50 protein-coding genes, 1 other RNA gene and 1 other annotated feature are annotated in these 57,671 nt (G+C 54.9%); of the genes, 28 read left to right on the top strand and 23 right to left on the bottom strand.

The window, feature by feature from the left end; genetic code table 11:
- Positions 1-480: 480 nt before the first annotated feature.
- The 3 genes from FCN80_RS12970 to pth all read right to left on the bottom strand — a co-directional run bounded on the left by FCN80_RS12970 (position 481) and on the right by pth (position 3,762).
- Entirely contained in the window at positions 481-1,674 is a 1,194-nt protein-coding gene (locus tag FCN80_RS12970; RefSeq protein WP_136990586.1) for a tyrosine-type recombinase/integrase, read from the bottom strand.
- A gap of 214 nt (positions 1,675-1,888) precedes the next feature.
- Positions 1,889-2,980, bottom strand: coding sequence for a redox-regulated ATPase YchF (gene ychF, locus FCN80_RS12975; protein ID WP_136990587.1), 1,092 nt, complete (start codon positions 2,978-2,980; stop codon positions 1,889-1,891).
- 197 nt (positions 2,981-3,177) lie between these two features.
- Complete coding sequence (gene pth / locus FCN80_RS12980) at positions 3,178-3,762, bottom strand: aminoacyl-tRNA hydrolase (RefSeq protein WP_136990588.1); 585 nt, start codon at positions 3,760-3,762, stop codon at positions 3,178-3,180.
- A 493-nt stretch (positions 3,763-4,255) separates the two neighbouring features.
- On the opposite strand from pth, the gene FCN80_RS12985 reads away from it, so the two are divergent.
- Together FCN80_RS12985 and ychH are read left to right on the top strand one after the other, a co-directional pair.
- The gene (locus FCN80_RS12985; protein ID WP_136990589.1) at positions 4,256-5,203 is read left to right on the top strand and encodes a bifunctional helix-turn-helix transcriptional regulator/GNAT family N-acetyltransferase; all 948 of its coding nucleotides are present in this window, start codon (positions 4,256-4,258) and stop codon (positions 5,201-5,203) included.
- 155 nt (positions 5,204-5,358) lie between these two features.
- Positions 5,359-5,628, top strand: coding sequence for a stress-induced protein YchH (gene ychH / locus FCN80_RS12990; protein ID WP_136990590.1), 270 nt, complete (start codon positions 5,359-5,361; stop codon positions 5,626-5,628).
- 167 nt (positions 5,629-5,795) lie between these two features.
- Here ychH and prs read toward each other — a convergent pair whose 3' ends face one another.
- The 3 genes from prs to lolB form a co-directional block, all read right to left on the bottom strand.
- Positions 5,796-6,734 (bottom strand): ribose-phosphate diphosphokinase, encoded by a 939-nt coding sequence (prs, locus tag FCN80_RS12995; protein WP_373880334.1) that lies wholly within the window; start codon positions 6,732-6,734, stop codon positions 5,796-5,798.
- Positions 6,735-6,898: 164 nt separating this feature from the next.
- Complete coding sequence (gene ispE / locus FCN80_RS13000; protein WP_136990592.1) at positions 6,899-7,759, bottom strand: 4-(cytidine 5'-diphospho)-2-C-methyl-D-erythritol kinase; 861 nt, start codon at positions 7,757-7,759, stop codon at positions 6,899-6,901.
- Positions 7,756-8,379: a lipoprotein insertase outer membrane protein LolB gene (gene lolB / locus FCN80_RS13005; RefSeq protein ID WP_136990593.1), complete on the bottom strand. Its 624-nt coding sequence runs from the start codon at positions 8,377-8,379 to the stop codon at positions 7,756-7,758. The genes ispE and lolB overlap by 4 nt, the downstream gene beginning before the upstream one ends.
- A gap of 255 nt (positions 8,380-8,634) precedes the next feature.
- Between lolB and hemA the strand changes: the two genes are divergently transcribed.
- The 5 genes from hemA (at position 8,635) to kdsA (ending at position 13,581) form a co-directional block, all read left to right on the top strand.
- On the top strand, positions 8,635-9,891 hold the full coding sequence (hemA, locus tag FCN80_RS13010; protein ID WP_136990594.1) for a glutamyl-tRNA reductase: 1,257 nt from the start codon (positions 8,635-8,637) through the stop codon (positions 9,889-9,891).
- 34 nt (positions 9,892-9,925) lie between these two features.
- Positions 9,926-11,008 carry a peptide chain release factor 1 gene (prfA, locus tag FCN80_RS13015; protein ID WP_136990595.1) on the top strand — a complete coding sequence of 361 codons (1,083 nt, stop codon included), beginning with the start codon at positions 9,926-9,928 and terminating at the stop codon, positions 11,006-11,008.
- Positions 11,008-11,841, top strand: a complete 834-nt coding sequence (prmC, locus tag FCN80_RS13020) for a peptide chain release factor N(5)-glutamine methyltransferase (protein WP_136990596.1) — start codon at positions 11,008-11,010, stop codon at positions 11,839-11,841. Before prfA ends, prmC begins: the two co-directional genes overlap by 1 nt.
- A 10-nt stretch (positions 11,842-11,851) precedes the next feature.
- Entirely contained in the window at positions 11,852-12,661 is an 810-nt protein-coding gene (gene sirB1, locus FCN80_RS13025) for an invasion regulator SirB1 (protein ID WP_136990597.1), read from the top strand.
- A gap of 65 nt (positions 12,662-12,726) precedes the next feature.
- Positions 12,727-13,581, top strand: a complete 855-nt coding sequence (gene kdsA / locus FCN80_RS13030) for a 3-deoxy-8-phosphooctulonate synthase (RefSeq protein WP_136990598.1) — start codon at positions 12,727-12,729, stop codon at positions 13,579-13,581.
- Positions 13,582-13,638: 57 nt separating this feature from the next.
- Here kdsA and dauA read toward each other — a convergent pair whose 3' ends face one another.
- Both dauA and chaA read right to left on the bottom strand, forming a co-directional pair.
- Complete coding sequence (dauA, locus tag FCN80_RS13035) at positions 13,639-15,345, bottom strand: C4-dicarboxylic acid transporter DauA (RefSeq protein ID WP_136990599.1); 1,707 nt, start codon at positions 15,343-15,345, stop codon at positions 13,639-13,641.
- Between the two features lie 201 nt (positions 15,346-15,546).
- Entirely contained in the window at positions 15,547-16,641 is a 1,095-nt protein-coding gene (gene chaA / locus FCN80_RS13040) for a sodium-potassium/proton antiporter ChaA (RefSeq protein WP_136990600.1), read from the bottom strand.
- Positions 16,642-17,073: 432 nt separating this feature from the next.
- On the opposite strand from chaA, the gene chaB reads away from it, so the two are divergent.
- Together chaB and FCN80_RS13050 are read left to right on the top strand one after the other, a co-directional pair.
- Positions 17,074-17,301 carry a putative cation transport regulator ChaB gene (gene chaB / locus FCN80_RS13045; protein ID WP_136990601.1) on the top strand — a complete coding sequence of 76 codons (228 nt, stop codon included), beginning with the start codon at positions 17,074-17,076 and terminating at the stop codon, positions 17,299-17,301.
- 299 nt (positions 17,302-17,600) lie between these two features.
- Positions 17,601-18,308: a gamma-glutamylcyclotransferase gene (locus FCN80_RS13050; protein WP_136990602.1), complete on the top strand. Its 708-nt coding sequence runs from the start codon at positions 17,601-17,603 to the stop codon at positions 18,306-18,308.
- Positions 18,309-18,359: 51 nt separating this feature from the next.
- Here FCN80_RS13050 and FCN80_RS13055 read toward each other — a convergent pair whose 3' ends face one another.
- Both FCN80_RS13055 and FCN80_RS13060 read right to left on the bottom strand, forming a co-directional pair.
- Positions 18,360-19,652 carry an acyltransferase family protein gene (locus tag FCN80_RS13055; protein WP_136990603.1) on the bottom strand — a complete coding sequence of 431 codons (1,293 nt, stop codon included), beginning with the start codon at positions 19,650-19,652 and terminating at the stop codon, positions 18,360-18,362.
- 568 nt (positions 19,653-20,220) lie between these two features.
- Positions 20,221-23,301 (bottom strand): non-ribosomal peptide synthetase, encoded by a 3,081-nt coding sequence (locus FCN80_RS13060; RefSeq protein WP_136990604.1) that lies wholly within the window; start codon positions 23,299-23,301, stop codon positions 20,221-20,223.
- 862 nt (positions 23,302-24,163) lie between these two features.
- On the opposite strand from FCN80_RS13060, the gene spy reads away from it, so the two are divergent.
- Both spy and osmE read left to right on the top strand, forming a co-directional pair.
- Positions 24,164-24,646, top strand: a complete 483-nt coding sequence (gene spy, locus FCN80_RS13065; RefSeq protein ID WP_136990605.1) for an ATP-independent periplasmic protein-refolding chaperone Spy — start codon at positions 24,164-24,166, stop codon at positions 24,644-24,646.
- Positions 24,647-24,839: 193 nt separating this feature from the next.
- Positions 24,840-25,172 carry an osmotically-inducible lipoprotein OsmE gene (gene osmE / locus FCN80_RS13070; RefSeq protein WP_230492655.1) on the top strand — a complete coding sequence of 111 codons (333 nt, stop codon included), beginning with the start codon at positions 24,840-24,842 and terminating at the stop codon, positions 25,170-25,172.
- Between the two features lie 79 nt (positions 25,173-25,251).
- Here osmE and katE read toward each other — a convergent pair whose 3' ends face one another.
- From katE to kduI, 4 genes are all read right to left on the bottom strand, one after another.
- On the bottom strand, positions 25,252-27,519 hold the full coding sequence (gene katE / locus FCN80_RS13075; RefSeq protein WP_136990606.1) for a catalase HPII: 2,268 nt from the start codon (positions 27,517-27,519) through the stop codon (positions 25,252-25,254).
- A 409-nt stretch (positions 27,520-27,928) separates the two neighbouring features.
- On the bottom strand, positions 27,929-28,516 hold the full coding sequence (locus tag FCN80_RS13080; RefSeq protein WP_136990607.1) for a metal-dependent hydrolase: 588 nt from the start codon (positions 28,514-28,516) through the stop codon (positions 27,929-27,931).
- Between the two features lie 170 nt (positions 28,517-28,686).
- Positions 28,687-29,448, bottom strand: coding sequence for a 2-dehydro-3-deoxy-D-gluconate 5-dehydrogenase KduD (gene kduD / locus FCN80_RS13085; RefSeq protein WP_136990608.1), 762 nt, complete (start codon positions 29,446-29,448; stop codon positions 28,687-28,689).
- A gap of 81 nt (positions 29,449-29,529) precedes the next feature.
- A complete protein-coding gene (gene kduI / locus FCN80_RS13090; protein ID WP_136990609.1) occupies positions 29,530-30,366 on the bottom strand; it encodes a 5-dehydro-4-deoxy-D-glucuronate isomerase in 837 nt (278 codons plus the stop codon).
- Positions 30,367-30,604: 238 nt separating this feature from the next.
- On the opposite strand from kduI, the gene FCN80_RS13095 reads away from it, so the two are divergent.
- The gene (locus tag FCN80_RS13095; protein ID WP_136990610.1) at positions 30,605-30,937 is read left to right on the top strand and encodes a cupin domain-containing protein; all 333 of its coding nucleotides are present in this window, start codon (positions 30,605-30,607) and stop codon (positions 30,935-30,937) included.
- A 45-nt stretch (positions 30,938-30,982) separates the two neighbouring features.
- On the opposite strand, the gene hxpB is transcribed toward FCN80_RS13095, so the two are convergent.
- On the bottom strand, positions 30,983-31,648 hold the full coding sequence (hxpB, locus tag FCN80_RS13100) for a hexitol phosphatase HxpB (RefSeq protein ID WP_136990611.1): 666 nt from the start codon (positions 31,646-31,648) through the stop codon (positions 30,983-30,985).
- A 228-nt stretch (positions 31,649-31,876) separates the two neighbouring features.
- Between hxpB and FCN80_RS13105 the strand changes: the two genes are divergently transcribed.
- Positions 31,877-32,422 carry a YniB family protein gene (locus FCN80_RS13105; protein WP_136990612.1) on the top strand — a complete coding sequence of 182 codons (546 nt, stop codon included), beginning with the start codon at positions 31,877-31,879 and terminating at the stop codon, positions 32,420-32,422.
- A 43-nt stretch (positions 32,423-32,465) separates the two neighbouring features.
- Here the strand turns inward: FCN80_RS13105 and FCN80_RS13110 are convergent, their stop codons facing one another.
- From FCN80_RS13110 to robA, 4 genes are all read right to left on the bottom strand, one after another.
- On the bottom strand, positions 32,466-33,332 hold the full coding sequence (locus FCN80_RS13110; protein WP_136990613.1) for a fructosamine kinase family protein: 867 nt from the start codon (positions 33,330-33,332) through the stop codon (positions 32,466-32,468).
- Positions 33,333-33,685: 353 nt separating this feature from the next.
- Positions 33,686-34,627 carry a 6-phosphofructokinase II gene (gene pfkB, locus FCN80_RS13115; protein ID WP_136990614.1) on the bottom strand — a complete coding sequence of 314 codons (942 nt, stop codon included), beginning with the start codon at positions 34,625-34,627 and terminating at the stop codon, positions 33,686-33,688.
- A 702-nt stretch (positions 34,628-35,329) separates the two neighbouring features.
- The gene (locus FCN80_RS13120) at positions 35,330-36,283 is read right to left on the bottom strand and encodes a hypothetical protein (protein ID WP_136990615.1); all 954 of its coding nucleotides are present in this window, start codon (positions 36,281-36,283) and stop codon (positions 35,330-35,332) included.
- Positions 36,284-36,594: 311 nt separating this feature from the next.
- Positions 36,595-37,476 carry an MDR efflux pump AcrAB transcriptional activator RobA gene (robA, locus tag FCN80_RS13125; RefSeq protein ID WP_136990616.1) on the bottom strand — a complete coding sequence of 294 codons (882 nt, stop codon included), beginning with the start codon at positions 37,474-37,476 and terminating at the stop codon, positions 36,595-36,597.
- A gap of 438 nt (positions 37,477-37,914) precedes the next feature.
- Here robA and thrS point away from each other — a divergent pair, with 438 nt between their 5' ends.
- From thrS to FCN80_RS13195, 14 genes are all read left to right on the top strand, one after another.
- Entirely contained in the window at positions 37,915-39,843 is a 1,929-nt protein-coding gene (gene thrS / locus FCN80_RS13130) for a threonine--tRNA ligase (RefSeq protein ID WP_136990617.1), read from the top strand.
- Between the two features lie 3 nt (positions 39,844-39,846).
- Entirely contained in the window at positions 39,847-40,389 is a 543-nt protein-coding gene (infC, locus tag FCN80_RS13135; protein ID WP_136990618.1) for a translation initiation factor IF-3, read from the top strand.
- Between the two features lie 102 nt (positions 40,390-40,491).
- Positions 40,492-40,689 carry a 50S ribosomal protein L35 gene (rpmI, locus tag FCN80_RS13140; RefSeq protein WP_136990619.1) on the top strand — a complete coding sequence of 66 codons (198 nt, stop codon included), beginning with the start codon at positions 40,492-40,494 and terminating at the stop codon, positions 40,687-40,689.
- A 42-nt stretch (positions 40,690-40,731) separates the two neighbouring features.
- On the top strand, positions 40,732-41,088 hold the full coding sequence (gene rplT, locus FCN80_RS13145) for a 50S ribosomal protein L20 (RefSeq protein ID WP_136990620.1): 357 nt from the start codon (positions 40,732-40,734) through the stop codon (positions 41,086-41,088).
- A gap of 106 nt (positions 41,089-41,194) precedes the next feature.
- Positions 41,195-41,318: a sequence feature (Phe leader region), on the top strand.
- On the top strand, positions 41,200-41,244 hold the full coding sequence (gene pheM, locus FCN80_RS26605) for a pheST operon leader peptide PheM (RefSeq protein WP_001386830.1): 45 nt from the start codon (positions 41,200-41,202) through the stop codon (positions 41,242-41,244). It overlaps the preceding feature by 45 nt.
- A gap of 91 nt (positions 41,319-41,409) precedes the next feature.
- A complete protein-coding gene (pheS, locus tag FCN80_RS13155) occupies positions 41,410-42,393 on the top strand; it encodes a phenylalanine--tRNA ligase subunit alpha (protein WP_136990621.1) in 984 nt (327 codons plus the stop codon).
- A gap of 14 nt (positions 42,394-42,407) precedes the next feature.
- Positions 42,408-44,795 carry a phenylalanine--tRNA ligase subunit beta gene (pheT, locus tag FCN80_RS13160; protein ID WP_136990622.1) on the top strand — a complete coding sequence of 796 codons (2,388 nt, stop codon included), beginning with the start codon at positions 42,408-42,410 and terminating at the stop codon, positions 44,793-44,795.
- Between the two features lie 4 nt (positions 44,796-44,799).
- A complete protein-coding gene (ihfA, locus tag FCN80_RS13165) occupies positions 44,800-45,096 on the top strand; it encodes an integration host factor subunit alpha (RefSeq protein ID WP_011411244.1) in 297 nt (98 codons plus the stop codon).
- Between the two features lie 291 nt (positions 45,097-45,387).
- A complete protein-coding gene (locus FCN80_RS13170) occupies positions 45,388-46,407 on the top strand; it encodes a DUF2502 domain-containing protein (RefSeq protein WP_136990623.1) in 1,020 nt (339 codons plus the stop codon).
- A 103-nt stretch (positions 46,408-46,510) separates the two neighbouring features.
- Complete coding sequence (btuC, locus tag FCN80_RS13175) at positions 46,511-47,512, top strand: vitamin B12 ABC transporter permease BtuC (RefSeq protein ID WP_136990624.1); 1,002 nt, start codon at positions 46,511-46,513, stop codon at positions 47,510-47,512.
- Positions 47,513-47,589: 77 nt separating this feature from the next.
- Positions 47,590-48,141, top strand: coding sequence for a glutathione peroxidase (locus tag FCN80_RS13180; protein ID WP_136990625.1), 552 nt, complete (start codon positions 47,590-47,592; stop codon positions 48,139-48,141).
- Between the two features lie 51 nt (positions 48,142-48,192).
- Positions 48,193-48,987 carry a vitamin B12 ABC transporter ATP-binding protein BtuD gene (btuD, locus tag FCN80_RS13185; RefSeq protein ID WP_136990626.1) on the top strand — a complete coding sequence of 265 codons (795 nt, stop codon included), beginning with the start codon at positions 48,193-48,195 and terminating at the stop codon, positions 48,985-48,987.
- Between the two features lie 45 nt (positions 48,988-49,032).
- Positions 49,033-49,500, top strand: a complete 468-nt coding sequence (locus FCN80_RS13190) for an NlpC/P60 family protein (protein WP_136990627.1) — start codon at positions 49,033-49,035, stop codon at positions 49,498-49,500.
- Between the two features lie 98 nt (positions 49,501-49,598).
- Complete coding sequence (locus FCN80_RS13195) at positions 49,599-51,050, top strand: protein adenylyltransferase SelO (RefSeq protein WP_136990628.1); 1,452 nt, start codon at positions 49,599-49,601, stop codon at positions 51,048-51,050.
- Positions 51,051-51,095: 45 nt separating this feature from the next.
- Here FCN80_RS13195 and FCN80_RS13200 read toward each other — a convergent pair whose 3' ends face one another.
- Together FCN80_RS13200 and ppsR are read right to left on the bottom strand one after the other, a co-directional pair.
- Positions 51,096-52,142: a 3-deoxy-7-phosphoheptulonate synthase gene (locus tag FCN80_RS13200; RefSeq protein WP_136990629.1), complete on the bottom strand. Its 1,047-nt coding sequence runs from the start codon at positions 52,140-52,142 to the stop codon at positions 51,096-51,098.
- Positions 52,143-52,252: 110 nt separating this feature from the next.
- The gene (gene ppsR, locus FCN80_RS13205) at positions 52,253-53,074 is read right to left on the bottom strand and encodes a posphoenolpyruvate synthetase regulatory kinase/phosphorylase PpsR (protein ID WP_136990630.1); all 822 of its coding nucleotides are present in this window, start codon (positions 53,072-53,074) and stop codon (positions 52,253-52,255) included.
- 149 nt (positions 53,075-53,223) lie between these two features.
- On the opposite strand from ppsR, the gene ppsA reads away from it, so the two are divergent.
- Positions 53,224-55,602 carry a phosphoenolpyruvate synthase gene (gene ppsA / locus FCN80_RS13210; RefSeq protein ID WP_136990631.1) on the top strand — a complete coding sequence of 793 codons (2,379 nt, stop codon included), beginning with the start codon at positions 53,224-53,226 and terminating at the stop codon, positions 55,600-55,602.
- 257 nt (positions 55,603-55,859) lie between these two features.
- Here the strand turns inward: ppsA and rprA are convergent.
- Positions 55,860-55,963: antisense sRNA RprA (gene rprA, locus FCN80_RS13215), an RNA gene on the bottom strand.
- Between the two features lie 304 nt (positions 55,964-56,267).
- Positions 56,268-57,368 (bottom strand): AI-2E family transporter YdiK, encoded by a 1,101-nt coding sequence (ydiK, locus tag FCN80_RS13220; protein ID WP_136990632.1) that lies wholly within the window; start codon positions 57,366-57,368, stop codon positions 56,268-56,270.
- Between the last annotated feature and the right edge of the window lie 303 nt (positions 57,369-57,671).

The raw sequence follows: 57,671 nt of genomic DNA on the forward strand, positions 1-57,671 counted from the left end.
AAAGCGAGTATTTTTAGTCATCCTGTTACCTCTCTCTCAAAGAGTTTAGTCTCCAGGATTCCCGGGGCGGTTCAAAAGCTTTTGTATCACTTCCCTTCTTGGGGAAATATGTTCCATTCGAAGCTTGGTTCCACTCGACCACCTTAATCCGAGAGTTAGACACATCATATAGTTCGCGCCCCTCAGGTGACCAGCTCCCCATAAATTAACATATCTCAACGTAATCAACGTCTGCTTTTGGCACTCAGCAGACGTTCGTTGAATTTACATGCTGTACACAGAAAGTTTTGGAAGGGCATAAAATGAGAAGGGTCCAACAGGGTTTTTAAGTATATGGCTACGCGTGATGAACAAAAACCTCGAAAACTGTGGGCACCTAGTATTCACTGCTTATATCTACTGTAGGTGGTATTATAGATTTAAATTATAAATTAATAAATATCTATATTAATCAATCATTAAATACCAATGCATCATCGTTTACGAAACATCAGCACTGCTGTCAGTGGTGCTTACCCATCCATCAAGCTTATCAACCCATTCCTGCATCATTACTTTGCGTTCATCAAGATAAGTCGCGTGGTTATATGTGCGGCGAACATTATTGGTATCAGCATGGGCAAGCTGAGCCTCGATAGCATCAGGCCGATAGCCCATCTCGTTCAACCGTGTGCTGCCTGTGGTTCGGGTTGCATGTGGGCTGTAAGTTCCACTCCAGCCGAGGCTTTTAAGTAGCTGACGCAGCGAGTGTGATGTCATCGGGCCACGCGGGTTATCACGGCCCGGAAAGAGATGGTGTCGATGCCCGGTTAATCCCTGTAGCGTTCTGAGCATGTTGACGGCTTGGGAGGGGAGGGGAATAACATGTTCTCTACGAGCTTTCATGCGTGTAGCCGGAATGGTCCATAGTGCATTATCGAGATCGAATTCTACCCATTCAGCTTCGGTGACTTCGGCTGGCCGCGCCAGCGTCCACCACATTAGCCACATGCAATAGTTAACCTGATATGAGCCGCGACTGTTATCAAAACAGCTTAATAGCTTCCCGATTTGCTGTGGATTCAATGCCTGTTTATGCTGTGTCTTATTCGCCGGAAGCGCCTTGCGTACAGGCCAGACAGGATCGCTGTCAGCTCTAAGCGTTGCCACTGCCAACTCAAAAACCGATGAAATGGTACGTCGGGCTTCAGCAGCAACAGTCGGAGCGCCGCGTTTAGCGGTTTCCTGAAGAATTTTAAGAATGTGGTGTGGGGTGATCTCTCTGACAGGGAGCTTACCGATTGCGGGGAAAACCACACGTTCAAGCATATCCAGTCGGCGTGTTTTGGTAATTTCGGCCCAGTCTTTCATCTGCAACCACTCTTTGGCGATCAGCTCAAAGGTGTTAGAAGCGTCATTAACCTTGCGGATCTTATCTAACTGACGAGCCTGTGTCGGGCTAACTCCATCTGCGACTTGCTTACGCGCTTGCTCGCATTTCTCGCGAGCTTCGGCGAGCTTTATCGCTGGATACTCACCCAACGCAAACATGCTTGATTTTCCGTTGAGTTTAAATCGATAGCGCCATGCCTTTTTGCCATTGGGTTTCACTTCGAGGTAGAGACCATTAAAGTCATTGAGTCGATAGAGTTTTTCTTTCGGCCTGGCACTGCGGCATTGCGTATCAGTGAGCATAGCGGGTCCTTGACTATTTCTTATACCGTTATTGTACTCACCTAAAATGATAATGGAAACGGATTGTACTCATCTATGTACTCATTTTAGACTGCGCTTCCATGAGAGCATATGAGACAATGTGGAATAAAAAATCCACGCAAACGCGTGGATTTTAGCGGATTTTGTGAGTTTCATGAGATGTTCTGAAACCTCATGAGACAACAAAACTTATTTAGACGTTAAACAAAAAGTTCATCACATCGCCATCTCTGACAATGTAGTCTTTACCTTCCGCGCGCATTTTCCCCGCTTCTTTGGCGCCTTGCTCGCCCTTATAGGCAATAAAGTCCGCAAACGCAATGGTCTGCGCCCGGATAAAGCCCTTTTCGAAATCGGTGTGAATTTTGCCCGCCGCCTGCGGGGCCGTGGCGCCCACCGGAATGGTCCAGGCGCGGACTTCCTTGACCCCGGCGGTAAAATAGGTTTGCAGGTTCAGCAACTGGTATCCGGCGCGAATGACCCGGTTTAGCCCCGGTTCTTCCAGTCCCAGTTCCGCCATGAACTCCCCCCGTTCGTCTTCTTCCAGCTCGGCGATATCGGATTCCACCGCCGCACAGACCGGCACCACCACAGAGCCCTCGGCCTCGGCGATAGCCCGAACCTTATCCAGATGAGGGTTGTTCTCATAACCGTCTTCATTGACATTGGCGATATACATGGTCGGCTTAAGCGTCAGGAAACTCAAATAGCGGATTGCGGCTTTCTCTTCATCGCTTAGCCCCAGGGTACGCAGCATGCCGGCATCACTTAGGTGGGGCAGGCATCTTTCCAGCACGGCCTGCTCAACCTTGGCGTCTTTGTCGCCGCCCTTGGCTTTCTTTTGCACCCGCTGCAGCGCGCGCTCGCAGGCTTCCAGATCGGACAGCGCCAACTCGGTGTTAATGACATCAATATCTTCCGCGGGGTCGACCCGGCCGGCCACATGGATAATATTGTCGTTTTCGAAACACCGCACCACATGGCCGATGGCTTCCGTTTCACGGATATTAGTCAGAAACTGATTGCCAAGACCTTCGCCTTTCGATGCGCCCTTGACCAGGCCGGCGATATCCACGAATTCCATGGTGGTGGGGACAATGCGCTGTGGCTTGACGATATCGGCCAACTGATCAAGCCGGGCATCGGGCATCGGTACGACCCCGGTGTTCGGTTCTATGGTACAGAAGGGAAAATTCGCCGCCTCGATCCCCGCTTTCGTCAATGCATTAAACAGCGTAGATTTGCCGACATTCGGCAATCCCACAATCCCGCATTTAAAACCCATGGTTATATCACCTTACATAGCTCAATTAATAAACGATTATTCACACGCATCCCGGCATTATCCGTGAACAGAGACGGGATCTCATCATATGCGCCATTATACATCATACCCCAGGTTGCCTCTTCATTGGCGGCGCTCGCCTGTTTCCGTTACAGCGTGGCCTACACGGCTGGGATTGATGGCCGACGCGCTCCGCATCAGTCCGCCTTGAAACTATGCAGCCGGTTCATGGCCTTGACGCTGCCTTCCTGTAGCAGAATAGGCGTGCATGCCACCGCTTCGTCGATGGCCTGGTCGATGAGCGCCTGCTCTGTGGACGGGGGCTTGCCCAGCACGAAACCCACCACTTTGTTTTTGTCGCCGGGATGGCCGATGCCAATACGCAGTCGATGAAACTGCGGATTATTGCCCAAACAACCGATAATACTCTTCAGTCCGTTATGCCCGCCGGGACCTCCACCCAATTTCAGTCTGGCATGGCCGGGCGGCAAATCCAACTCGTCATGGGCCACCAGGATCTCTTCGGGATGGATGCGGTAAAATGTGGCCATGGCCGCCACCGCCTTGCCGCTCAGGTTCATGAACGTGGTGGGCACCAATAGCCTGACGTCCTGACCGGCGATGATAAGCCGGGCGGTATACCCGTAGAACTTGCCTTCTTCCTTGAGGTCGACGCGTTCCGCGCCGGCCAGCGAATCCACATACCAGGCGCCGGCATTATGCCGGGTGGCGGCGTACTCCGCGCCCGGGTTGGCCAAGCCCACTATCAATCTGATTGTCATGACGTTGCGTATTCTCAATGCTGATGGAGTGCGCGGCATCGCCGCGCGAAACAGTATCCGGTTGCCGCGGGGGGCCGCGGCTATCGGTTAACGGATAAGCCGCCTATAGTAGCAGAATTTCCCGGCGCCGATCCGGGAAACACGCAATGCAAAGCGGCGGGGGTCTCGATGCGATAGCATAAAAGGTAAAATAAGAGAGATCCTATTGTGTATAATGCTTTTACCCCTCAGACAGAGCTAACGCCACACAATGTGAGTGCCGGAGATAAGCGCCGGAGAGGGGCTCTTTCATCTCCCCCGGCCTTGTGCCGGGTTTTTTCTGCCATCATGCCTGACTTCTGGCCCATCGCGTCAATCCCCGGTTTTTTTAGACCTATCACCAGACAGACCATTGGCCGTGGCCGGTGGGTTGCCGCCAGACAAGAATAAACAAGTTGCTTAATACAACTATTTGGTTGTATAACACAACCAAATAACCATGGAGATGCCCCCAATGACCACCGTGTCCCTACCGTCCCTAGTGGAAGAAATTCGCGCCGTCTCGCGCGCAATAGTTCGCGAGATGGGTTTCATGGGCGGCGATTTCGCGGGTACCACGTTGTCGCCTTCCGCCGTGCATGCGCTGATCGAAATCGAAAAGGGCGGCGTCACCGCCCGCGACCTTGCCGCACGACTGCGTTTGGAGAAATCGAGCGTGAGTCGGATGTTGCGCAAACTGGTGAAGTCCGGCGATGTCAACGAGGTATTCGGTGAAAACGACGGCCGCGTCAAGTGGCTGTCCCTGACCCCCGAGGGTCAAAACCGGGTAGCCGCGATCCATGCTTTTGCCCGCGCGCAGGTGATGGATGCGCTGGGACGCCTGGTGCCCGGACAGGATCGCATAATACTGGAAGGATTGCGCCTCTATGCCGACGCGTTGGTCAGCCGGACGGATGCGGGGCGGCCCATTGCGTCCATTGAGCTTGTTCAAGGCTACCGGCCAGGACTTATCGCCCGCATAACCGAACTGCACGCGTTATATTATGCGCGGGCATTGGGGTTCGGTCAGCATTTCGAATCGGTAGTCGCCACGGGCCTGGCCGAGTTCAGCGGCAGGTTGGATAACGCGCGAAACGCCATTTGGACGGCCATACGCCACGGCGAAATCATCGGCTCGGTGGCTATCGACGGCCAAGATTTGGGCGCCGATAACGCCCATTTGCGTTGGTTTATCGTCAACGACGATGCCCGTGGCGATGGCGTCGGGAAACGTTTACTGGATGCCGCTATGGCATTTGTCGAAGAGCAGGGGTTTGCCGAAACCCACTTGTGGACGGTCTCGGGCCTGAACGCCGCACGGCATCTCTATGAAACGCGGGGGTTTGTACTGGAGGAAGAATGGTCCGGCAGTCAATGGGGCAAAGAAGCGCTGGAGCAACGTTTTGTTCGACGCCGTCGTTAGCCCCGCTTTTGTCAGGAAACATGTATTTGTGTGATTAAATGTGCACTTTGTGATCATAGACACGAAGGTCGCTGGCCCATATTGCCTATACTTTAACCAAAGGAAGTCTTTGAAATTCTAAAAGTCGATTTCATTGATGAACCCGGAGGTGAACGATGAAACGTAAATCAGCTTTGGTGCTAGGCAATGGTTTAATGGGGTTCGGGCTGTTTATGATGATAGCCGGACTGGTTTGTTCGGTACTAAACCAACTGCCCCATTTTGATTTAAATCCGTTGTTCGCCAATGGCGCCATAATGGGTATTTTCGTTGGGGCATTGTTATGGCTGACCGGCGCACGCTTGGGCGGACACGAACGCATCACGGATCGCTACTGGTGGATAAGGCGTTTCGACTCCCGTTGCCGGCGCACCAGCCATCATTAAAGGCGCTGTTGCTGGCTGCCCATGGCCGCTATCGTAAACCGGTAGCGGCTTGACCTCAATCAGGATGCGACGATGCAGCCTGAAGGGGGCAGGGTTTCTCACGTCTTGCCATCTTCAGCGGCGACAGGTTGCCCGGCTTTCACCGCCGCAACACTGCCGCCCGACAATCAATGTTCAAACATGGCGGAAATGGATTCTTCGTTGCTGATGCGGCGGATCGCCTCGGCCAGCATGCCGGACAGCGTCAGCGTCCGCACGTTGGGCAGCGCCTTGATGGCGGGCGACAACGGTATGGTATCGCAGACGATGACTTCATCTATCATGGACGTTTTGATGTTATCGCAGGCATTGCCGGAAAAAATAGGGTGGGTGGCGTAGGCGAAAACCCGTTTCGCGCCCCGGTCTTTCAGCGCTTCCGCTGCTTTGCACAACGTACCGCCGGTATCGATCATGTCATCCACCAACACACAATCGCGGTTGGCCACGTCGCCGATGATGTGCATTACCTGGGAGACATTGGCGCGGGGACGGCGTTTGTCGATGATGGCCATGTCAGTGTCGTTCAACAGTTTGGCAATGGCGCGCGCGCGCACCACGCCGCCGATATCGGGCGACACGACAATGGGATTTTCCAGCTCTTGCTGCAACATGTCTTCCAGCAAAATCGGACTGCCGAATACGTTATCCACCGGCACATCGAAAAAGCCCTGAATCTGTTCGGCGTGCAAATCAACGGTCAGAACCCGATCGACGCCCACGCTTGAGAGAAAATCGGCCACGACTTTCGCGGTAATGGGGACCCGGGCGGAACGCACGCGGCGATCTTGCCGGGCGTAGCCGAAATAGGGGATAACGGCGGTGATTCGGCCGGCGGATGCGCGCCGCAAGGCGTCGACCATGACCACCAGCTCCATCAAGTTGTCGTTGGTGGGCGCGCAGGTGGACTGGATAATGAAAATATCCCCGCCGCGCACGTTTTCGTTGATTTGCACGCTGACTTCGCCGTCGCTGAAACGACCCACAGCGGCGTCCCCAAGGCTGGTGTATAAACGGTTGGCAATACGTTGCGCCAGTTCCGGGGTGGCGTTACCAGCAAAAAGCTTCATATCAGGCACGAGATAAACCTCAGGCTTGCGTCCAGAGAAGGTATTGCTCAGGATAACACTCGGGACCGGAGCGCCATACAGGGCAATGCCGCACAGGTAAAAAATACATTGTGGCCCGTCGTTGCGGCCGTCGTCGGTAGGGGCGGCGGGAGCAAACGATGGCCTCAATCCGCCCCGGCCAACGCAACGCGCAGCGGCGAAATGTTGACGCCGCGCGCTACGAAACCGTGTATCCATGCCGGGGCTTGCTCAAGCACCTGACGGGCGGCGGCCTCGGTATCGAATTCGGAAAATACGCAAGCGCCGGTGCCTGTCAGTCGCGACGGCGCGTATTCTAACAGCCATGAAAGATGCTGTTCAACCTCGCTAAAACGTTTTCTTGCGATTGGCTCACAATCATTGCAAAACGGCTCGCGCAATAACCGCTCCAATGGGCGTGCCGGCGTATCGCGTTTGAGTTCGGGATCGGTGAAAATCGCCGGCGTGGCGATACTCACCGGCGGAACCGCCACCAGGTACCATTTTTCCGGCGGTGCGGCGGGTGCCAGCCTATCGCCGATGCCTTCGGCAAATGCCGCCCGGCCATAGAGAAATACCGGAATATCAGCGCCCAGCGTGCCTCCCAGCGCCATTAGCCGGGAGGGGGGCAGCCCGCAGCCCCATAAGTGGTTAAGGGCCGCCAGCGTCGTGGCTGCATTGGATGACCCGCCCCCCAGCCCGCCGCCCATCGGCAAGCGTTTTTCCAGCCAGATATCGGCCCCCGGCCGGGAAAAACGGCCGCCGGCCGCCTCGGGGCAGCGCCGCAGGCTTTCCGCGGCCCGCACAATCAGATTATCGGCTTCGGCGACACCGGCAAGGGGCGTGACCAAGTGTATGCGGCCGCTGTTATTGGCCTCAATGGTCAGGGTATCGCCATAGTCGAGAAACTGAAACAGCGTTTGCAGCAAATGATAGCCGTCCGTCCTGCGGCCGGTGACGTAGAGAAAAAGATTCAGTTTGGCCGGCGATGGCCAGCGCAGGCTCATTTCAGGCTCCAGGTATCCATTCTAAGCTTGATGAGCTGATCATCTTCGCGCAACTCGATATTACCGGGCATTGGCGGCAGCGTATCATCACGGTAATTCAGGTACGAGACTTTCCATCGCCGGCCGTTGTGATAGTAATTGACCTGTTTTAGCAGACCCCGGTCATCCAGGGCGAAGTCGTGGGCATCGCCCGGCAGGCCGACCAGCCATTGGCGCAGATTGTCCAGCGGTATGTCCATACCGGTAAGTTTTTGCAGCATGGTTTGCGCATCTTCGCTGGTATAGGTTTTGCCCTGATTGTTGATGATTTTCGCCGTGTTGGGACGGACGGAAAGATCAAGCTCGGTGCCGCCAAGGGGATTGGTTAACAACAGCCGGTAACTGTCGGCATCGGTTTGCGTCCAGTTGAAACGCGCATAAACCCTTTGTCGGCCGGAAATGTAGGCGAACGCGCCGCGAGTCTGATAGCGGGTCAAATGGGACACGGCGCTTTCATGCTGCCGCCATTCCGGGGAGTCGGGGGTTTTGGCCGGTCCCGAGGGCGCATGGATACTACAGGCCGCCAGGAGCAAGGCTGCCAGCGGTAGTAACCGGTAACAGGCGGTAATACGCTTCGGCATGGAAAAAAATTCCTTGTTTTCGGCATTTTTGCCGGATTTATGGGTTGCATCACGCTAACGGACGGCAAGGGTAGCGTCAATCGCTTTGAGAGGTGGTATTTTAAACCACAATAGTTATATATCTATACAGACGCTATAGTGTAAGGGCTATGGTGCGAAAATGCGGTGCGACTTTTCTTGATCACGCGCATCAAGTAGAATGCAATGCATCATAACCATACAAATACTCGTATTATTTATCAGCCGTATTCTTCTATGACTTTGCTGGCATTAGGCATTAACCACAAAACAGCGCCGGTCGCCCTTCGTGAACAGGTGGCCTTCGCGCCCCAGACGCTCGACCATGCTCTTGCCAGCTTGCTGCAACAACCGCTGGTGCAGGGGGGAGTGGTGCTGTCCACCTGCAACCGCACCGAACTCTATCTCAGCGTCGAGCAACAGGAAAATGTCCAGGAAATGCTGGTGAGGTGGCTTTGCGATTATCAGCATCTGCAACCCGAGGACGTGCGGCAAAGCCTCTATTGGCATCGCGACAATGAAGCGGTCAGTCATCTTATGCGGGTGGCTTGCGGTTTGGATTCCCTGATCCTTGGCGAACCGCAAATCCTCGGGCAAGTTAAAAAAGCGTTCGCGGATTCCCGCCGCGGCCAATCCCTTTCCGGCGATTTGGAGCGAATGTTTCAAAAAGCCTTTTCCGTGGCCAAACGGGTGCGCACTGAAACGGAAATCGGCTCTAACGCGGTGTCGGTGGCGTTTGCCGCCTGTACGCTGGCCCGGCAAATCTTCGAATCCCTGGCGGGCATTACGGTACTGCTGGTGGGGGCCGGCGAGACCATCGAATTGGTGGCGCGGCATCTGCGCGAGCATAAGGTAGGTTCGCTGATTATTGCCAATCGCACCCGGGAACGGGCCGAGCGGCTGGCGGAACATGCCGGCGCCGAAACCGTCGACCTGGCGGATATCGAGCTGGCGCTGGCCAGGGCGGATATCGTCATCAGTTCCACCGCCAGTACTTTGCCTGTCATTGGCAAGGGCATGGTCGAACACGCCATGAAGGCGCGCCGCAACCAGCCGATGCTATTGGTGGATATCGCGGTGCCGCGGGATATTGAGCCCGAGGTGGGTAAAATCGCCAATGCCTACCTGTATACGGTGGACGACCTTCAGGCCATTATTGAAAAAAATCTGGTGCAACGGCAGTCGGCCGCGGTCAAGGCCGAAGACATCGTTGCCGAGGAATGCCTGGATTTCATGGGGTGGCTACGCGCGCAAAACGCGGTGGAAACCATCCGCGATTATCGCAGCCATGCCGAGAGCCTGCGGGCGGAAATCGAGGCGCGCGCGTTGTCCGCGCTCAAACTTGGCGCCGACCCTGAACTCGTGATTCGGGAAATGGGCCATCGCCTCACCCATACACTTATCCATGCGCCAACCAAATCGCTGCAACAGGCCGCCCGCGAAGGCGACACGCAGCGTCTGCAAATCTTGCGCGACAGCCTCGGGCTGGATTAGCGCTGTCTATCTCATTAAGGTAAAACCACCATCCATGAAGCCTTCTATTGTTGCCAAATTGGAAGCGTTGCAAGAACGCCGCGAAGAAGTCGAGGTGATGCTCGGCGATGCCGATATCATCAGCGACCAGGAGCGATTCCGCGCGCTTTCCCGGGAATATGCGCAACTGAATGATGTGACCGCGTCTTTTCAGCGCTGGCGCCAGGTACGGGACGATATCGAAACGGCCCAGGCGCTGCTGGACGATCCGGAAATGCGCGATCTGGCGCAAGAAGAGCTGCAAGAGGCCAAGGCGGCGCAAGCGGAACTTGAGCGACAACTGCAACTACTTTTACTGCCAAAAGACCCCGATGACGATCGCGGCTGTTTTTTGGAAGTGCGGGCGGGAACCGGCGGCGATGAAGCGGCGATATTCGCCGGCGATTTGTTTCGCATGTACAGTCGCTATGCCGAAACGCGCCGTTGGCGTGTGGAAATTATCAGTGCCAGCGATGGCGAACACGGCGGGTATAAGGAAGTGATCGCCAAAATCGACCACGAGGGCGCCTACGGGCAACTGAAATTCGAATCGGGCGGTCATCGGGTTCAACGGGTGCCGGAAACCGAGTCCCAGGGCCGTATACACACCTCGGCTTGTACCGTGGCGGTGATGCCCGCCATACCGGAGGAGGAATTGCCGGAAATCAATCCCATTGATTTGCGTATTGATACTTTCCGCTCCTCCGGCGCCGGCGGGCAACACGTCAACACCACCGATTCGGCCATTCGTATCACCCACCTGCCCACCGGGCTGGTGGTGGAATGCCAGGACGAGCGCTCGCAGCACAAAAACAAAGCCAAGGCGCTGGCGGTGCTGGGCGCGCGGTTGCGCGCGGCCCAGGCCCTTAAACGTCAGCAGGAAGAGGCGTCGACCCGTCGCAATCTGCTGGGCAGCGGCGACCGTTCCGATCGCGTCCGTACCTACAATTTCCCGCAGGGCCGGGTGACCGATCATCGGATCGGGCTGACGCTATACCGCCTTGATGAAGTGATGGAAGGCAAGCTGGACACCCTTATACAGCCCATCATGCAGGAATATCAGGCGGATCAACTGGCCGCGCTGGCGGAGCAATCCTGATGGAAATCCGCGTCTGGCTTGCAAACGCCATCCGGCAGTTGGCCGGCGGCGACAGCCCGAAGCGCGATGCTGAAATCCTATTGCGCCTGGTAACCGGCCGCGAGCGTACCTGGCTGCTGGCCCATGATGACGCGTGCCTGACATTGGAGCAACAAACGCGTTTGGCCGGTCTGCTAGACCGGCGACGGGCGGGGGAGCCCATTGCCTACCTGACCGGCGAGCGCGAATTCTGGTCTTTGAATCTCAACGTCTCGCCGGCGACGCTTATCCCGCGCCCGGACACCGAATGTCTGGTGGAGCAGGTATTATCTTTAGTATTGGACGCCGAGACCGACGTGCTAGATCTCGGCACCGGAACCGGCGCCATCGCGCTGGCGCTGGCCAGCGAACGGCCGGGCTGGCGGGTGACGGGTGTGGATCTTCACCCCGACGCGGTGGCGCTCGCCCGGGAAAACGCCCGCCGTCTGGGGCTGGAACGGGTACGTTTCGAGACCGGCGACTGGTTTAGCCGGTTGCAGGGAAAGCGCTATGGGCTTATCGTGAGTAACCCTCCTTATATCGACGGCGACGATCCGCATCTCTCGCAGGGCGATGTTCGTTATGAACCCCGCAGCGCACTGGTGGCGGACATGTCCGGACTGGCTGATCTCCAGTGTATCGTCAAGGGCGCCGGCGAGCATCTACTGGCTGGCGGCTGGCTGGCGGTGGAGCATGGCTGGCGGCAGGGGAAGCCTGTGAGAAGCCTGTTGTCGCGTGCCGGTTTCCGGCGGATAGAGACCCGTTATGACTATGGCGGCAACGAGCGGGTAACGCTGGGTCAATGGATGGCTTAACAGGATTATTATGAGTAATGTTGCTGATTTTGAATACAATCTTTCGCCGCTAAGCGAAGGGGTCATTCGTATTTCGATCGCTGTTCGCCAGGACTTTCCCGCCGAGCGTGTCCGTATGCAATTACGCCAACTCACCGAAGAGGCGCGCCGTCTTATTCCGGCCGATATTCAACAAGATGAGCAGTTGGACAAGTTGCTGACGTTATTCTACCGGACCTGGGGATTCGGCGGCGTCGGCGGCGTGTACCGATTATCCGACGCCCTCTGGCTGGATCAGGTATTGGAGCGCCGCCAGGGCCTGCCCACCTCGCTGGGCGTTATTTTGCTGCATATCGCCCAGGGCATGGGCATTCCGCTCGCGCCGGTCATATTTCCCACGCAAATGATCCTGCGGGCCGACTGGCTGGACGGCGAGCTTTGGCTTATCAACCCCATTGATGGCGATACCCTGGATGAGCATACCCTGGAAATTTGGCTACGCGGCAATATCGGCCCCGGCGTCGAGCTGACCGAGGAAGATCTGGAAGAGGCCGATAATAATACCGTGGCGCGCAAACTGCTGGATACCCTCAAGACCGCGCTGATGGACGAAAAACAGATGGAGCTGGCGCTGAACGCCAGTGAAGCCATGCTGGAGTTCGACCCGGAAGATCCCTATGAGATACGGGATCGGGGTTTGATTTACGCCCAATTGGAGTGTGATCATGTGGCGTTAACCGATCTTAACTATTTCGTCGAACAATGCCCGGAAGACCCCATCAGTGAGATGATCAAGGTCCAGATTCACACTATCGAGCAGAAATCGGTGACGCTGCATTAACGCGTTCCGGGGCGCCGCTGACTTAGCAGGCTGGCAGTCCGGTTTGAACACAATAAGGTAACGACATGAAACAAAAAACAGTCATTATTGGCGATATCCCGGTGGCTAACGATCGCCCCTTCGTGCTGTTCGGCGGGATGAATGTGCTGGAATCCCACGATCTGGCGATGCGTATTTGCGAGCATTACGTGACGGTGACGCAGAAACTGGGCATCCCCTATGTTTTCAAGGCGTCATTCGATAAGGCCAATCGTTCATCTATTCATTCCTATCGCGGCCCGGGGTTGGAAGAGGGGATGAAGATTTTCCAGGCGTTGAAAACGCAATTCGGCGTCAAAATCATTACCGACGTTCACGAAGCGGCCCAGGCGCAACCGGTGTCGGAGGTGGTGGATGTGATTCAGTTACCGGCATTCCTGGCCCGGCAAACTGATCTGGTGGAGGCCATGGCCCGTACCGGCGCAGTGATAAACGTCAAGAAACCCCAGTTCATCAGCCCTTCCCAGGTGGGCAATATCGTGGAAAAATTCCACGAGGCCGGTAATGACCGGATTATACTTTGCGATCGCGGCAGCAATTTCGGCTATGACAATCTGGTGGTGGATATGCTGGGCCTGGGGGTGATGAACAGAGTCTCCGGCGGCTGCCCGGTTATTTTCGACGTGACCCATTCCCTGCAGACCCGCGATCCGTTCGGCGCGGCGTCCGGCGGACGGCGGGCGCAGGTGGCCGAGCTGGCCCGCGCCGGCATGGCGGTGGGTATCGCCGGTTTGTTTATTGAAGCCCACCCGGATCCGGAACACGCCAAATGCGATGGTCCCTCCGCGTTGCCGCTGGACAAGCTTGAACCCTTCCTGCGGCAGATGAAAGCCATTGATGAACTGGTAAAAAGTTTTCCCGGATTGGATACCGGCCGATAAAACACCGGTGTGGGTTTCGACAATGACAAGGGATACCGACGTATCCCTTGTTCACATTTATTGCGCGGGGCCCGGCGCAATGGACCGCAATGCCTGGGGCAGCGTGGGGTAGAAGGCCAGGCGGCCCTCAAGGGGCAGGATGTTGGCCCGGGCCAGCGTTTTCAATGGCTGGACAGGGATATCGGTGACGATAAGCCGTTGATCACCCCTTATCCGTTCGCTAAAACGGACAAAGGCCTGCAACCCGCCGGCATCCAGCACTGGCACCGCATCCCATTGCAAGACGATAAGCGGGTCTTTGCCGGTCAGCTCGGTCAATTCATCGAAAATTCGCTCGGCGGCGGCGAAGAACAACGGGCCGTTTATCCGGAATATCCGATGCTGGCCAGCGACACTTTGCGGTAATTCCTCAATGCGGGTCATGCTGGCGATCCGCCGCATAAACAGCAGCGAGGCCAATACGATACCCACCGTGATGGCGACCACCATGTCGAATAGCACCGTCAAGGACATGCAGAGCAGCATGACCGCGATATCGTCTCTCGGCGCCCGGCGCAACAGGTAAATGACCTTGCGCGCCTCGCTCATATTCCAGGCCACCAGCAGCAGTAGCGCCGCCATGGCCGATAACGGCAGGTAGGACAACGCGGGCGCCAGTATCAGCAATGCCAGCAGTACCAGTAAGGCGTGGATGAGCGGGGACACCGGAGACGTGGCGCCGGCCCGGACATTGGCCGCTGAACGGGCAATGGCGGCGGTGGCGGTGATGCCGCCGAAAAACGGCGCTATCATATTGCCCAGCCCCTGGCCTATCAATTCATTGTTGGATTGGTGCTTGATGCCGGTCATGCCATCCAGCACCACCGCGCAAAGTAAGGATTCGATGGCGCCCAGCATGGCCATGGAAAACGCCGCCGGCAATAAAAGGGAAAGAGTTTGCCAATTTAACGCCATCGGTTGCCCGTGCGCGTCGGGAAGTTGCCAGGGAAGCAGCCAGTGCGGCAGGATGGGCGGAATGCCCTGGCCATGGGTGCCATCCGCCAGGATATAGCCAAAGCGGGAGCCGATGGTGGCGACATGAATATTGAGCAACCACAGCAGGCACATGACGCCGGAGCCGGCCAGCAGGGCCGGCAAATGCGCCGGGAAGCGCACGCCGAATCGGGGCCAATAGATCAACACGGCCATAGTGACCGCGCCGACCAATGTGTCGCCCCACTCCAGGGAGGGCATGGCGGTCGCCATTGCCGCCACCTTGCCCAGATAATGTTCGGGGACGGTGGTCATATGCAGGCCGAAGAAATCCTTGATCTGCATAGTGCCGATGGTAATACCGATACCGGAGGTGAACCCCAGCGTGACCGGCAGGGGAATGAATTCAATGAGCTTGCCCAATCGGGCCAGACCCATAAACAGTAATATCAAGCCGGAAAGCAGGGTGGCTATCAGCAGGCCGGCCAGACCAAATTGCTGCGATACCGGATAAAGGATAACCACAAAGGCCGCGGTGGGCCCTGATACGCTAAATCGCGAGCCGCCGCAAAGCGCGATGACGATACCGGCGATGGCCGACGTGTACAGGCCGTGTTGCGGCGCGACGCCGCTACCGATGGCCAGCGCCATGGAAAGGGGAATGGCTATGATGCCGACGGTGACGCCGGCAATAAGGTCCTTGACGAACCGATGAAGGTTATAGGGCTCTTTCCAGCAGGCATCAATAAACGCACTGAATGGGCGAATACCGGCGAACAAGCGAATTTTCATTAAAACAACGAACCAGAACGTGAAAAAAAGGCGGGCCAGGGGTCCGTCGCAAAGAGGCCATAAAATAGCAGTTTTCGCAGTGGTTATACCAGTGTTATCTGTTGTCGCGGTGCAAAATGTATCAGTCTCACGAAAGGGTCGTCTGAGGGAATGCGCGGCGGCGAGTCTCGGGGCTCGGACTGGCCCCGGCGACGGGGCAGATTACAGCATCAATGTCATCAGATAGGCGCCGAACAGGGCAAGGTGCGCGGTACCGTTCAATACGTTGGTGCGCCCTGTCGAGAAGGAAATTTGGCACAGAAACATCGCCGCCAGCAGTACCACAATCTGCGTTAGCTCAAGGCCGAACATCAATGGGTGGTCGGTGAGTATGGCGATAACCGTGACCGTGGGAACGGTGAGCGATATGGTGGCCAGCACCGAACCGAAAAACAGATTCATGGCGCGCTGCACCTGATTGCGTAAGACCGCCTTGATAGCCCCCAGCCCCTCCGGCGACAAAATAAGCAGAGCCACCAGAAAACCGGTGAATTGCGGCGGCGCGTTCAGGTCGTTAAGCAATTGCTCCAGCGGAATCGCGTTGAATTTGGTAATGACCACCACCGCCAGCAGGTGGACCACCAGCCAAACGCCATGCCAGCGCGAACTGTGGGCGGAAGGTTTGCCATGGGGATCGTCGTCGTCGCCATCCTCATGTTCGTAAATGAACCACTTCTGGTGGGTTTTCGTCTGGATCAGCAGAAAAACGCCGTACATGGCCGCCGAAATCACTGCGGCGAACAGCGCCTGAAAAATACCGAAGTTGCCCGCGGGCAACGCGGCCGGCAGCACCAGCACGATAATCGCCAGAGGCACGATCGCCATCAAGTATTGTTTGATCCCGGCCAGATTCACAAACTGCGTGGCGAATTTGCGCCCGCCCAGCAGCAGGGCGAAACCCACCAGTCCGGTGGTGACAATCATTATCACGGAAAACAGGGTGTCCCGCATTAGCGCCGGCGAGGCATTGCCGGTGGCCATCAACGCGGAAATAAGACTGACCTCCAGAATCACCACCGACAGGCTCAGGATAAGCGAGCCGAAGGGTTCTCCCAGGCGATGGGCCAGCACATCGGCATGGCGGACCACATTGAAGGCGCTGACCAGGATCGCGGCCAGCGCCAGCAAATTGATAGCCGCCGTGGCGGGCAGGGAGGAAGCTGAGCCCCAAAGCAGCAGCACCGCCAGCGCGGCGATAGGGAAAAGCAGCGTATATTCCTTATGGCGGGTTTTAATGCCTTGAACGGACGACTTCATGATGAGCAAACTCCTTGCGCGGGTAAGGCCGGCTATCGGATGTCGGATGGGCGAATATTGCGTTATTCTCGTGGGAAAATTCTACCAGAAAACAACGTGAAAAGTGTCAAGTTATGTATAAAAACCCTATTGGTGAATTTAACTAGGAATAAGCCCATAAAAAAGGCTATATCTACAATTTATGTCAGGATTATGAACTTTAATTATATTAAAAAATTTAAACTATCTCTTGTATATCGGTAAGTTATCATAACTAACCTGATATTATGTCATCATCATGATAATCTCACATCGGAAACGACCATGAATGTCTTTTTAAACAAAACGCTGGCGCCGGTGAAGCTGGCCTGAGGATTGGCGTCGCGCCAATCCTTCACTACACTTTGTGAAAGATGGCGGGCATCCATAAAGAGTGGAATAGGGGGTCGGATAATGCCTTTTAAAGCCAATGAAGACTTGCCGGAGCGCGTTAGCCGCGTCCTGCCAAAACACGCCCAGGATATATACCGCGAAGCGTTCAATCATGCCTGGCAGCAATATCAAGACCCCTCCGATCGTCGTGGTGACGAAACCCGGGAAGAAACCGCGCATAAAGTCGCCTGGTCTGCGGTGAAACAAAAATACCATAAAGGCGACGACGATCGCTGGCATCCGACATAATCGCGGTGGCCGATACGGCCTTCCCAACATCAAAACGCGCCTGGCGAGGGTGTATTGCCATCGTCGCCGACCTATTACCCCTGCAATTTTTCCTCTCGGTCCCGACCCGCGGTTACGCTAAGTCCCTCACCAGCCAGCATTTGCATAATGTGATACAGATCAAGCTTGATCATTAGACTGGAAACTTATATGGTCATTCAATAATTGCTTTATTATTGAGCTATTAAAAAATAATTCTCAAAGCATCAAACTGACTGCCTGCTCTGTGGCCGGCGGATGTGGTCAGGAGAACAGTATCGGTGTTAACACGCGCTTTCTTGCAGCAAGCTGATTGTAAAACAGCCTTTGGCGTTATCGAAGAGGCTTTATTACTGACTCCAGAGCAACGCCGGGCTTCTCTGCAGGCCACGTTGTCGCAACGGCCGGACGACAGTCCCGTATGGATTTTCGGTTACGGCTCGCTCATGTGGAATCCGATTTTCGAAGCGGAGGAAGTGCGGCCGGCCATGCTTGCCGGTTGGCACCGCGCTTTTTGCCTGCGCCTCATCGCCGGGCGGGGGACGATGTCCCAGCCCGGACGCATGTTGGCGCTCAAAGCGGGGGGACAGACCAATGGCCTGGCCTTTCGGCTGCCTGAGGCGCGTCTGGAGGAAGAACTGGAGTTGCTCTGGAAGCGCGAGATGCTGACCGGTTGCTATATACCCACCTGGAGCGAGCTGACGCTGGATAACCGGCAACGGGTGACCGCGCTGGCGTTCGTTATGGATTCCAGCCATCCCTTTTTTGAAGCCGACACCCGTTCGCAGATCATCGCGCCGCTCATTGCCTGTGCCAGTGGTCCCCTGGGGACGAACGCCCAGTACCTTTTCGCTTTGGAACAAGAGCTGAATAATTATGGCATGCATGACGAATGCATGGCCGAATTGGTACGCCAGGTCAGGCAATTGTTGCAGGCCAAATCAACCGTTAACCGTAACCTGCCTGATGGACCGGCCATTGCGTCCTAAATCGCGCCAGCCAATGGCCCGGACGATGCGGGCCGGTGTCGGCGTTGCCGTTTAGGAATTGGACCCGGCGTTATCCAATCTGGCCCAGCGCCGGTGTCGGTCTAAAAAACGTTCGGTCAGATGCTTGCGGACCCGGACCACGAACTGCTCTTGAAAAACCACGCAGAGTACGACGGTCAGTATCAGGTAGACCCCGTATCCACCCAGAGACAGCCGCACGTCGCCCGCGGCGGCGATACAGCCCGCCCAATCGCTGAAGCAGGCGCCGGGATTCCCTCGGAAAAACTGCTCCAACGTTCGAAACAAGCCGAAAATCGGCACATGGAGGGCGAACATGGATAGCGAGGCGGCGCCAAGTCGCGGCGACCAATGCTGAATCCAGGCGCTATGCGGTGTGCGGGCCAGAGCGCTAAGATAAATCAGCGCCACCTGCGAGGGCAGAAGCAAACCGTTGTGCAACAGGAAGTACCAGAATTTATGGCCGTGGGTGAACAATACCGTGGCGATTAGAAAACTACAGGCGATGCCGGCCGCTATCCATAGACGCTGGCGTTCCGAAGGGATCTGTTGTTGGCGTTTCGCCCGGCGGAACAAGGCGTAGCCCAGGATCCCGGCGAAAAATTCCGGCGCCCGGAACAAAGGCACCCGTTGCAACAATCCGGTATAAGGAACGCCATACAAATGCTTGGCGATAATCCAAATCGGCGGCAACAGATAGATAAGCCATATGATAATCAACCACAGCCAGGTTCGCCGGGCATTCATCAGCCTTGGCGCGAAAAAGGGAAACAACAGGTAAAAGAAAAACAAGGTGGATAACGACCAAAGCGGCGCATTAAATGTCAGAAAATAGGGGTTCCAGGCCTGCAACAAGAACAACTGCAAGAAACCATTGAACAGCAATTGGGTATTATCCATATAATGCCGGAACAGTTCCGGATGGGTGCGTCCCAGCGCCTCATTGGTGTCATAGATCACAAATCTTATGCTGGCGCCCGGACCGTCCGGTGGAATGGCGAGGCCATGCATGGCGGTGATGACCAGAATGGATGCCGCCAGCGCGACGATATGGATGGGATAGAGGTTGAACAGTCTCTTGGCCCAAAAGCGCGGCGCCGGATCGCGCATCCTACCCTCCCTGACATAAACATGGGCGAGCAAAAAACCGGACAGGACAAAGAAAGTGCTGGTGGCGAAAAAGCCCATGCTCGTCAGCTCGCCAAGTCCGAACACCGTTTGGATCTGCGGATAATTGTGAGCGGTGTGGTACAGCATCACATAGCAGCCGAGCAAAAAGCGCAACCACTCAAGGCCAATAAATCGTTCGTTTTCCAGGGGCTTCATAAGGGTCTCCGGGCTGTCGTCTGTCGGGATGCGTCAGTGATGTCGCAGGCGCCGAGCCGCTTGCATACACCGCCTCCACCGCAATTCCGCCGCCGGGCGCGAGCCGACGTCCCGGTGAGTATTCCGGGCGTTTCGCGAGCGCATGCGCCTGCGCCTGGGGAAGCATGAGATCTATCCCGGCTCTCACCAACGGCCGGCCATTGGCGGTTCACATCTGTCCCGACGTAGGCGTCGCACATTGGCTGGCGCGATGTGCATGACGTATCAAGAGTATAGGACTGCAATAATATTAGATAAAAATAATAAGCTGGCTAATACGTGGTGATAAATGCGGTTAAATCCGATACTTGCGTCGCAGAGGGGAGTGTATAAGATTGCGCCGGCGAAAAAAAGCCGTACCTCTTTTTCGTTGGCGAATACAGATTAATCTGTATCGGGACAGGGCCGACAAGCAGGCCAGGCCATGACTCACTTCACCGTCAGCCACTGGCCTATGCCCGTCATACTTTCTCGTCGCCGTCGGGTATCATGGTATTTATCAAACCCGACAAAACTGGCGTGTACGTCTTTATTGTTGCCTGGCCGGTAGATAACCTCCGCGTTGCCAGAATGAGAGATAGCGCGCTAATAAACTTTTATCCAAGGGAGTGAATGATAAGGGGAAATCCAGGGCCGACAGCGCCTGGCGAGTGTTGGCGGTATCATAAGTCGGCATATTTTCATAGACTTCCCAACGGGTCCGTAAATTAAGGACTGGCTCGTTGAGAATCGGCAGCAAGGGAAGCAATGGGTTGGTTTCGAGATGGGGATCGTCTTCCAAGCGCTTTACCCAGTTGGGATAAGTAAGCATCTGTAATGGGAAACCGCATTCATCGAGCAGGGAAAAAAACGTTTCCATGTCAATTGACAACGTGTCGTCCGGCGGAACGAGATGATAGGCCTTTCCCAGGTTTGCATGTTTACCCGCTATGGCAAGCAAAGCGGCGCTCACGTAATTAACGGGGGAAAAATCCTTGCGCTGGTGCGGCAGAATAGGGGCCGCGTTAATTTGAATACAGCCTCTTACCATTCGGGCAACAAAATCTTTAGGGTTGCCGGCGCCGGTAATGGTATCGCCCATGATAAAGCCGGGACGATACACAGCTAATGGCATCCCCCGTTTTTGCGCCGTCCAGAGTAATTGTTCAGCAACCCATTTGCTTTGCGCGTAGCCGCTATCGTAAGCTAACCCTTCAAAATAGGGCGCAAGATCTTCATCCTCAAATAAACGGCGTGTGTTGTTTATATGGTGTGCTGGGCCAAAGGCGGTAATGGTCGAAAGATAATGTAACGGCTTATTTATAATGCAGCTTGCAAAGCGCAAAATATTCAACGTGCCCTCAACGTTGGTCGCACGATGCGGTTGATAGGGTTGGCTGTAATTGACATGGGCCGCCAAGTGAAAAATAACGTCACATTGGCCGGCCAAATGGAGGTAGAGGGGATGATTAAGGCCGAAGTACGGCATGGAGAGGTCTCCCACAAGAGGAATGATGCGCTGCTCATCACCCGCATGGCTTAAGCCGTATTGCGCTGAATTTTTTGTGATACGTTGACGGGCAGAGCCTTCATCCGGGGCCCTTACCAGGCAGACTATTTTTTTTATATGCGCGTTAGCCAAAAGATCGCGTAAAAAAAAGGCGCCAAGAAAACCAGTTGCGCCAGTCAATAAAACGGTGGCGCCCATTTTTTTGTTCCAGTCCAGGCATGGCGTTGGTAATGGTTGGATGTCATCCGGCAATATGCTGTCTTTTCGCCATGCCAGAGTATCGATCTGGTCGGGGAACAGGGCCGACTGGGTGATTCGTTTTGTCATTTCACGCAATGTCGGCGCCTCATAAAGTGCTTGTAGGGTGAGTCGGCAATGGAAGTGACGTCTGATTTCAACCAATAACCTCGCCGCCTGCAGTGAACTGCCCCCCAAATAGAAGAAATTGTCGTTTGCGCCGATATGAGCGATATTCAGGATCTGACGCCATAGTTGTTGCAATGCATGTTCGTCCGCCGATAAGGGTTCTGCTTGAACCTGTTCGGACGAATGATCAGTGGCGAATTGTTCGATTAGCAGTCGTTTATCGGCTTTGCCGTTGATAGTGAGTGGAATGTCATTCACTATGTATAGACGTGGCAACATATAGCGAGGCAGATATTTCTGTAATGTCAGCAGCAATTGTGCTTTATCCCAGTTATCCGGCGCGTATGGAATAATGAAAGCAGCAAGATAAGGATCGCTTTTACCATCGTTGACCAGACAAACTACACCCGCTTTTAATTGCCTGGTTTCCATTAGCTGATATTCTATTTCACCAATTTCAATGCGCTGTCCTCGAAGTTTTATCTGATTATCAGTACGGCCAACATATAAAAAGATACCATCTGGACGCTGCCAGCACCGGTCGCCGGTATGGTATAATCGCTGTAACGGTGTGGTTTGGGACAACGAGGCTTGAATAAAACTTTTATTATTCAAATCGTCACGATTCCAGTAACCGCGCGAAAGTCCTTCTCCACCAAGATACAAATTTCCGATTTCGCCGGCCGCCACCGGTTGACGATGTTCATCCAGAATGACGGCCGTGGTTTCCTTTATTGGCCGTCCTATGGGAATATTACCTTGCTTGACATCTTCCATGGTGACTTCATGGCAAAGTGCGAAAGCGGTACATTCTGTGGGACCATAGCCATTGATAATATGTTTCGGCGGGTTATTGTGCATTATCAATGCAACCATGTGCGGATTGAGTGTTTCGCCGGCAATCAATAAATAATTGATATGGGCAAATACATGAGGGTAATTTGCTGCGACCAGGTTGAATAACGCTGTTGTCATGAATAAAACACTAATTTTTTGCTGTAGAATTTGCTCCTGAAAATATGCGATATCTAACATATCCTCTTTGGTTATCGTCACCAATGTCGCGCCATTGAATAATGCGCCCCAAACCTCAGCTAACGATACATCAAACGTAGGGTTGACGATATTCGCGACGCGATCGTTCTCGGTAATCTTCATATATTGTGGGTCGATTGTTACGCGCCAAATACCCTTAGCTTCAATTTGAACCGCCTTGGGCTTGCCGGTGGATCCGGATGTAAATAAAATATGGGTTCGGTGATTCGGCTTGATATCACGGATATCAGTAATGTTGATTTTCGTCTCGGGCGTAGGGAAAAGCTCATTAATATCTAGCAAGGTCGCTGTTAAAGAGGATGCAAAGGGGAGGTTGTCGCCAATTATCCAACGTACCTGCAGATCTTCCAGCATGATATTGATGCGCTCAACCGGTGTGGTGGGATCCACTGGCAGACAACTTGCCCCCGCCATCAGAACGCCGATCTGGCATATAATTTGCTCAATACCCAACGGCAAAAGAATAGCGATAGGCATTTCATGGGTGACACCCAGAGTGAGTAACGTTTGCGCCAGTGCGGCTGATTGATGAACCAAGTCAATATAATTGATTGACTGTTTTTTAGTCACTATGGCGGGATGATGAGGTCGCAGTTCGGCTTGTCTGACAAGTCGGTGAATAAATCCCGATTCTAACGTTAGGGACGGGGTCTGTATAAGCGTTTTTTTATGTTTCCCAGAGATAAATTTTTGTGACATATTTTTCACCAATGTTTGTGGTTGGTTGTATGCTCCATATATTTCGAGCTTTTTTTGATCGATGGTTTGTGCTGATCTGCCTTCTCAGAATTGCTCGGACCGATGGGCGTTCACTGGATTGTCGTCGTATGTCATGAGGGTTTTTGAAAATGGCTGGTCAGTTCTTGCTAATTTTATTGAACGCTCACATTTCAAGACATCGTCCGACTACTCATCTATAGGTGATGTGGGAGATAAAAACAATTTCCTTTTTTACCATTGACAATGTTTCATTGGGAATCCGTTGAATAGCCACGTATCATTGCGCGCATTTTATCATATTCTTTACGTTGGGAATCCCGTCCAATAGGGGAGGTTTTCGTCCTGGCGACTAAAAAAAGAGAAAGGTTTACATAGTGTTATGTCTGTTCATTGTAACGCTGCCGTGAGCCGAGAGATCCTACGGGTGTTTTTGACGGGCCGCCCTGGGCAATTCGTCGGCCGTGTGCCGGACCGCTGCGCTGCCACTTGACTTATCTATAGTTTCAATATTATTCGGTTTGTTCGCATTAGTGTGATTTGGATAATACTTGTAACGCTTTACAAACATAATCTTCATGATTTCTCCATGATTTTAGGCTAATTAGCCATTGCCCTTTAATTTATTTACGCTGGCTAGCGTTACTTTAGATTATTACGTGTAATCTTATTTCCGTAAGACACATTGTTGTCGAGAATACTTCCCGGCAATCTAAAATTCGACATCCTTTATACGGTCTCCAGGCGGTCAGCGTCAATTCCCCGATAGCGGAGAAAACACCGCGGCGTGGGCGTCGGAGAGACGGCAGGAAGGGTGAAGAGTATCAGCGAAGATGAGGAAATTATGCGTAAATTAACCGCGTTGGCGATAGCTTCCACCCTGTTGCTGGGAGGCGCGCAACTGGCGTCCGCGGCCGATAGCACGGCCGCTCCGTCCACCAACGGTCAACCAGCCGCCGGTGGAATGATACGCCATCATGAGCATCCTGGTCCGATGGTGGATTATATGTTCAAGGGTTTAAATCTGACCACCCAGCAACGCCAGCAGATGCGGGATATTTTCCGTGAATCCCGTAAAGAGATAAAAATGCCGTCTCAAACGGAACGTCAGCAAATGCATGACATTATCGCGTCGGACAGTTTCGATTCCACCAAAGCCCAGACGTTCGTAAACTCCATTTCCGAGGAGCAGAACCAACGGATGCTAGCCCGGCTTGAGATGCAAAACAAGATGTATAATGTACTGACCCCGGAACAGAAGCAAACTTTCAATACCCGCTTCCAACAGCATTCCGATAAATTAGCCCAACGCGCCGCGGCGAAATAACCGCCCCGGCGAGCCCTTGGTTTGATGGCGCCATCCCGGTCTTTCGCCGGTATGGCGTCCGGTGGCGCCAGCAGGGCAATACATTAGGGTTTGCCTAGGAAAAGTAAGAAAAAGTCACTTCCCGTTGCGCTGCAATTTGAAAAAAAGCCTTTTGCCATCTAGGCTTAACGTGACGAACAACAAAAGAGGTGACATGATGAATAACAAACTGGCTTTAGCTTTCACTACCGCGGCTGCATTAACTGTACTTTCCGGTTGTACGCTTTATGACCGGGCCGACAGTTACATGAAAAAACCGGTGGTCAGCGACGTCAAGAAAGGCATGACCAAAGAACAGGCCCGCGCCATCGGCGGTATGCCCGCCACCACGGCGACCATGGTGAATGCCCGCGGCACTTGCGACACGTATATCCTTGGCACGCGCGATGGCAAACCGATCAACTACTTCGTCAGTTATGACGATACCGGCCATGTTTTGAATAAGGGCTTCCAGACCTGTCAGGAATACGATACGAACCCGCAGTAATGCGCGTCGCGGTGCTTGTTGGAGCGCGTCTGAATGATGAGCGATAAGTGAAAATTCACTTATCGCTCATCATTTACCCTCAGGCCGGCACACCGGCGATTTTGCCGATTCTTGACCAGACCCGATGCGCCTTCAGTTGATCGAGAAATTCCGCCAGCATGGCCCCTTGCGCGGCGGAACCCTCGCAGATGCCTTCCTCGGGTAAATCGGTCAGTCCCAATTGCTGCTTAAAGCGCTTGGCGTCGCCGCTCAATCCTATGACTTTGAGGTGCTTGAACGCCTCTAAAATAAAATGGCGGGCGGCTCCGTCCAGCAATAAGGCGTCCATATTGCCGTCCGGCACGATAACGGCATCGACGCTGACCGAGGGCGAGCCATCGAACGTTGCGTCGATAGGCAGGGTGGAGCCATCGTTGGCAAACACGCTGCCGCCGTGTCCGGCCAACAGCTTCACATGGACGCCCGCGGCTTTTAGCGCCTGCATGACATCCAGCACATCGGCGGCATTAACGCCGTCGCTAAGCAACAGCGCCACCAACCGGCCTTTAACCGAACCGGCGCCGCTCGCGTACAGACTGAGCGTCGGATCCTGGGTCACGCCGTTAACGGGGCCTGGCGGAGATATCCTGCGCGTTTCCTCAGGCAGACTATAGCCCAGTTTGGCCGACACCCGTTCGGCCAGGGTTAAATCCACCCGAGCCAGCAAATCCATCACGCGCTCGCGGATATAAGGTCGGCTAAGTTTGCCAAGTTCAAAAGCGAAAGCATCCACCATATGGGCTTGTTCAGCCGGGGTCTGGCTGAGCCAGAACAAACGTGGCTGTGAATAATATTCCAAGAATGAATCGCTGCGGGCGCGGATTTTATTGCCGTCGACGCGTTCTTGGTAGGAGGCGAATCCACCCTCCGCCGGCGTTGTTTCGCGCGGCCAATTATCATTAATGGAATTGGGGCCGTAAGCGGCCGGATTGGTATCGATATCCTGCCGGTGCATGCCGTCACGCTGGAAATTATGATAGGGGCAGACCGGCCGGTTAATGGGAATTTCGTGGAAATTCGGTCCGCCAAGCCGGCTGATTTGCGTATCGGTATAGGAGAACAATCGCCCTTGCAGCAAGGGATCGTTGCTAAAGTCGATACCGGGAACGATATGTCCGGGATGGAAGGCCACTTGTTCGGTTTCGGCAAAAAAGTTGTCCGGATTGCGATCGAGGGTCATCTTGCCAACGATTTCCACCGGCACCAAAGCTTCGGGGATAAGCTTGGTTGCATCCAGCAAGTCGAAATCGAAGTTGTGCTCATCTGCCTGCGGTATCACTTGCAAACCCAACTCGTATTCCGGATAGTCGCCGGCTTCGATGGCCTCCCACAGATCGCGGCGATGGAAATCGGGATCTTTGCCGGCCAGTTTTTGCGCCTCGTCCCATACCAGCGAGGCTTTGCCGGCCACCGGTTTCCAATGGAAACGAACAAAAACGGCCCGCCCCTGGGCATTAATAAGCCGGAAGGTATGGATGCCAAAGCCCTCCATTGTACGATAGCTGCGGGGAATACCGCGATCCGACATGGCCCAGAAGACGTTATGCAGGGTTTCCGGCTGTAATGACACGTAATCCCAGAAGGTATCGTGGGCGGTGGCGCCCTGGGGAATTTCGTTATGCGGCTCGGGTTTGACCGCATGCACGAAATCGGGAAACTTCAGGGCATCCTGAATGAAAAACACCGGCGTGTTATTGCCGACCAAATCAAAATTGCCTTCATCAGTGTAGAATTTGGTGGCGAACCCACGGATATCACGGACAGTATCCGCCGAACCACGAGAACCCTGTACCGTGGAAAATCGCACGTAAACCGGTGTCTTGACCGCCGGATCCTGGAGAAATAGCGCTCGAGTGATATCGGCGAGCGGCCGATAAACCTGAAAAAAACCATGCGCGGCTGAGCCGCGGGCGTGGACAATGCGTTCCGGAATACGCTCATGGTCGAAATGGGTGATTTTTTCCCGTAAGATAAAGTCTTCAAGTAATGTCGGGCCCCGGCTTGCGCCGCGCAAGGAATTCTGGTCATCGGAAATTTTAACGCCTTGATTGGTGGTCAAGGGCTGCCGGTCTCCGTTTTTCCGTTGCGTCGCGAGGCTATCAAGTTTTGCGTTGCTGTTTTGCGGGCTTTTATACGAGCCGGAGGCGGTGGGTTGTTTGCCCGGACCCGAGGGCGCCGACGCGGGTTTATGGCTATTATCATCCGGCGCGAGATGGCCGAGACCCGGCCGCGCGGAATTGCCGTTAGGAGCGGGCGCCATAGGGGACGACGTTGCCTGAGGTTGGGAAGAATCCGTGGGTTTGGACATGAACATTGCTCCTCTTAACAAAGGGAAATCATTGCGACAGGCCGCCATGGCCCTTATCTGGCGATTACGGATTGCGGCGAGACGCTTTCGCGCCCCGTGATAATGGCAAAAAGACGCCCACGGGTATGGCACCCGTTATTAGCGCGCTAAACGAAAGTTATCGCCGCGATGCAATTCGACGTCTTTAGAGTATAGAACAGATTAGCCAATCAGCAGGAAGGTCCTTTTTTGAGGCGGTAACACGTAGGCTGGATTTGAAAATAAGCCAAACGAAGCGTTCCGTTATTTCGCTGGCGGTTCTTCGTGAATATCACTGAAATTTAATTATTAAGACGATCAATATTTAATATTGATTTTATTGTGTTGCGGCGTTGCCCCGATGCGATGGTCATTAGCTGGAGTATCAGCGTTAAATACCGCGGCCGGGGAAAACGTTGCCCCGGACTTTATGCCATAGCGCTTGCACCGAATCCGGTACGGTGATTGTCGTGGTGAGCGGCATACCTTGGGGATGCTGTACGGCGAATACCAATATGGCCAGGCAAATGATCCGCTCCAGTTGATGGCCTTTGACCGACACGATAATCGGCAGGCGGAATCGCCATCGGCAAGGCCACAGTAGGGGCACGCCCGCAGGCGTCAGCATATCGGCGAAAATGTGGCTGAGATAGCCGATGATCATACCGTGCAGGGCATCAAGGGGAATCAGCCTGTTCGGTTCAAATTTCAGGCCAAACAACGCCACGCCGGCGACGATGGCCAACAGGCTATGGGTAAAACCGCGGTGGCCGAACAAGCGCGCGATAGGCGTTGACAACCATCTAAGTCGCTGGCCGAGGAAGGACTGTGGATGATCGATATCCGGCAACAGGCAGGTAAGCAATGCGCCGGCCACGATATGCCACCAATCCCCTTGGGCAAGCGCTGGCGTGAACTCCATTTTTTTCGCGAGAATGGCGCTCGCCACGGCAAAAATCAGGTGCCCTTCAGCGGTCATGGCATCGGCGTTCTTTATGGCTGGTCATTTGTCCAGTATAAAGTAATCATTAGGCGGGCGGGAAGAGTTACATCGTAACTTTTCGCGAATGTGGGAGTGGCCTTGCGGCGAATGTAAGCGGGACAAGCGAACATCCGGTCGACGCACGTTACCGCCGACCGGATCTTATTTTAGCGTGCCAGCCAGCCTCCGTCGACGGCAAGGGTATAGCCGTTGATATAATCGGAAGCGGAAGAGGCCAGGAATACCGCCGGACCTTTGAGATCCTCCGGCAAACCCCAGCGACCGGCCGGGATGCGCTCAAGGATTTCCTTGCTGCGATCTTCGTCGGCGCGCAACTGCTGGGTATTGTTGGTTGCCATGTAGCCAGGCGCCAATGCATTAATATTGATGCCGTGTTTGGCCCATTCATTGGCCAGTAGCCGGGTTACCCCCATGACCGCGCTTTTGGAGGCGGTATAGGAGGGCACCCGAATGCCGCCTTGGAACGAAAGCATGGAAGCGATGTTGATGATTTTTCCGCCTTTGCCTTGTTTGATAAACTGACGGGCCACCGCCTGGGACATGAAAAAGACTGTTTTAATATTGATATTCATCACGTCGTCCCAGTTTTTCTCACTGAATTCAATCGCATCCTCGCGGCGAATGATACCGGCGTTATTCACCAGAATATCGACATGACCAAACTCGGCGACGGCCTTTTCGACGATGGCGGGGATGGCGTCGGTTTTCATCAGATCGGCGGTCAGGCTCAGGAACCGACGCCCCATAGCAGTCACCTTGCCGATGGTGTCGTTCGGATCGACAATATTAACGCCGACAATATCGCAGCCGGCTTCGGCCAGGCCGATCGCCATACCCTGACCCAAACCGGTGTCGCAACCCGTGACCAGCGCGATTTTTCCCGATAAATCAAATGTGTCTAAAATCATACTTTGCCTCATTGACGGCGGCTGCTCCCAGCCGCGGCAGCGTATCGAACACGCCGGGACCGCCCCGGCAGAATGTCGCCTTCAGCGTAGTTCGCTGACCTTGACGTGATCCATATCGTTGAACACCTGGTTTTCGCCCACCATACCCCAAATGAAGGTATAGCTTTTGGTACCGACGCCCGCATGAATCGACCAACTCGGGGAAATCACCGCCTGTTCGTTATGCACCAGAAGATGGCGGGTTTCCTGCGGTTGTCCCATCATATGGAAAACGGCGGTTTCTTCGTCCATATCAAAATAGAAATAGACCTCCATCCGTCGCTCATGAGTATGGCAAGGCATGGTATTCCACAGGTTGCCTTCGGCAAGTTTGGTCAGCCCCATGGTCAGTTGGCAGGTTGGCAGCACATCGGGAACGATAAACTTGTTGATGGTTCGGCGGTTGCTGGCGGCGTTATCGCCGAGCGTCTGTCCAGACGCTTCCGCCAGGGTGATTTTACGGTTTGGATAGGGGGTGTGGGCCGGCGCGCTATTGTAATAGAATTTGGCCGGTTTGGCGGCATCGACACTGGAAAACCGCACGTCCTTGGCGCCCATGCCGACGTACAGGGCTTCCTGATGGCCAATCTCAAAGGTTTTACCGTCGACCACGATAACGCCGGGGCCGCCGATATTAATCACGCCCAACTCGCGGCGTTCCAGAAAATAACCCACTCCCAGTTGTTTGCCCACTTCGCTGCCGATACTCACCGTCTTGCTGATGGGTTTGATACCGCCGACGATAATACGGTCAATATGGCTATACGTCATGGTATAGGTATCGGCCGCAAAGATGTTTTCGATAAGGAACTGGCTGCGCAACCCTTCGGTATCCAGTTGTTTGGCATGGTCGCTATGGATGCTTTGGCGGACTTGCATAATATGAATGCCTCTCTTTCGGAACTGACTTCGCTATGAGGATGTTTTCACCTGAGATGCTGGCATCATAGTGCGATAGGGATGTGAATTCAATAAAAATGAAATAATGTTTTATTTATTTTTTGAGAGATGTCATGATTTTGATGTTTTCCGTTTTTTTTCCATCTCACCGGCCTTAAAATGCGGCGGTGACGGTTTTTTTCCTTACAGAATTTGCCTAGCGGCAAACGGGAGCAATATGAAAGCCTTTTTTATCAATGACGAAACCCCCTGGGAACAGCTGGGGGAGGGGGTAAAACGCAAGGTCATGACCTGGAGCGATGATCTCATGATGGTGTGCGTGCATTTTGCCAAAGGCGCCATCGGCACGGCGCATCGGCACGATATCCATGATCAGATAGCCTATGTCGCCGCGGGCAGTTTCGAAGTGGAAATCGAAGGTGAGAAGCGGATTCTGAAGGCCGGCGACGCTTATCGCGCGGTTAAGCACGAAATGCACGGCGTGGTAGCGCTGGAAGACGACAGTATGCTTATCGACACCTTTACCCCCAAGCGCGCGGATTTTCTCTAGCCGACCCGTGGACGGCCATGATCCGGCCGCGGTTTTAGGGCCTGCCTAGCGCAGGTGTTCGGCGGACAAGTCCGTAAGCGAGTCGAGTCGGACATCGGCCAATACCCAGCGGGGATCGGCGCGATAGGCCGGGTCGGGCACGACGATGGAGCGCATTCGCGCCGCTTTGGTGGCAATCATGCCATTAAATGAATCTTCAAGGGTGGTGCAGCGCTCCGGCAATACGCCCAGCCTGTCGGCCGCCAATAGATAAACCTCGGGGTGCGGCTTGCTATAAGGCAGTCGTTCGGCGGAGCAGATTTCAGCGAAATAATGGCGCACCTGGAAAATTTCCAGAACGCTTTCCAGCATGAACAACGGCGATGCCGAAGCCAGGCCGATTTTCAAGGAGCACTCCGCCGCGATGTCCAACGCCTGACGCACCCCCGGCAACAGCGGCCGCCGTTCATCGATAAGATTTACGGTACGCCGGATAATGCGCAGGGTAACCTCTTCCTGGGATACCCCCTCCCACGGGCTCATGGCATACCACATTTTAACCACATTATCGATGCGTAATCCCAGTGTATCGGGTAATTGTTCCCCTTTGGCGATATCCAGTCCCATGGCGGCAAAGGTCTCCAGTTCCGCCTGGTGCCAAAGAGGCTCGGAATCGATAATCAGACCATCCATATCAAATATGACCGCTTCCTGTGGTAACAATGTCGGCATGCAACAGCTCCTTTAGGGTGAGAACATAAGGGCAACAGGGTATCATCTCTTGGCGATGAAGGGGATGGCGGGCGGAAGTAATAAATACATAAAAAAGCGGAGTTAATCACGCTATACTCGTCATACTTCGCGGGGCGATTTTGAGCCTATGCCCTCATCGCCTATGACGGGTATGCATAATGGATAAACTTAATCGCACGGGTTGGCGTCGATTGATAAGGGGAGCGCATGACGTATCAACAAGCCGGCCGTCTGGCCGTGATCAAGCGGTTGGCGGGATGGATAATTTTTATACCGGCTTTACTCTCGACACTGATTTCATTGCTGAAATATCTTTATCAGCATGCGGAACAAAACAAAGGGATTAACGCCGTCGTTTCTGATTTTTTTCATGTCATGATCGATATGCTGCGGTTTAATACGCCATTTCTCAACATGTTCTGGTATAACTCGCCGCAACCGACTTTTGAGCGCGCCCTGTTCGACGGCAATATCGGTTTCTGGGTAGTCTACGTTCTGATTTTCGTCGGTCTGGCGCTACAGGCGTCCGGCGCGCGCATGTCGCGGCAGGCCAAGCATGTCCGTGAAGGCGTCGAGGATCAAATGGTGCTTGAACAGGCCAGGGGATCAGAGGGCCTGAGCCGCGCGCAACTGGAGGAAAAAATCATCATGCCGCGGCACACCATATTTTTGCAGATTTTCCCGCTGTATGTTTTGCCCGTCGTCATCGCCGTTATCGGCTATTTTATCCTTAAATTGCTGGGCATGTTGTGATTACCGGCCGGCAAGCCGGAAAGAACGGGCTTGCCGCCGGCCGTCAGGCGCCGTCGCTTAAAACCCGATCCAGCGCCTGCTCGGCGGCGGCAATATGCTCGCCGCCGAACAGACAGGCACGGTTCAGCAGGTAATACAGCTGGTAGACCGGTTGGCGATGGATAAACCCTCTGTCCAGCGGCCAGACGCTTTGATAGCCATCGTAGATTTGCGGCAAGAGTTCCGGATAAAGCGGCAGCATGGCCAGATCGCACTCCCGATCGCCCCAATAACAGGCGGGATCGTAAAGGTAGCAGCCCAAAGGGCTGTTGGCGCAGTTGTCCGGCCACAAATCGCCGTGTAGCAGCGAAGGCTGAGGCTGGTGATCGCGCAGCAGGAAAGCGATATGCGCGATGACATAATCAATATCGCCGTAACGCAATCCTTTCTCAGCGGCCAATTGCAGTTGCCAACCGATGCGCTGTTCGGCATAAAATGTCGCCCAGCGACGCTGCCAGGCATTGGGTTGGGTTATCGTGGAGAGGTCATTGTCAAAATCGAGACCAAACTGCGGTTGCTCGCTCCATTGATGCAACCGCGCCAATTGCTGCCCGAGGCAATAGGCGCCATGGGCGTCGAATGGTCTTTCAGGCAGAAATTCCATAAGCAGAAAACTGTAGTCCCTGTCGCTGCCGACGCCATACACTTTTGGCACCCGCACGGTCTTGCTGCGGGCCAGCATAGCCAATTGATCGGCTTCGCTAGTGAATTTTTGCAGCATATCCCGGTTATCGCTTTTGACGAACACCTCGTGATCCCCAAAGCGGATGTACCAGGTCGGATGCAGTTCGCCGCCGGGCAATTCCCGACGCTCAAGAATGCCGTCGCCGGTCAGGGCTTCGGCCAACAGGCGTTCAATGGCGTGCCACATGAAAATCTCCCCCTAAAGTTATCCTGCCGGTCAAGGTCTGAAACTTTGCTGACAATGAGTCAGATCGGCTCCGTCAAGAAAACGGCGGCGGCCGATGGAACAAAACCGGTCTTGGCCGGAATCGGGCGCTGACCGAACCGGGTTCCATTAGAGAAGAGCGCGCCGGAAAGTTTGCTTGGATTGCAATTTGGTTCCCTGGTGACGCTTCGTGTGAGTGTTGTTGCTTATATAGTCAATGTCAACCGTTTCTTGCTTCGGCCTGGCGCTTTTACCGCGCAATGGCAAAAATTGTCCGCCTGCCGGCCTCATCGCGCCGCGTAAGGACATAAGCGCGATGGTGCTTGAGAAAGCGCTCAAAGAATACTGGTCTGGCAAAGGTATTGATAGATACGCAGCGTATCGTCACGAGTGCAAAGCCGGGTACCTTTGTGTAAGGTGGCCGCGCTGCCGGCCGCCACGCCGTAGCGCGCCATCTCCAATAAATCGGCCTTTTCGGCCAGTTTCAACGTCATTGCGCCCACCATGCTATCCCCCGCGCCGACCGTGCTCAGTTTTTTTACCGGCGGGGGGACGATTTGCAGGGTCTGGTCATGGTCGGCCACCAGGGCGCCCTGCGGGCCGAGCGACACCACGACGCGCTCGGCGCCGCCGTGGGCGACGATGTCCGATGCCGCTTGTTTGACCGACTGTGGATCATCAAGACTGTGTCCGACCATTTCGGCCAGTTCTTTCTGATTGGGTTTGACCAGCGCCAGGTTTCCCACCGCCAGACACGCCGCCAGGGCGGGACCGGAACTGTCTATTACGCAACGCAATCCCTGGGATTGCGCGGTTTTCAGCAAGTGTTGCAGATTTTCCACTCCGATGCCCGGCGGCAGACTGCCGCTTATCACAAACAGCGAGTCGCGGGGCAGCGCGGCCAGCCGATGTTCGAACGTGGCGAACTCCTGATCGGTAAGATGGGCGCCGGGCATGACAAAACGGTATTGTTCGCCGGTACTTTCCACATGCACATGCAAGTTTTGCCGGGTCCAGTCCGCGGATTCCACCGGGTCGATGTCGACGCCCTCCGCCTGTAACAATTCGGCCAAATGGCGCCCGGTGGGGCCGCCAATGGGGAACAACGCGGTCGCCTGGCCGCCAAGATGCACTATCGCCCTGGCCACATTGATGCCGCCGCCGCCCGGTTCAAACACGGGGGCCGAGCAGCGCAGCTTGCCTTCGGGATACATTCTGTCAGTGGTTGTGGCGCTGTCCAGAGAGGGTGCCAGCGTAAGGGTCGTTATCGGTGTCATAACCCGCTCCTAACTATAGATGTGCGGCCAGCATAGCACTCTTGCCCTCTGACCGTATTAGGAGAAAACGTTTTTTGCGACGAACTTGCCTCAAGTTTGTTACCCGTCTGCCGATACCGAGGGGGAAGAACAGGAGGGAACTGAATGAGTGTAAAATCCGAACGGCGCTGGAAGGTGATAAGTCTGTTTCTGTTGGTGGTGTTAGTGGTATTGACTGGGCTACTTTTTAAAACCGATGTGCCGATGTAACGGAGGGCGTCTTCGACGTTCAAGGCGATCCGGCGGCGGTTTATGGGCTTTTGTATGTGATCTGACGCAGATTTTTTTAGGAAAAATGCCATAAAGAATGATCTGGCTCTTATTATTTGTGCAAAAACACGTGTACGATTATTCTTAAAAGAAGTCAGGTGATTGTGAGGGTATCATGGAATATTTCTATCGGTTAACGTTGCCCAGCATTGTATTGATATGTATGGCATTTTGGGTCGCTGTCGTTACTGCTCTGGTGTGAAATACCTCATAATGACATGTGGATTCAAGCAAACCCGCCACGGCGGGTTTGCTGCTTTTTGGTGCAAGGCGTGATTTTTCTATTGACATTGTCATTGAAATGATAAAGAACTGAGCCAAGCATTTTTCCTGGATGTTAATCGCGCGGCTGGGTAAATGCGCCTGGCGCCCATTGCCAGTGGGAATCATGCCTCAATGACTGGCAGGAGTGGTTGTGTTGAGCCGATGGTAAAGTCGCCGACCCGAATTCTGGCACCGGATATCCTTCCCCGCCTCGAGCAGCAATCGGTAGCGTCCTGCCGTTTCGTCAATCTGACGGACAGTCAGCGAGGGCGGCGGGCATTGCTTTAAAGACTCCAGTAAACGTGTGGCCGCCAGAGCGATGCCGTAGCCTGCCGGCGGCGCCTCTTGCCGGAAAAGTCCGTCGGCCGTTGCCAGCAAGGCGGAAAGGCCTTCCTGGCAGACTTCCGTGCGATAGAGTCGCAATCCCAGAAATAACGGTCTTTCCGACGACAACGGCACGATAAACCCATTCCCGCCGGCCAGCATTCGCCCAAATGCATCGCCCCTTGCCGCCAGATCCCGCCGCCAGCGAAGCATGGCGCGGGCCATGGCGTGCTTATCGGTGAGATGCGCCGCGATGTCGTCGCCGTCACAACACATCAAGTACTTCGCGCCGACGGCCGGACAGGCGGTGTCGGCTATTAGGCAACCCACTGAGATAGCACCCAGGGGGAAGGGGGTGAAAGGCGGTTGACGGGACAAGGATTCGTCAATGATGACGACATCTTTCAACAGGGCGCGAAAACATTCCCGTCCGGCCATCAAGCCGATATAGAGTTGGCGTTCATGCATCCGCAGCGCGGCGACGGCGTAGCGCCTATTTTCCAGCGCCGCCAGCATCTCCTTTGACGAGCGGAGGGCTGAAGGCGCCAGCGCGGCGGCAAAACGGGAATAATCCGGCTCTTTCAAATAGCCGGCCACGGTTTCGGCAATGGCGGGTATTCGATAAAAAATATCGGCCGGAGTATTACCCGCGTTAGTCAGATGGAGGCCGGTAAGGGGCGCCGACGCCGCCGGTTTCGTCTCGGGAGGCGCATCGGCGGGGGGGCCATTGTTGGCTAATTTATTTTGCAAGATAAACATAATATCGCACTGGTTGACTTAACATAAAAATTTACTTGGCGGACCCCACGTTGTCTCTTTGTCGCCGCGCCCGCTTGCCGCCGCGATGCAACGTGAATTATTTAGAGTATATCGCTTTCTTGACCATAAAATGAATAAAGCGGAAACCTGAATATGGCATTTCCCTCCCGGATTCTACTACCCACCCAACCTAGGGCGAGTATACATGGCCGGCGCGGCGGCCTGGCAAAAGGGCATTAACGCGTGGGGCTTGGCCGGCCTGGCGCCGATGGAACATCCATGGGGTGAAAAGTATGTCAATTGAAGACGAATTATTTTACGTGGTTCCGTTTTACCGGTAAAAAATAGTCGCAGTGAATCATTCGGGTTTGTAATGGTGAAGGTACCAAATCCCTGGCACAAAAACGTTCTATTCCAATCCCTTTCCGGCGAGTCAAACCGAGCATGGGGAGATAGGTGCCATACAGAGTCATAATAAAATCCTGGAGTTCCTCCGTGGGGCCGTCGAAAGTAAACTGGGCATAATCGCCGCCCTCCAATTCCATTAACTGTCCATAAATAAAATTACCCCGCATCTGCGCATAATCCACCGCCGTGGTGTAAAAAACTTCCTGCTCATCCTCTTTACTGTGGCTGGGGCGGATATGATGCAATCCATATAAAACGGGAGGTATGAAGCCTGCCTGTCGAATATATTGACTCCAGAATCGTAACCGGAATTTGGCGCGATAATATCCCACTTGCTCCAGATTGCAGGTATAACTTTGTGTCACGCCCATTAATTTCATCGGTTGCAGTGTGATAAATCGCGGCGACGGCAAAGGTGGCGAATCTAGCAGGATCGGCGGACAAATAGTGGTGGTGTCCCATTCTTCCAGACGGCGATAGCGCGCGGGCGTGGTGGCGAACTGGCGGCGGAATGCCCGGGTAAAGGTTTGTTGCGAATCAAAATGGTATTGCAGGGCGATATCCAAGATTGGCAGACTGGTCAGCCGTAGGGCGACCGAGGCCTGGGAGAGTTTTCTCGCCCTGATATAGGCGCCCATGGCCTGGCCGGTGGCTTCTTTGAACATCCGTTGTAAATGCCATTTTGAATAACCGGACTTAGCGGCGACATCATCAAGGGATAGGGGAAGGTTTAAGCTTTTCTCGATCCAGGATAATACACCACGAATAATTTCGGTTTGATCCATTACAAATCTCATCGGGCAATAAAAAAAATATCATAACATTTTTTTATGATGTGCTAATAAATGGCGCATTTTTTGTTAATTTTTTATGTCAATATTTCTATTGTTACGTTTTGTAATTCGCATTATTTATGTTTTGACAATCCGGCGTTTCTTGCGGCGGGGTGAGTTAACGGCCCCCGCGGCGGTTTCCCTCGCATTAAACCAAAATTGGCGAGTTCCGACCGGCAAAAAGTTTCTCCCACAAAGTAAGAAATGCTAACATAGCCCCCTCAAATTGTGAGCCAGCCGGATATCAATGACTGTGCGGTTTGTGAACCCCTGTAGGGCCAATCTGACGAATGTGGGTGAGATGGTCATACAACTAATTGAAAATTAACCGTAATTGAATTTGTATGTGATCTTGCGTGTGGATCACCACTGCAACCTAAGGAAAAAATCATGCCAGTAATTACCTTGCCCGACGGAAGTCAGCGTCCTTACGGGCACCCCGTATCCCCTCTCGACGTCGCCCGCGATATCGGCCCGGGCCTGGCCAAGGCCTGCATTGCCGGACGAGTCAACGGCGAACTGGTGGATGCCGTCGATATGATTACCGAGGATGCGCAACTTGCCATTATCACCGCCAAGGATGAAGCCGGACTGGAGATCATCCGCCATTCCTGCGCGCACTTGCTGGGGCATGCCATCAAACAGCTTTGGCCCGATACCAAAATGGCGATCGGTCCGGTAATCGATAAAGGTTTTTACTACGACGTCGATTTGGATCGCACCCTGACGCAGGAAGATATCGATCTGCTGGAAAAGCGGATGCATGAGCTGGCCGAACAAGACTACGACGTTATTAAAGAAAAAGTCAGTTGGCAGCAAGCGCGGGAGGTCTTTGTCGCCCGTGGCGAAACCTACAAGGTGGCGATCCTCGACGAAAATATCAGCCATGACGATCGTCCGGGACTGTATCATCACCAGGAATATATCGACATGTGCCGCGGCCCGCATGTGCCGAATATGCGTTTTTGCCATTTCTTCAAATTACAGAAGATTTCCGGCGCTTACTGGCGTGGCGACAGCAAAAACAAGATGCTGCAGCGTATTTACGGCACGGCCTGGGGAGACAAAAAGCAGCTCGCCACCTACCTCCAGCACCTGGAGGAGGCCGCCAAGCGCGATCACCGCAAGATTGGTAAGCAACTCGATCTTTACCACATGCAGGAAGAGGCGCCTGGCATGGTATTCTGGCACAATGACGGCTGGATCGTGTTTCGCGAGCTGGAAGCCTTTGTGCGGATGAAACTTAAAGAGTACCAGTATCAGGAAGTCAAAGGCCCCTTCATGATGGACCGGGTGCTCTGGGAAAGGACCGGTCACTGGGAAAACTATGCCGAACACATGTTTACCACCTCGTCGGAAAATCGCGAATATTGCATCAAACCGATGAACTGTCCCGGACACGTGCAAATTTTCAACCAAGGCCTGAAATCCTACCGGGATTTGCCGTTGCGCATGGCCGAGTTCGGCAGTTGCCATCGCAATGAGCCCTCAGGTTCGCTGCATGGACTGATGCGGGTGCGGGGGTTCACCCAGGACGACGCGCATATTTTTTGTACCGAGGACCAGGTGCGCGATGAGGTCAACAATTGCATCAAAATGGTGTATGATATATACAGCACGTTTGGTTTTGAAAAAATCCTGGTCAAACTGTCCACTCGTCCGGAAAAACGTATCGGCAGCAATGAAATATGGGATCGGGCGGAGCAGGACCTGGCTGCGGCATTGACGGAAAACGGCATTGCCTTTGAATTCCAGCCGGGTGAAGGGGCGTTTTATGGTCCTAAAATCGAATTTACCTTGCTGGATTGCCTGGATCGTGCTTGGCAATGTGGTACGGTGCAATTGGACTTTTCATTGCCCGGTCGTTTAAATGCTTCTTATATCGGTGAAAATAATGAGCGTTTGGTGCCGGTGATGATCCATCGTGCCATCCTAGGTTCCATGGAACGTTTTATCGGCATCCTGACCGAGGAATACGCGGGTTTCTACCCCACATGGCTGGCTCCTACCCAGGTTGTGGTGATGAATATCACCGATAACCAGTCAGATTACGTCGCAAAAGTGACGGAAAAATTATCCGCTGCCGGAATTCGCGTAAAAGCGGACTTGAGAAATGAGAAAATAGGCTTTAAAATCCGCGAGCATACTTTACGTCGGGTGCCTTATATGCTGGTCTGCGGTGATAAAGAAATGGAAGCGGACCAAGTTGCCGTGCGCACGCGTCGCGGTAAAGATCTGGGCAGTATCGGCGTAAGCGAGATTATCGAGAAGCTGCGGCAAGAGATTCGCAGCCGAAATCTTCATCAACTGGAGGAATAAAGTATTAAAGGCGGAAAACGAGTTCAACCGGCGCGTCCTAATCGTATCAACCGGGAAATACGCGCCGCAGAAGTTCGCCTGGCGGGTATCGACGGCGAGCAGATTGGGATTGTCAGTCTCAATGAAGCGCTTGAAAGAGCCGAGGAAGCGGGTGTGGATTTAGTTGAAATCAGCCCGAATGCCGAGCCGCCGGTTTGCCGTATCATGGATTACGGCAAGTTCCTCTACGAGAAGAGCAAATCCACCAAAGAGCAGAAAAAGAAACAAAAAGTTATTCAGGTCAAGGAAATCAAATTCCGGCCTGGTACCGATGAAGGCGACTATCAGGTAAAACTACGCAACCTGGTTCGTTTTCTGGAAGACGGCGATAAGGCCAAGATCACGCTGCGTTTTCGCGGACGTGAAATGGCGCACCAGCAAATTGGCGTTGAAGTGCTTAATCGCGTTCGCGACGATTTGAGCGAATTGGCGGTCGTGGAGTCCTTTCCGACGAAAATCGAAGGACGCCAGATGATCATGGTGCTCGCCCCCAAGAAGAAGCAGTAAGGCCCACAAGCAAGACGGCGTCCCCGCGGGCAAGGGTTCAGGGTACGCCGGCTTCGCCTTATTGTTTCATATTATCAACAATGCGCAGTAGAGAGTAGATTCATGCCTAAAATCAAGACAGTACGCGGCGCAGCCAAACGCTTCAAAAAAACCGCCTCCGGCGGCTTCAAGCGTAAGCATGCGAACCTGCGTCATATTCTGACCAAAAAAGCCACCAAGCGTAAACGTCACCTGCGTCCGAAATCCCTGGTTTCCAAAGGAGATCTGGGTCTGGTCGTCGCGTGCCTGCCGTACGCTTGATTGTCACTTCACCGGTTTACAGAATAAGACTTAGGAGAGCATATGGCTCGCGTTAAACGTGGTGTGACCGCACGTGCACGTCACAAGAAAGTACTGAAAAAAGCGAAAGGCTACTATGGAGCCCGTTCGCGTGTTTATCGTGTCGCCTTCCAGGCGGTTATCAAAGCCGGGCAGTATGCCTACCGCGATCGCCGCCAGAAGAAGCGCCAGTTCCGTCAGTTGTGGATCGCGCGTATCAACGCGGCGGCCCGTCAGAACGGTATTTCCTACAGCCGGTTCATCAATGGGCTGAAAAAGGCCTCCATTGAAATCGACCGTAAGATCCTGGCTGATATCGCTGTATTCGACAAGGCGGCCTTCACCGCCCTGGCTGAAAAAGCGAAAAGTGCGCTGGCATAAACTATTTGAAAGAGGGAGCGGGTCTCCCTCTTTTCTTATTAAGGGTTTATCTTTACACTAGCCGAAAACAACGCCATGTGCCGGCAGGACGACAAACAAGGTAATGCAAGCATGAATGCTGCTATTTTCCGTTTCTTTTTTTACTTTAGCACCTGAAGCATGGGGGCTTGCGCGTAAGAGAAGAAACGAAAAACAGCGCTGAAGCCTCCCGATGCGGAGGTTTTTTTTTGCTCGCGGTCAGCCCGGACGGGCAAACAGTCGGCCGAGCCGATACTCGCCACCTACGATCAAGCCAACAGAGGCCGGAAGAAGAGGAACGTAATGCCACATCTCGCAGAGTTGGTTGCGCAAGCCAAGGCAGCCATAGCACAAGCCCAGGATATGAACGCGCTCGATAGCATCCGCGTTGAATATCTAGGAAAAAAAGGTCATCTTACCCAACAAATGGCGAACCTTCGCGATTTGCCGGCACAAGATCGTCCCGCGGCCGGCGCGGTAATTAACCAGGCCAAGCAGGATGTGCAGCAAGCACTGAATGACCGCAAGGAGAATCTGGCGTCATTGGCGTTGTCCGCCCGGCTATCCGGGGAAAAGGTGGATGTTTCCCTGCCCGGACGGCGTAGGGAAAACGGTGGTCTGCATCCGGTCTCCCGAACCATTGCCCGTATAGAAACTTTTTTTGGCGAGTTGGGGTTTTCGGTGGCTACCGGTCCGGAAATCGAAGACGATTATCATAATTTCGACGCCCTGAATATTCCTCCACATCATCCGGCCCGCGCCGATCACGATACATTTTGGTTCGACGCCACCCGCCTGCTGCGAACCCAGACGTCCGGCGTACAGATCCGCACCATGCAAAACCAGCAACCGCCGATCCGCATCATCGCGCCGGGACGGGTATACCGCAATGACTACGACCAAACCCATACGCCGATGTTCCACCAGATGGAGGGGCTGATTGTCGATACCGATATCAGCTTTACCAATCTGAAAGGCACGCTGCATGATTTCCTGCTCAATTTTTTTGAGGAAGATTTGCAGGTACGTTTTCGTCCTTCCTACTTTCCGTTTACCGAACCCTCGGCGGAAGTGGATGTGATGGGTAAGAACGGCAAATGGTTGGAGGTATTGGGGTGCGGTATGGTTCATCCCAATGTCTTGCGCAACGTCGGTATCGATCCGGAAAAATACTCCGGCTTTGCGTTTGGCATGGGGATGGAACGATTTACCCTGTTACGTTACGGTGTCACGGATTTGCGGGCATTTTTTGAAAATGATTTACGTTTCCTCAAACAATTCAAATAAAGGCGGGATAACACATGAAGTTCAGTGAACGTTGGCTGCGTGAATGGGTGAATCCCGCTATTGATAGCGACGCGCTGGCCGAGCAGATCACCATGGCCGGTTTGGAAGTGGACGGCATGGACGCGGTGGCCGGTGTGTTCAGCGGCGTGGTGGTTGGTCAGGTCATCGCCTGCCGGCAGCATCCCAATGCCGATAAACTGCGGGTGACCCAAGTCGACATCGGCGGCGAAACGCCGCTGGATATTGTGTGTGGCGCGCCCAATTGTCGCGAGGGATTGCGGGTGGCGGTGGCGACCATCGGCGCCGTTTTGCCGGGGAACATAAAAATCAAGGCGGCCAAACTGCGGGGCGAACCTTCGCAGGGGATGCTATGCTCGTTTCGTGAGCTGGGCATGTCCGAGGATCATTCCGGTATCATTGAATTGCCCGCCGATGCGCCCATGGGCGCCGATATTCGCGATTATCTCGAACTCGACGATCACACCATTGACATCAGCGTCACGCCTAACCGGGCCGACTGCCTGGGGCTCCTGGGCATCGCCCGCGATGTCGCGGCCGTCAACCGCCTGCCGCTCAATGCTCCGCTTATCGAACCGGTGCGGGCCGTAATTGATGATACCGTCGCTATCCGCGTCGATGCGCCCGAGGCGTGCCCGCGATATCTCGGCCGGGTGGTCAAGGATTTGGATGTGACGGCGGCGACGCCGTTATGGATGAAAGAAAAATTGCGCCGTTGCGGCATTCGTTCGGTGGATGTGGTGGTGGATGTCACCAATTACGTTCTGCTTGAACTGGGGCAACCCATGCATGCCTTCGATTTGAGCCGTATCGACGGAGGCATTGTGGTCCGCCTGGCGCGCGAGGGCGAAGTATTGACGCTACTGGACGGCAGCGAAGCGACGTTGTCCCCGGATACCCTGGTGATAGCCGATCATGCCAAGGCACTGGCGATTGCTGGCATATTCGGCGGCAAATATTCCGGTATTGGCGACAAAACCCGCGACGTGGTGCTGGAATGCGCCTATTTTAATCCGCTGGCCATTACCGGTCGCGCGCGCCGTTACGGCTTGCACACTGATGCATCGCACCGATACGAGCGCGGCGTTGACCCGGCGCTGCAATACCGCGCCATGGAGCGGGCCACCGCGTTACTCATCGGTCTTTGCGGCGGTCGGCCCGGACCGGTGGTTGATGTCACCGCGAGAGAGGCATTGCCGACCCGCGCGACGATGACGCTAAGACGTGAAAAGCTCGATCGCCTGATAGGTTATCCGGTGCCGGATGCGGATGTGACCGATATCCTGACCCGGCTGGGATGCGATGTGACCGTCGGCGCCGGCAGTTGGCAAGCGGTGGCGCCCACTTGGCGTTTTGACATGGCGCTGGAGGAAGATCTGGTGGAGGAGGTGGCGCGGCTTTACGGTTACAACGCCATACCCAATGCGCCGATTCGCGCCGATTTGCGGATGACTCGCCATCGGGAAGCCGCACTTCCCCTAAACCGGGTCAAGACCCTGTTGGTGGACTACGGCTATCAGGAAGCCATCACCTACAGTTTCGTTGATCCGAATGTACAATGTTTACTGCATCCCGACCAGGCGCCGTTGATGCTGCCCAGTCCCATTTCCGCCGAGATGTCCGCCATGCGGTTATCATTATGGACGGGTTTATTGACGGCGGTGGTTTATAATCAGAATCGTCAGCAGAACCGTATTCGGCTTTTTGAAAGCGGATTGCGCTTTGTTCCTGATAATGCAGCGGACCTGGGAATTAGACAGGATCTTATGCTGGCCGGCGTGATCACCGGGCCGCGTTATGACGAACATTGGGATTTGCCGCGCCAGTCGGTGGATTTCTTCGATCTGAAAGGCGATCTTGAGGCAATACTTGAACTTACCGGCAAACTTGCCGATATTGAGTTTCGAAGTGAGAGTAATCCGGCTTTACACCCAGGGCAGAGTGCGGCATTGTATCTGAACGGGGAACGTATTGGATTTATTGGCGTTATACATCCGGAATTGGAAGTCAAACTGGATTTAAATGGCCGAACCGTCGTCTTTGAACTACTCTGGGATAAGATTTCAGAGCGTAAAGTGCCTGAAGCTTTTGACATTTCTCGCTTCCCGGCGAACCGCCGCGATATCGCCGTCGTGGTCGCCGAAAATGTCCCGGCAGCAGATATTATTGCAGAGTGCAAGAAAGTTGGCGCAAATCAGGTAGTTGGCGTAAACTTGTTTGATGTGTACCGGGGGAAGGGCGTAGCGGAAGGTTTCAAGAGTCTGGCTATCAGCCTAATATTACAGGATACCGCTTGTACACTGGAAGAAGAGGCTATTGCTTCCACCGTTGATCGATGTGTGGCGGCATTAAAACAGCGATTCCAAGCATCCTTGAGGGATTGAACCTATGGCGCTTACTAAAGCTGAAATGTCAGAATACCTGTTTGAAAAGCTCGGGCTGAGCAAACGGGATGCCAAAGAGATTGTGGAACTGTTTTTTGAGGAAGTCCGGCGCGCGCTGGAAAATGGCGAGCAGGTGAAATTATCGGGGTTCGGTAATTTCGATTTGCGCGACAAAAATCAACGGCCGGGTCGTAACCCCAAAACCGGAGAAGATATTCCCATTACCGCTCGTCGGGTTGTGACTTTCCGTCCGGGTCAGAAGCTAAAGAGCCGTGTGGAGAATGCCTCGCCTAAGGAGTGAGGCGGCATTGTCACGGCCATCTGTCGCAGGGAGGCGCCGGTTATCCACCGGCGCCGCCATTGCTCTGAATGCTTGATTCTATCTGGCTTGCCGGCATTTTGGTTAAATTTCCGCCAGCCCCTCTCCGCTGCTTTTTTTGCGCATATCATTGTAAAGAAATTATCGGTATTTCGTTAGACTTCCGTAAACCGTATTTATCCGATAGGGGCGGCGACCTGCGGTTGCTATACCCAGTAATGTCTGGGCGCAGAGTGCCGCAAGACGGATAAAATGGCTCAACCGGGAACATGTATGAACAAACAGATCGGTGTGTTTATTGCGGCTGTACTGGCTTGCGGTGTGGCGACGGCGGATGATGTGCCGGTCGCTTATGTCGCTCCTGGCGTGCTGGTCCGTATCGGCGCACAGGATCAGCGGGGTTATTTTTGGGATGGCGATGTCTGGCGCTCGCCGCAATGGTGGTACGATCATATCGATCGTCACATCGGCGAACGGAATGAGCGCGGTTGGTATTGGGATGGTTTTCAATGGCGTACCGAGCAGTGGTGGGACGAACATCAGGGAAATGATTTCGGCGAGCGCAATGAACAGGGCTGGTATTGGGATGGGTATGAATGGCGTTCCCCCCAATGGTGGGCCGACCATCAGGATAATGATTTTGGCGAGCGCAACGAATTTGGCTGGTTCTGGAGCGGCTGGCAATGGTTGCCCTTTTTGCCGGAAGGCATGATGGATAATCGTGGCCGCTATTGGGATCACGGGCATTGGTCGCCACATCGTCCCCCCGATTACGACAGGGACTACCCGCCTTATCATAGCGGCAGACGACCGCCATACCAACGTACCGGCGGCCGCCCCGCCATTGGCAATCCGCCTCCCGGCGCCGGCGGGCACCCTCCCGTCGGCAACCCGTTTCATGGCGGCGGTCCGGCGTCCAGTGGCGGCCAGCATTTAAGCACAGGCGGCAGCCCGTTCCATAATGGCGGCCAGCATGTCGGCGGCGGTCCGGCGCCCAGTGGCGGCCAGCATTTGAGCACCGGCGGCAGCCCGTTCCATAACGGCGGCCAGCATGACGGCGCCGGCGACCATCCGGCGGATAAGACGCCTTCCCATGAAAATCGCTCATATCCATCGGGCGGACAACAGGAACAACATGGCGTCGAACAGCATCATGACGTCGAACAGCATCATGGCGGCGAACAGCATCATGGCGTCGAACAGCATCATGGCGGCGAACGGCCCTCCGGCGGCGAACAGCATCATGGCGGCGTCAGGTTGCCGCCGCCCGGCACGCATCCGCGACCGAACTGATAATGACTGGCGCGGCCGTTGTCGCCGCGCCAGTCTGTTGCTTCAAGAGCAATCCCGGTAGGATAGGGTTTCCCCAAACGCTTTTGTTGACGGAACAAGGACAATGTCGGCAAGCAATCCACTTCTTAGCGAATTACAACGCCGGCAATGGCAACGAGACAGGACCAGGATGGCCTGGTTGTGCCTGTTTTTGCTTTTGGCTTTCATTATCAGTCTCTGCGCTGGAGATACCTGGTTTTGGCCGACCCGCTGGTTCAGCCAGGCCGCCGACATATTTGTCTGGCAATTACGGCTTCCCCGCGCACTGGCGGTGATGGCGGTCGGCGCGGCGCTGGCGCAGGCGGGCGCGGCGATGCAAAACATCTTCGAAAACCCCCTGGCCGAACCCGGTTTGCTCGGCATATCCAACGGCGCGGGCGTGGCACTGACGCTGGCGGTGGTGGTCGGCGGCGATGGGTTGCCGATATGGGGCCTGGGATTATGCGCCGTGGGCGGCGCCCTGGTAGTTACGGCCATCCTGCTGGTATTCGCCCGGCGTAATACGTCCAATGCCCGTTTGTTGCTGGTGGGGGTGGCGCTGGGTATTTTGTGTAGCGCTATCATGACCTGGGCGGTGTATTTCAGCACCAGCCTGGATTTGCGGCAGTTAATCTATTGGATGATGGGCGGATTCGGCGGTGTGGACTGGCGCGACGATTGGCTGATGATTTCCCTGGCGCCGGCGATCGTTTGGCTTTCCCTGCAAGGGCGCAGCATGAATTTACTGGCGTTGGGGGAACTGCCGGCCCGGCAATTGGGGGTGTCGGTCTTTATCCGGCGCAACCTGTTTGTGCTGGTGTTTGGCTGGCTGGTGGGGATCAGTGTGGCGCTGGCGGGTGTTATCGGTTTTATCGGTCTGGTGGTTCCCCATATCCTGCGACTGACGGGATTGACCGACCATCGCCGTTTGCTGCCGGGCTCTGCCCTGGCCGGCGCGGGCGTGTTGTTGTTGGCGGACGCCATAGCCCGCACCACCTTGAACGCGGCTGAATTGCCCATCGGCGTCGTAACCGCAACCCTGGGTTCGCCAATATTTATCTGGCTATTAATCAAGATAAAAGGCTAAGCTTGTGGCTCAGAGCCTATCCCGTTAGGGCCTGTTTGTTAATCCGCTTGACGCAGCGACACCTGGAGGGCGCTCAAATGAATGACAACTTGTATTCCTTGCCATTGAAGACCATTACCGGTGAAACCATTACGTTGGAGAATTTCAAGGGCTCGGTATTGCTTATCGTGAACGTCGCCTCGAAATGCGGTCTGACCGACCAATATGAGGCGCTGGAAAGCCTGTACCGGGAAAAACACGCCCAGGGATTCGAAGTGCTGGGATTCCCTTCCAATGAATTCGCCGGACAGGAACCCGGCAGCAACGAAGACATCCTGGCGTTTTGCCGCGGGACCTTCGGCGTTGAATTTCCCATGTTCAGTAAAATAGAGGTGAATGGCGACCAGCGCCATCCGTTGTACCAGGCGTTGATCGCCGCGCAACCCGAAGCCGTCATCCCCCAGGGCAGCGGTTTCTACGAGCGTCTGGCCAGTAAAGGCCGGGCGCCCAAGCACCCGCACGATATCCTATGGAATTTTGAAAAGTTCCTGGTTGGACGGGATGGTCGGGTGGTACAGCGTTTCGCGCCGGATATGCGGCCGGATGACCCGATTATTGTTAACGCCATCAGCGTGGCCTTGGCGGAATAAGCCACGTCATGCGGTCGGCGGGGGCCGGCTGATGAACGCCGGGGTAAAACGATGAGCCATGATCGGTTGGTGGAATTGCGAAATGTCGCGGTGCCGCGCCGTTTATTGCCGCTGACCGCCGATATCGTCGCCGGCCGGCTTATCCATCTTGTCGGGCCCAACGGGGCCGGCAAGAGTACGCTGTTGGCCGCGGTTGCGGGATTACAGGCGGCAGAAGGGGACATCCTGTTCAAAGGACGGCTCCTTGGGCAATGGCGCGGCGAGGCGCTGGCGGCCCACCGCGCCTATCTTGCGCAACAGGCCCTGCCGCCGGGGATCATGCCGGTGTTCCAGTATATGGCGCTGCACCAACCGACCGGCGTTGACGGGGCGGCCATTGATCGCGCCATGAACTATCTGACCGATGCCTTATCGCTGTCTGACAAACTGCATCGTCCGCTGAACCGGCTATCCGGCGGTGAATGGCAGCGCGTCCGTCTGGCGGCGTCGCTTTTGCAGGTCTGGCCGGCCATTAATCCCCAAGCGGTTATGCTGCTGTTGGATGAGCCCGCCGCCAGTCTGGATATCGCCCAGCGTGTCGCGCTGGACGCGCTGCTGGCCGAGGTGATCGCCGCCGGACTGGCGGTGATGGTTTGCGGCCATGACCTTAACCATACCTTACGGCACGCCGACGACGTCTGGTTGCTGTCCGCCGGTCGGCTTGCGGCGGCGGGATCCGCCCGGCGTGTGATGCAGCCGGCGCTGTTATCGGCGGTTTTCGGTGTGGATTTCGCTTGGACGTCGGCAGGGGATACGCCTTGGCTAACGGCGTCCGGCACCATGACAATGGCCGCTAACGCGGTGTGAATAACCGGCAGTCCGATAGGGACGGCTTTCCCCGAAGAGTCAAAGATGAAACGGATATCCTGGTGGTTAATTGTGCTGAGTCTGTTACTGACCGGATGCAGCCATCATGCCCCGCCGCCCGATCCCCGGCTGGCCGATTCCATCCAGGTGGTAGCCCAGCTTAACGACCAACTGCGGCAATGGTACGGCGTGCCATACCGCTATGGCGGCCTTGACCGCAGGGGCGTGGACTGTTCGGGATTTGTCTACCGCACCTTCCGGGATCGGTTCAATATTCTGCTGCCCCGGACCACCGAGGCGCAAACCGGGGTCGGTAGCCGGGTCTCTCGCGGCGACTTGCTGCCGGGGGATTTGGTGTTCTTCAAAACCGGTAGCGGCGACAATGGGTTGCATGTGGGCATTTATGATACCGGCGATAAGTTTATCCATGCCTCCACCCGTCAGGGCGTCGTTCGTTCCTCGCTGAACAATGTCTACTGGAGCAAAACCTACTGGCAGGCGCGGCGTATCTAAGATGATTTCGGCAGGTTGCGCCGGCCGCCTTTCGCTGAAATAGGCCGACAGTTCTTTTGTCCTATCCCCCAACCGCTACACTGTATCTAGGAGGCGCCATGGCTGACAGACCGCAATTCGACAACAGTTATTACCGACGCTTGCCTGGTTTTTTTACCGCGCTGGACCCCACGCCGCTGCGCGGCGCGCGTCTCTTGTACCACAACGCGGATCTGGCCCGGCAACTGGGCCTGGATGACGGCCTATTCTCGGCCCGAAACCATGCCGTCTGGGGCGGAGAAACCCTGTTGCCCGGGATGCAGCCGCTGGCCCAGGTCTATAGCGGCCATCAATTCGGCGTTTGGGCCGGCCAATTGGGCGATGGCCGGGGTATTTTGCTTGGCGAACAGCGGCTGGCGGACGGCCGCGCAGTGGACTGGCATCTCAAAGGCGCCGGGTTGACGCCTTATTCGCGTATGGGCGATGGCAGGGCGGTTCTGCGCTCGGTGATCCGCGAATTCCTGGCTTCCGAAGCCCTGCATCATCTCGGCCTGTTCACTACCCGCGCGCTGACCGTCGTCGCCAGCGACGAACCGGTTTGGCGGGAACACGTCGAAACCGGGGCCATGATGCTGCGAATTGCGGAAAGCCATGTGCGTTTTGGACATTTCGAGCATTTCTATTATCGCCGCGAACCGGAAAAGGTCCGGCAACTGGCGGAATATGTCATTGAACGCCATTGGCCGTCGCTGGCGTCCCACCCGGAACGTTATCGCCTATGGCTGACGGAGGTGGTGGAGCGCACCGCGCGGCTTATCGCCCGCTGGCAGGCGGTGGGTTTCGCCCATGGCGTGATGAATACCGATAACATGTCCATTCTCGGGATGACCATCGATTACGGCCCCTATGGTTTTATGGATGGCTATCAACCGGGTTTCATTTGCAATCACTCAGACTATCGCGGCCGCTATGCCTTTGAGAATCAGCCGGCGGTGGCGCTGTGGAATCTGCACCGTTTGGCCCAGTCCCTCAGCGATTTGATGCCGACCCATGCCCTTGAACAGGCGTTGACGCGCTATGAGCCGGCGCTGATGGCGGCCTATGGCGAAGAGATGCGCGCCAAACTGGGATTCGCCACGCGCGACAAGCAAGACAATAGTATTCTCACCGGTTTGCTGCGACTGATGGCCGCGGAAGGCGCTGATTACACCCGGACCTTTCGGTTGCTCGGCGAAACGGAAACCCACAGCGCCGCAACGCCATTGCGCGATGAAATCCGGGATCTGGCCGGATTCGACCAGTGGTTTGCGGTGTATCGTCAACGATTGCGGCAGGAAGACATGGACGACGCCGGACGACGGCGTGATATGCGGGCGAAAAACCCCCGTATCGTGTTGCGTAATCATTTGGCGCAACAGGCCATTGCCGGCGCCGAACAAAATGATGTGACCCTGCTCGACCGGCTACATCAGGCGTTGCGCCATCCTTATGACGACAATCCGGCGTTGGAGGATTTGGCGGCCGCGCCCCCCGCCGGCAGCGATCCGGTCTGCGTGTCGTGTTCCAGCTAAGCCGCGCCCCTGTGCAGGACGGAACGGGGCGCGGAGCGTCGTGGATTAAAAGCGGCACTCCACCGCTTGCGCCAGCATGGCGAGCAATCGTTCGCTATCCTGCCAGCCCAGGCAACCATCGGTAATGGATTGCCCGTAGGCGAGGGCCTGTCCGGGGATCAGTTTCTGACTGCCTTCCAACAGATAGCTTTCAGCCATGACGCCGACCACGCGGCGGGAACCTTCGCGAAGTTGCCCACAGACATCATCGGCCACGGCCAACTGCCGCTGGAATTGTTTCTGGCTATTGCCGTGACTGAAATCCACCACCAGGTGTTCCGGCAGATGGTATTCATGCAAGTGGGCGCAGGCCTGGGAAATGTCTTGCGCGTGGTAGTTGGGGACTTTGCCGCCGCGCAGGATAATATGGCCATAAGGATTGCCCTGCGTCTGATAGACGGTCATCTGGCCCTCTTTATCCGGCGAGAGAAACAGATGGGACGCGCGGGCGGCGCGGATGGCGTCAATGGCGATTTGCGTATTGCCGTCAGTGCCGTTCTTGAAACCCACCGGGCATGACAATGCCGAGGCCATCTCCCGATGGATCTGGCTTTCGGTGGTTCTGGCGCCAATGGCGCCCCAACTGATCAAATCAGCGATATATTGGCCTATCACCATATCCAGGAATTCCGTGGCGGTAGGCAAACCGAGTTCATTTACGGCCAGCAGTAATCGTCTCGCCAGCGCCAATCCCTCGTTAACCTGATAGCTGCCGTCAAGGTCCGGATCGGCGATAAGGCCTTTCCAGCCAATCACGGTGCGGGGTTTTTCAAAATAGGTGCGCATGACGATTTCCAACCGGTCGCGATATCGTATCCGCAAGTCGTTCAGTTGCCTGGCATAATCGATGGCGCTGTCGATGTTGTGAATGGAGCAGGGGCCGATAACCACCAATAGGCGGGGATCCTGACCATGCAAAATCTTTTCGATACGGTGTCGGGCGGCGGTGACGTTATCGGCCACGTCGGGCCCGAGCGGCAGCCTGGCGGCCAGGGTCGCGGGTTCGACCAGACGGCCGATACGCCTGGTGCGTAATTCATCTGTTTTCAACATGTGTATCTCTGGCAAAAAGGGCTTCTTCGCGACGGTTGTGGCGCCGGGAAGTGATGCCGATCACAATAAACCAAAACCAGGTGAATTCAACCAGAATAATAACCAGCGGATTAATACATGCGCCGGCTCATACCCAGCAAATCCATTATCTTCGTGGCGAGCTCTTCCACGGAATGATTGGTGGAATCCAGATAAGGAATCTGATTATTGCGAAACAACAGCTCCACTTCGCCAACTTCGAACCGGCATTGGCGCAGGGACGCATACTGGCTGTTGTTCAGCCGTTCGTCCCGGATGGCGGCCAGCCGTTCCGGCGCGATGGTCAATCCAAACAATTTATCATGAAATGGCTTTAATGCCGCGGGTAAACGCAGATTTTCCATATCGTCGGCGATAAAGGGATAATTGGCGGCGCGAATACCGTACTGCATGGCCAGATAGATACTGGTGGGCGTTTTTCCGCAGCGGGATACGCCCAGCAAAATGATCTGCGCCTGATCGAGATTACGCAAGGTGATACCGTCATCATGGGCAAGAGTATAATCAATAGCCGCGATGCGGGCATCGTATTTGGTCAGGTTGGTGGCGGTCAATCCATGGGTACGATGGGCCACCGGATCGGGCGCCATGCCCAACTCCCGTTGCAGCGGCGCCACCAACGCCTGGACCACGTTCTGGCAAAAACCGTCGCTGGATTCGATAATGCCGCGAATAAGCGGCGACACGATTGAATAAAACACCAGGGGACGGACGCCGCTTTGCTTATAGAGCGCATTGATTTGCTCGCAAACGGCGATGGCGCGGGTTTCATTTTCCACAAATGGCAGCGTATAGCCGGTCGTAGCCACCGGGAATTGCGATAACACCGCATGGCCCACCACTTCGGCCGTAATTGCCGTGCCGTCTGAGATGAAAAATACACTTCTTTCCATGTTTTTCTCCCGGTTTGCATACGACAAACTCTTAATTTTCAAGCTGGCTCGATTCACATGGATTCTGCCGGCGGGACTTTATGCTACGCTCAAAAATGATTCATTCCGTCCAGACTGTTTCATTCATTATAAGTAAAAGGATGACCCAGATGTCTAAACCTGACAATGATTGCAGTAGCGTATTATGGTACAACCAGCTAGGGATGCAGGATGTAGACCGGGTTGGGGGTAAAAATGCCTCTCTTGGGGAAATGATAACGCATTTATCGGAGCTGGGCGTGTCGGTACCCAACGGGTTCGCCACCACCGCGGGCGCCTTTAATGAATTTTTGAATCAGAGCGGTATCAATCAGCGGATTTATGATCTGCTTGACGATATTGACATCGATGATATCGGCGAATTATCCCGGGCCGGCAATCAAATCAGGCAGTGGATCATTGATACGCCGTTTCAGCCCGACTTGCAGGGGGCAATCACCGCGGCTTACCAGCGCCTGTCGGCTGACGACAGCGAGGCGTCGTTTGCGGTACGTTCCTCCGCTACCGCGGAGGATATGCCCGACGCATCGTTTGCCGGCCAGCAGGAGACGTTCCTAAACGTGCAGGGCATTGATGCGGTGATGACCGCCATCAAACATGTGTTCGCCTCGCTGTTCAATGATCGGGCCATTTCCTATCGTGTTCACCAGGGCTATGATCATCGCGGCGTGGCGTTGTCCGCCGGCGTACAGCGGATGGTTCGCTCGGATAAGGCGGCGTCGGGCGTCATGTTCACCCTTGATACCGAATCGGGATTCGATCAGGTGGTCTTTATCACCGCCGCCTACGGTCTGGGCGAAATGGTAGTGCAGGGCGCGGTGAATCCCGACGAATTCTACGTTCACAAACCCACCCTGCATGCTGGGCGGCCGGCCATAGTCCGGCGCAATATCGGCTCCAAGAAAATACGCATGGTCTATGCCGGCAGCCAGGAACATGGCAAGCAAGTGCAAATTGAAGATGTGCCGGAAAGCGAGCGGGACCGGTTTTCACTTAGCGATCAAGAGGTGGAGGAGCTGGCGCGCCAGGCGCTGCTTATCGAACGACACTATGGTCGGCCGATGGATATCGAGTGGGCCAAGGATGGGCATACCGGGCGGCTTTATATTGTTCAGGCCCGGCCGGAGACGGTGCGGTCCCGCGGTCAGGTGATGGAGCGGTACCAGCTCAAATCCCGCGGCGAGGTGCTAATAGAGGGCCGGGCCATCGGTCATCGCATCGGGGCGGGGACGGTCAAGGTTATCCAAAACCTTAACGAAATGAACAAAGTCGAGGCCGGCGACGTATTGGTCACCGATATGACCGACCCTGATTGGGAGCCTATCATGAAAAAAGCCGCGGCCATTGTAACCAACCGCGGCGGGCGGACTTGCCATGCCGCCATCATTGCCCGGGAACTGGGCATTCCGGCGGTGGTGGGATGCGGCGACGCCACCGAGCGCATCAAGGAAGGACAGAATGTGACGGTATCCTGCGCGGAAGGCGATACCGGCTATGTGTATCAAGAATTGCTGGACTTTGCGGTAAACAGTTCCGCCATTGACAAAATGCCCTCACTGCCGCTCAAGGTCATGATGAATGTGGGGAATCCCGATCGGGCCTTCGATTTCGCCTGCCTGCCCAATGACGGGGTGGGTCTGGCGCGCCTGGAATTCATCATCAATCGCATGATAGGCGTCCATCCCCGCGCCTTGCTGGAATTCGACCAGCAGCCGTCGCAACTGCGAGAGGAAATCAACCGTATGATCCATGGGTATTCCTCTCCCAAGGAATACTACATCGCCCGCCTGACCGAAGGGGTTGCGACACTGGCCGCCGCTTTCTGGCCGAAACGCGTGATAGTGCGGCTGTCGGATTTCAAATCCAATGAATATGCCAATTTGCTGGGCGGCGACCGCTATGAGCCTTCGGAAGAAAATCCCATGTTGGGTTTTCGCGGCGCCGGGCGCTATATTGCCGACAGCTTCCGTGACTGTTTCGCGTTGGAATGCGATGCCATCAAACGGGTGCGTAATGACATGGGGCTTTGCAATGTGGAAATCATGATCCCCTTTGTGCGTACGGTGGAACAGGCCGCGGCGGTGGTGGATGAACTGGCTCGGCAGGGTCTCAAGCGCGGCGAAAATGGCCTTAAGGTCATCATGATGTGCGAAATCCCCTCCAATGCGCTGCTGGCGGAGCAATTTCTGGCGTACTTCGACGGTTTTTCCATCGGATCCAATGACATGACCCAGCTGGCCCTGGGGCTGGATCGGGATTCCGGGTTGGTATCGGCGTTGTTCGATGAGCGTAATGAAGCGGTTAAGGCGTTGTTGTCCATGGCGATTTCCGCCGCCAAGAAGCAGGGAAAGTATGTGGGCATCTGCGGTCAGGGACCGTCGGACCATGAGGATTTCGCCGCCTGGCTGATGCAGCAGGGTATCGACAGCTTATCCTTGAATCCGGATACCGTGGTAAAAACCTGGCTCAGCCTGGCGGAGCTTCATTAACGGGAATTCAGTTCCGCTTCCGGGGACGGTGGACGGAATGTCGCTCATCGTCCACCGGATGATACTCGGCGCCGTGGCCCGTTAAGCGAGTGCATTCCGCCCGCGGCAACGTTAAGGTTAACGCGTCTATAGGCAAAATACTTCGCGTGGCATCGCGGCGGTAGGTAAATGCTCCCCAGGCGCATAGAAGATGAATGAACGTCGCCGACACAGAGGCGCTTAAGAATATAACCGAGAGTTAAGGCAGGAAGACGGGCAAAAAAAAAAGCCCATCCTGTCTGACGGGCAAAGACTACACACAGCAATTCGTTTAACTCAGGGGAAACCGTGATGAAAAATCATGGAGTTGAGTTAATTGCTTAGATTATAATATTTATTACCCACGACGGAGTCATTAAGAATCATCCTAATAACTTCCGGGATGTTTATTCATGTCCATTGAAAATAATTCACCTTTGCATATAATCTCCCGATTTATTTTCTACTCGATGAAGACGATTGAGATTATCGGCTGAAATTGATCTTGCCTGAACGCGACAAATATAAAGTAATAAACCTTAAAAATTAAAAGGACAATAGGCCCTTAATAATCCAGGTGACAACACGGCGGCGCACAATCGGCACCGCCAACAAACAGGCAACCTGAGGCAGGACGGGAATTTTTCTCAAGGAAGTTCCCGCAGGCGTATCTCAGGATGATGGAGTTCGCCAGGGGGCGGCGCTTCGTGTACCCAGGCGAATATCAGACGATAGGACACCGCCAATACCACCGGACCGATAAACAGGCCTATCATGCCGAAACCCAACAACCCGCCGATAACGCCGCACAGTACCAGCAACACCGGCAGATCGGCCCCCATGCGAATAAATATCGGCCGCAGGAAGTTATCCATGGTGGCCACCACACAACTCCAGATAAGGAGCAGGGTGCCAAGGGTGGTGCTGCCGCTCCAATAAAGCCAAATCATGGCGGGGATCAACACCAGCAACGGCCCAAGTTGCGCGATACACAGCATGAACATCATGACCGTAAGCAGGGTAGCGAAGGGGACGCCGGTCACCGCTAATCCGATGCCGCCCAATACCGCCTGGACGATGGCGGTCAGCACCACGCCCAGGGCCACAGCCCGAATCGCCTGAGCGGCCAACAGCACAGAGGCGTCGCCGCGCTCGGCGCCCAGACGGACGGCGAAATGACGCACCGCGTGCGCGACGCGTTCGCCGCGCACATAGAGCAGAACGCTAAACAGGAGCATCAGCCCGGTATGCAACAAAAAACTGCCTACTTGGGCCACTTGCGCCAGCAGCCAGGCGGCCGAACGGCCGACATAAGGCCGGATTTTGCTCATCAAGAGACCGCCGCCGCCGGAAATCAGATTCTGCCAGCCGGCGTACAATTTGTGTCCCACCAGGGGAATGCTCTCCAGTTCATGCAACTCTGGCAGTGTCAGCCGGTTCGGCTGGGTCGCCCAGGCTATCAGCGGCGCACTGTTCTCGATGGCGCTGCTTACCAGCAACGATACCGGCAAAACGATGAGCAGCAGCAACAACAGCGTCATCACGATGACCGCAAGGGAACGCTTGCCCCATAACAGCGCTTGCAGCCGGATAAGCAGCGGCCAGGTGGCGATAACCACCATGCTGGCCCAGGCGAAGCCAAGGATAAAGGGTTGAACCACCCAAAAACAGGCCAGGGCCATCAGGGCGATAAACGTCACGCTAAACAGCATCCTCGGCAGATCGGTAAATTGACGCGGGTAGGCCATGAAAGAATTTTCACCTCGCTTGACAGACGGATGGGTAGACCGGACACCGGGCCGAGCGCCGGCGCCTTACCAGGCTACGACCATAATGATGCGTGATTTCAGATCCTTTTGATAGCGCGAAACACAAAACTTTCGCCGCCGCCGCTGTTCACCGTAGCCAAGATTTTTTCCCGTCCGCGCGCATGTCAAAAAGAAATGTGATAAAACACATCAGTGCGGTTTCCCGGCAGGCTCAGACGCATGCCCGGAAACAAACGCGACACACATCATTTTGAACATAAAACAACAATAGACACTCTGGAT

Origin of the sequence: Martelella alba, assembly GCF_005217455.1 — a bacterium.
Taxonomy (GTDB): Bacteria; Pseudomonadota; Gammaproteobacteria; order Enterobacterales; family Enterobacteriaceae; genus Acerihabitans.

Bases quoted from the DNA above. Each gene is read 5' to 3' on its own strand.
- FCN80_RS12970 (WP_136990586.1), bottom strand. From the start codon at position 1,674: ATGCTCACTGATACGCAATGCCGCAGTGCCAGGCCGAAAGAAAAACTC.
- ychF (WP_136990587.1), bottom strand. From the start codon at position 2,980: ATGGGTTTTAAATGCGGGATTGTGGGATTGCCGAATGTCGGCAAATCT.
- pth (WP_136990588.1), bottom strand. From the start codon at position 3,762: ATGACAATCAGATTGATAGTGGGCTTGGCCAACCCGGGCGCGGAGTAC.
- FCN80_RS12985 (WP_136990589.1), top strand. From the start codon at position 4,256: ATGACCACCGTGTCCCTACCGTCCCTAGTGGAAGAAATTCGCGCCGTC.
- ychH (WP_136990590.1), top strand. From the start codon at position 5,359: ATGAAACGTAAATCAGCTTTGGTGCTAGGCAATGGTTTAATGGGGTTC.
- prs (WP_373880334.1), bottom strand. From the start codon at position 6,734: ATGAAGCTTTTTGCTGGTAACGCCACCCCGGAACTGGCGCAACGTATT.
- ispE (WP_136990592.1), bottom strand. From the start codon at position 7,759: ATGAGCCTGCGCTGGCCATCGCCGGCCAAACTGAATCTTTTTCTCTAC.
- lolB (WP_136990593.1), bottom strand. From the start codon at position 8,379: ATGCCGAAGCGTATTACCGCCTGTTACCGGTTACTACCGCTGGCAGCC.
- hemA (WP_136990594.1), top strand. From the start codon at position 8,635: ATGACTTTGCTGGCATTAGGCATTAACCACAAAACAGCGCCGGTCGCC.
- prfA (WP_136990595.1), top strand. From the start codon at position 9,926: ATGAAGCCTTCTATTGTTGCCAAATTGGAAGCGTTGCAAGAACGCCGC.
- prmC (WP_136990596.1), top strand. From the start codon at position 11,008: ATGGAAATCCGCGTCTGGCTTGCAAACGCCATCCGGCAGTTGGCCGGC.
- sirB1 (WP_136990597.1), top strand. From the start codon at position 11,852: ATGAGTAATGTTGCTGATTTTGAATACAATCTTTCGCCGCTAAGCGAA.
- kdsA (WP_136990598.1), top strand. From the start codon at position 12,727: ATGAAACAAAAAACAGTCATTATTGGCGATATCCCGGTGGCTAACGAT.
- dauA (WP_136990599.1), bottom strand. From the start codon at position 15,345: ATGAAAATTCGCTTGTTCGCCGGTATTCGCCCATTCAGTGCGTTTATT.
- chaA (WP_136990600.1), bottom strand. From the start codon at position 16,641: ATGAAGTCGTCCGTTCAAGGCATTAAAACCCGCCATAAGGAATATACG.
- chaB (WP_136990601.1), top strand. From the start codon at position 17,074: ATGCCTTTTAAAGCCAATGAAGACTTGCCGGAGCGCGTTAGCCGCGTC.
- FCN80_RS13055 (WP_136990603.1), bottom strand. From the start codon at position 19,652: ATGAAGCCCCTGGAAAACGAACGATTTATTGGCCTTGAGTGGTTGCGC.
- FCN80_RS13060 (WP_136990604.1), bottom strand. From the start codon at position 23,301: ATGTCACAAAAATTTATCTCTGGGAAACATAAAAAAACGCTTATACAG.
- spy (WP_136990605.1), top strand. From the start codon at position 24,164: ATGCGTAAATTAACCGCGTTGGCGATAGCTTCCACCCTGTTGCTGGGA.
- osmE (WP_230492655.1), top strand. From the start codon at position 24,840: ATGATGAATAACAAACTGGCTTTAGCTTTCACTACCGCGGCTGCATTA.
- katE (WP_136990606.1), bottom strand. From the start codon at position 27,519: ATGTCCAAACCCACGGATTCTTCCCAACCTCAGGCAACGTCGTCCCCT.
- FCN80_RS13080 (WP_136990607.1), bottom strand. From the start codon at position 28,516: ATGACCGCTGAAGGGCACCTGATTTTTGCCGTGGCGAGCGCCATTCTC.
- kduD (WP_136990608.1), bottom strand. From the start codon at position 29,448: ATGATTTTAGACACATTTGATTTATCGGGAAAAATCGCGCTGGTCACG.
- kduI (WP_136990609.1), bottom strand. From the start codon at position 30,366: ATGCAAGTCCGCCAAAGCATCCATAGCGACCATGCCAAACAACTGGAT.
- FCN80_RS13095 (WP_136990610.1), top strand. From the start codon at position 30,605: ATGAAAGCCTTTTTTATCAATGACGAAACCCCCTGGGAACAGCTGGGG.
- hxpB (WP_136990611.1), bottom strand. From the start codon at position 31,648: ATGCCGACATTGTTACCACAGGAAGCGGTCATATTTGATATGGATGGT.
- FCN80_RS13105 (WP_136990612.1), top strand. From the start codon at position 31,877: ATGACGTATCAACAAGCCGGCCGTCTGGCCGTGATCAAGCGGTTGGCG.
- FCN80_RS13110 (WP_136990613.1), bottom strand. From the start codon at position 33,332: ATGTGGCACGCCATTGAACGCCTGTTGGCCGAAGCCCTGACCGGCGAC.
- pfkB (WP_136990614.1), bottom strand. From the start codon at position 34,627: ATGACACCGATAACGACCCTTACGCTGGCACCCTCTCTGGACAGCGCC.
- FCN80_RS13120 (WP_136990615.1), bottom strand. From the start codon at position 36,283: ATGTTTATCTTGCAAAATAAATTAGCCAACAATGGCCCCCCCGCCGAT.
- robA (WP_136990616.1), bottom strand. From the start codon at position 37,476: ATGGATCAAACCGAAATTATTCGTGGTGTATTATCCTGGATCGAGAAA.
- thrS (WP_136990617.1), top strand. From the start codon at position 37,915: ATGCCAGTAATTACCTTGCCCGACGGAAGTCAGCGTCCTTACGGGCAC.
- rpmI (WP_136990619.1), top strand. From the start codon at position 40,492: ATGCCTAAAATCAAGACAGTACGCGGCGCAGCCAAACGCTTCAAAAAA.
- rplT (WP_136990620.1), top strand. From the start codon at position 40,732: ATGGCTCGCGTTAAACGTGGTGTGACCGCACGTGCACGTCACAAGAAA.
- pheS (WP_136990621.1), top strand. From the start codon at position 41,410: ATGCCACATCTCGCAGAGTTGGTTGCGCAAGCCAAGGCAGCCATAGCA.
- pheT (WP_136990622.1), top strand. From the start codon at position 42,408: ATGAAGTTCAGTGAACGTTGGCTGCGTGAATGGGTGAATCCCGCTATT.
- ihfA (WP_011411244.1), top strand. From the start codon at position 44,800: ATGGCGCTTACTAAAGCTGAAATGTCAGAATACCTGTTTGAAAAGCTC.
- FCN80_RS13170 (WP_136990623.1), top strand. From the start codon at position 45,388: ATGAACAAACAGATCGGTGTGTTTATTGCGGCTGTACTGGCTTGCGGT.
- btuC (WP_136990624.1), top strand. From the start codon at position 46,511: ATGTCGGCAAGCAATCCACTTCTTAGCGAATTACAACGCCGGCAATGG.
- FCN80_RS13180 (WP_136990625.1), top strand. From the start codon at position 47,590: ATGAATGACAACTTGTATTCCTTGCCATTGAAGACCATTACCGGTGAA.
- btuD (WP_136990626.1), top strand. From the start codon at position 48,193: ATGAGCCATGATCGGTTGGTGGAATTGCGAAATGTCGCGGTGCCGCGC.
- FCN80_RS13190 (WP_136990627.1), top strand. From the start codon at position 49,033: ATGAAACGGATATCCTGGTGGTTAATTGTGCTGAGTCTGTTACTGACC.
- FCN80_RS13195 (WP_136990628.1), top strand. From the start codon at position 49,599: ATGGCTGACAGACCGCAATTCGACAACAGTTATTACCGACGCTTGCCT.
- FCN80_RS13200 (WP_136990629.1), bottom strand. From the start codon at position 52,142: ATGTTGAAAACAGATGAATTACGCACCAGGCGTATCGGCCGTCTGGTC.
- ppsR (WP_136990630.1), bottom strand. From the start codon at position 53,074: ATGGAAAGAAGTGTATTTTTCATCTCAGACGGCACGGCAATTACGGCC.
- ppsA (WP_136990631.1), top strand. From the start codon at position 53,224: ATGTCTAAACCTGACAATGATTGCAGTAGCGTATTATGGTACAACCAG.
- ydiK (WP_136990632.1), bottom strand. From the start codon at position 57,368: ATGGCCTACCCGCGTCAATTTACCGATCTGCCGAGGATGCTGTTTAGC.